Raw genomic sequence first — 56,139 nt, 5'->3', positions numbered from 1 at the left:
GTGTGCTTCACCCGCACGGCCTCAACGCCCAAGGGCGCATCGGTGCCGACCACTTCATCGAGTTCGTGGAACCACAGCGGCTCGATCTTGGGGTTCTTCATCAGTCGGTCGATCAGGATCTTCTCGGCGCGCAGCTCGTCGCGACGGTGGATCAGGGTGACCTTGGAGGCAAAATTGGTGAGGAACAGCGCTTCCTCGACGGCGGTGTTGCCGCCGCCGATCACCACGATCTCCTGACCGCGATAGAAAAACCCGTCGCAGGTAGCGCAGGCGGAAACGCCAAAGCCCTTGAACTTCTCTTCCGAGGGCAGGCCCAGCCATTTGGCGCGCGCACCGGTGGCGAGGATCACTGCATCCGCCGTATAAGTGGTGCCGCTGTCACCCTTGGCCACAAACGGGCGGCTGGACGTATCGAGTGAGGTGATCATGTCACCGATGATCTCGGTGCCCATGGCGCGGGCGTGAGATTCCATGTTGACCATGAGGTCAGGACCCTGGATCTCGGTGTGACCGGGCCAGTTCTCCACCTCTGTGGTGGTGGTCAGCTGGCCGCCCGGCTCGATGCCCTGCACAAGGATCGGTTCCAGCATCGCGCGGCTGGCATATACGGCGGCCGTGTAGCCTGCTGGGCCGGAGCCGATGATAAGAACCTTTGTGTGGCGCGTTTCGCTCATGGTTTTTCCCCAGATGATTTGTGCTTGCGGTCTTGCCGCCGTCGGAGACTGCATATAACTGCGACGCGCGCATGCTTAAAGACCTTCGTTCGTTCTTGCCACAGGTGCGAGCGCGCTGGGGTGTGAATGGACACGCCCAAGCAGAGCGAAGCGCGCTACAAGAATGTTGCCAGTTTGTGAAATAATGTTGCGTGACAGCCCGTCTCTGCTATAAGAAACGCAATTTTCAGGAGAAAGCCACCCAATGGTCACCACACGTCTGGACCCGATTGACCGGAAGATTCTGTCGGAGCTGCAGGCCGATGGCCGGATGACGAATGTCGAACTGGCCAAGCGCGTCGGGATTTCTGCGCCGCCCTGTTTGCGCCGCGTACGCGCGCTTGAAGAAGCGGGATTGATCCGCGGCTATCATGCAGAAGTGAATGACCGTGAACTGGGCTTTGAGGTGCAGGTCTTTGCGATGGTCGGGCTGGAAAGCCAGGCCGAAGCCGAACTGAGCGCGTTTGAGGAAAAATGCCGCAGCTGGCCCTTGGTGCGCGAGTGTCACATGCTGAATGGCGAGGTCGATTTCATCCTGAAATGCGTGGCACCAGACCTGTCGACGTTCCAGAGCTTTCTCACCAGCGATTTGCTGACCACGCCAAATGTGGCCAGTGTCAAAACATCGCTTGTCATCCGGGGCGCCAAGGATGAACCGGGTGTGCCGTTTGATGTGCTCGAAGAGCGCCTGTCGCGCGAAGCCTGAACAAGCCTCGCCGTAGCATTAGAACCCGTGATCAGGCCTGCGTTGTGCGGGCCCGATCAAAGGCAAGTGTACCGAAATCGGAGATCTTGTCCGCGTGCGGGAACATGTTCAAGAACAACGTCTTGATCGGATAACTCACCAGCTTTAGCGCATCTGGGCCGGGATGGTAGGTTTCAAACTCAAGCCCGCCAACCTTGATGACCGCATGTTGCGCAAGGCAGAGATGGTACATGTCCACCGGTGCGGGGGGCGTGGTCTCGACGATGTTCATGCCATCAATGAATTCCACCACTGGCGTCAGCAGGGGGCTATCGCCTTCGGCGTGCCGCAGGTGAATCGGCGTGCGCAAGAGCCGTGCCGAAGGGCCTGTCACCACACATGACATTGGTTTTTCCATGCCAAGACTGTCGGCCATGAAGCTGGTCAGCGAAAGCTGCGCCCCGGTGGCGGCCTTATGGCCGGGCACCATCGTGGTCATGCCCTTCCAGATCAATTGCTGGTAGCTGCCGTCCCGCGTCAGGACGCGGTCACCGGGATAAAGGTCCTCGATTGCGACCGGGCCAAAGTCAGTTTCAATCAGTGAACCGCGTGTGAAAGCTGTAAAGGCTTGCTCAAATAGGGGCAGGGCCGGAGCAATGTGCCGGGTCTCAGCCGGGTTGCCGTTTGGCAAAAGGCTTGCAACCTCATAGCGGCGTAGCTGTGGCTTGGATCCACCGGGCAACGCCTGAGCCTGCGGCATCAGTGGCTTGACTTTGGCTATGTTGGCGGCAGCGCGCTCTAATGACTGAGGTAAGGTCAAATTACCGGTCCTCTTTACTCGTGGCATGCGCTTCGGCCCCCACCGATGCACATACGCGTGACTTTATGCCCAATCTCGCGCCCTATCAGGATCTATTCCGATACGTGCAACCCGCAGAAAGTTGGACACGCGCATTTCAGATGCCTTAGCCAGAGGTTGGCTGGACTGGGTTATGAAACCTGCAGGGGGATCCCACAGGGATGCCGGATTCTCCGGCGGCCGCTCAAGAGACGGTCTGAGACCGATCAGGCGGATTTGGCGACAGAAACAGCCTTAATCGTTGCCTTCTGGCGCCGGGCAATCATGGCCTTGCGCGTTGCGCCGCGTGTCCATGGCATTTTCACATCCTGAGATTTGGAAGTCGAAACGATGGATTTCACGAAGCGTGATTGCGCGGGCATTCTTTGTCTCCTGTCCACCTGAGGCGGTGGTTGAATTCTTTCATGGAGACTGTTTTCGACGAACATTGAGGTCTGAATATGACCGATACATGGAAAGACGCGGAGCGGCCGGTATCAAAAGTATAGGAGCGGCAAGAGAATCTACGGGTTTGATTTTCATGCGTAAAAGGTGCTGGATGACGCTGGGGAAGGGGCGCTGGCGTGCAAACACACGTGGATTGTGGCGCAGTCAGGTGTGATTTGCCACAAATTGAATGGAATTTGCGCGCGTTTCAGACCTACAGGCGAATACAGGAAATCAACCGTCCGTAGTCTGCATCTTTTGCGTGCGTTGCGCGACGGTATGAATAAAAGCGCTCCGGGTCTGAATAGGTGCAGTGTCGCGTCCACTCACAGGCGTCGATCCCGGCACCGCGCAGCTTGGCGAGCCCAAGGCCCGGCAGGTCAAAGAGCATCCGATCACCCTCGCCTTGGGCAAAGAAGCGAGCGTTTGCCTGATCCTGCGCTAGGAAGTCCTCAAAAAACTCCGGTCCGACTTCATACGCACGCTGAGAAATGGTCGGCCCGATCACGGCGCGTATGCCGTCTCGTGTCGCGCCCAATGTGAGCATTGCGTCGACCGTGGCCTCCAGCACGCCATCGAGAGTGCCACGCCAGCCTGCATGCGCAGCGCCAATCACACCGGCTGAAGCGTCGGCAAAAAGCACAGGCTGACAGTCCGCCGTTAAGACAGAAAGCACCACATCCGGGTTTGTGGTCACCATTGCATCGACTTTGGGTTTTGGCGCGTCAGGATCTGTGGGCAGCGCGTCAATCACAGCCACATCCGCCGAATGGACCTGATGCATACCCAAGAGCGCCCCAGTTGGCGCCCCCATCGCATCCGCAACACGGGCCCGGTTTAGCATGACAGCCTCGCGCTGGTCAGATGACCCAACCCCGCAGTTGAGACCCTCAAACACCCCCGAAGACGCCCCCCCTTTACGGGTAAAAAAGCCGTGCGCAACGGGAGACAATAGAGCGGATTTGACGGATTCGAGTGTCATTTTTCCAGTCCTGCGGGGGGAGGGGATTGAGTGGGGTAGAGGCCGAGCACTTTGAACAGGTTTCCCATTTCCTCTGGGTGCGTCAACCGTCGATGTGCAGAAACAATCTGGTCGAGCGGCGCGCCTTCTAGCCCGCTCGCGAGCGCGCGCGCACGCTCGGTGATGCCGAGCCGCTCCAGAAACACCCCCTGTGGCGTCAGGCGTGTGTGGGCACATCCCGAGATCCGTGCGGCATTGCATATCGCTTCGAAATCTACATGTGCTGTCAGATCGGCCTGACCGGGGTTTTGCAGCGGATCGGTGGGCGCGTGGGCGCGCAATGCCTGTAACGTGTCACCAAGTGAGCGCCAGTCACCGTAATCGACCACTAAGGCTGCGCCACCATGGTCGGCTATACGCTGGGCGATAGCTTCGGTCACGACGGTGGCAATTTCGCAATGTTCAACCAGATCACCGTGTTTGGTGTCCTCGATCCGATGGGCAAGTGCAGGCTGCGGCGCGGCTGCTCCAAGCCCAAGGGCCAAGGCGCTGGCATCATCAGTCAGCCCCACCCGCCGTTCGCGCCATTGGGTCTCGTCGCGCTGAAACTGTCGGATTGGCAATGCGTCGAAAAACTCATTGGCCACTAGAAAAAGTGGCTGTTGTGGCAGATCCTCAACAGACGGCAGCCAGCGCGGCGCGTAAGGCGCAAGCGCGATCTCTTGGAGGTTGCGCAGGCGCGGAGAGGCCTCAATGAGCGTCAGATCCATCGCGTCGTGAAAACCCGGCACCGCGCGGGTTGCGCGCAGCATATCTGCCATCAGTGTTCCGCGACCGGGACCAAGCTCCGCCAGTGTAAACGGGGCGGGGCTGCCCTGATCAAGCCACGCCTGTACCAGCACGAGACCCAAGAGTTCGCCAAACATCTGACTGACTTCCGGCGCAGTGATGAAGTCACCTTCCGCACCGATTGCGGTGGCCGTCGTGTAATACCCGTGCTCGGGATGGAGCAGGCATTCAGACATATACTCAGCAACGCTCATCGGGCCGTCGAGATGAATGCGGCGGCGCAGTGTGTCCATGAGGCTCATGCGCGGGACTCTGTCGTGGCCGCGTGGCGTGCATGTAGGATGAACCAAAGACCCAGAGCAATCATCGGCACTGAGAGAGCCTGACCCTGAGTGAGCCCGTAGCCGCCGATCTGCCACGCCAGACCCAGAGGGTTACCGTCAGAGATGAACTGCGCGTCGGGTTGGCGAAGAAACTCAACAATGAATCGTGCGATACCATACCCTGCAAGGAAGGTGCCAAGAATGCGGCCCGGCGCATGAAAGGCGTTGCGGCGATAGACCATCCAAAGGATGAGTGCGCCGAGGATCAGCCCTTCCATCGCGGCTTCGTAGAGCTGGCTGGGGTGGCGTGCGCAGATTTCGCCCAAAGCCTGGCCGCAGTCCTGTGCAGCGCGCCCCGGGAAGGCCACACCCCACGGCAAATCAGTGGCGCGCCCCCAGAGTTCGGCATTGACGAAGTTTGCAAGCCGCCCAAGTAGCAAGCCCGGCGCAACAGTGTGGGCGACCAGATCGGCAATTTGCAGTTTGTCGATATTCTGCGCGCGGGCATAAAGCCATGTGGCCACCACAACACCCAGAAGACCGCCATGAAAGGCCATGCCCCCTTCCCAGATGCGCAGAATCTGTGCGGGATTTTCTAGATAGACAGAGGGTTGATAGAACAGGACATGCCCGAGGCGGCCACCAAGGATCACACCGAGGATGATCCACGTCACCAGATCCTCGACCTGACGGGGTGTCATCGGCGCCGTTTCATTGGGCCAAAGTGCAGGGCGTTTGACGGCGCGTGCAGCCAGATACCATGCGATCAGGATACCTGCGATGTAGGCCAGCGCATACCAGCGCAGCGCAAATTCCGTCCCGAATAGGGAGATGGAAAATATCTCCGGCGACAGGTTTGGGAATTGGATCATTTCTGCCAGCATGGGGTCCTCTGTGCCTCTTTGGGGCAAGTCCTGTCAACGGCTTGCCGTTTGCGCCTCAAGTGCCCATATAGGGGGTAAGCCTCACGTAGGTAAGACATGAACCGGGAGATGGCCATGCAGACCCGCAACAAGATTATGGATGATATTTCGCAATTGATGACCAACGCCATGGGCGTGGCGCAAGGCGCGAAGGATGAAGCCGAAACCGCGATGAAAAGCATGATTGATCGCTGGCTCGCGGATCGCGATTTTGTGACCCGTGAGGAGTTCGATGCGGTGCGTGCCATGGCACAAAAGGCCCGCGAAGAAAACGAGACGCTGAAGGCCCGTCTGGACGCGCTGGAAGCCAAGTCGAACTAAGGCTGGTTTCGCGCGCCGTTCAGGCACTGGCTGTGTCAGTGTTTTGAATGCGTGCGCTGCTTCATGGGAAAAGGGATGCGTTCACGCATCCCTTTTTCAGTTTGAGCCACTGTCGGAGACTGCGCACCGACAGTGGCGCTGACGCCCGAGGCCGTTGGACTGACCCAATAGTGAGCCGGGAGAGATCTCCTGCTCCTGTCGCAAGATTCGAATGGTTAACGGCGCGAAGGGTGAAATTTCGTGAGACCAGGCGATGGGTCTGGCCCGCCAGTTCCCATTCCGGGCCGCCAGTGTAAGCGGTTCGGGTAACGCTCTTATGTCAGCTTAACGCAACAACGATATTTTGCACGTTTTTTCCAGTCATCCACAACTTATTGCAGTTGTCCCCAAATAAAGGGTTGCCAGATGCGGACGGCAGGATCACCATATTTAGTAGGGAGCGGGGAAACTCTCCCCGTCCTTAGATCATACAGCTAGCATTAGGGGCACATCGGGGCTCCGTAAGCTAGAGACCAGAGAGGTGGCATCATGGCACTTTCCGAGCACGAGCTGCAGGACGACCTTCACCCCATCGATATCGTCGAGAACCTCGCCTCCCATCATGACTGGGATTTCGACCGGATCGCCGACGACCAGATCGCGATGGCGGTCGAAGGGCAGTGGCGCACTTACTCGTTGACCCTTGCGTGGTCTGATTACGACGAGACCCTGCGCTTGGTGTGTAGCTTTGAGATGGAGCCGCCAGAGGCGAAAGTGCCGCAGCTTTATGAGCTGATCAATCACATGAATGATCAGTGCTGGGCCGGGGCGTTCAGCTACTGGCCGGAACATAAGTTGATGCTATATCGCTATGGGCTGGTGCTTTCGGGCGGGCAGATGGCCACACCGGAACAGGTGGATGCCATTGTGCAGGCCGCAGTCAGCAATTGCGAGCGCTACTACCCTGCGATCCAATTGATGGTGTGGGGCGAGCGTCCCGCCAAAGAAGCGATGCAGGTCGCCATTGCAGAGGCCTACGGCCGGGCGTAAGTCTTACCCCCATCGACCGGTCGCTGACTGGCAGCAACCAATTGGACAGATGGGGGATATCATGGATATAGAACAGATCGCAGCACGAGGGCTGGTTCTTTTGGGCTGCGGTAAGATGGGGTCGGCCATGCTGAAGGGCTGGCTGGAACGAGGACTGCCACGCGAAGCGGTCTTTGTAATGGACCCCAATCCCTCCGAGTGGTTGAAAGGAACCGGTGTTCATATCAACGCCGAGGTGCCAGAGCAGCCTGCGATTGTGCTGGTTGCCGTGAAACCGCAGGTCATGGGGGCGGCGCTGCCGTCTGCGAAATCCTATGGTGGTGGCGGGACGCTGTTTATCTCTGTGGCGGCAGGCACGTCGATTGCAACCTTTGAAACGATGCTCGGGGAAGGGACGCCGATTGTCCGTGCCATGCCCAACACACCCGCGGCGGTCGGTCGCGGGATTACGGCTTTGATCGGCAACGCGTATGTGGATGAGATGAAGTTGGCTCAGGCCGAGGCTTTGCTGCAAGCTGTGGGGCAGACTGTGCGTCTTGAGCATGAGGGCCAAATGGATGCAGTGACCGGCGTCAGTGGCTCTGGGCCCGCCTACGTGTTTCATATGATCGAGACATTGGCAGAAGCAGGTGTGGCCCGGGGGCTCTCTGAGGAGCTTGCGATGCAATTGGCAAAAGCGACGGTTGCGGGCGCGGGTGCGCTTGCGGAGGCCGCAGATGAGGACCCAAGCCAGCTGCGGGTCAATGTGACCAGCCCGAATGGAACCACGCAGGCGGCGCTGGAGGTTTTGATGGATGAAAACACAGGCTTCCCGCCGCTGCTCAAGCGCGCGGTTGAGGCCGCCGCGAAGCGTTCGGAGGAATTGTCCCGTGGCTGAGATTTCTTTTGATGACTTTCTCAAGGTCGATGTGCGCGTGGGCACGGTGCTGCGGGCAGAACCCTATCCGGAGGCCCGTAGGCCTGCGATCAAGATGTGGATCGATTTTGGCGATGAGATTGGCGAGCGAAAATCCTCGGCACAAGTGACGGCGCATTACACGCCCGAGGCTTTGGTCGGCAAACAGGTGATGGCAGTGGTGAACTTCCCACCGCGCCAGATCGGAAAATTCATGTCTGAGGTTCTAGTGCTTGGCCTGCCGGATGAGAGTGGCGAAATCGTATTGATCGGCCCGGATGGTGATGTTCCGGTGGATGTGCCAACCGGTGGGCGGATGCACTGATGGGTGCCCATGCAAATGGACGTGTTCTGATCGCGCGGCCGATGACCTCAGCTGTTGAAGCGCGCGCGCGGTCAGAATTTGATGTGAAGTTCCGCCAGAGCACACAACCGATGAGCCGTGAAGAGATGATCGCGAGCCTTCGAGATTTCGACGTGGTGGTGCCGACATTAGGGGATGCCTTTAGCGCTGAGATATTTGCTGAGGTTCCAAAACCGCGTTGTCGGTTGCTGGCAAACTTCGGGGTTGGTTTTAATCACATCGACGCGGCTGCGGCGCGTGCGGCTGGGATCGAATTGAGCAACACGCCCGGTGCGGTTACGGATGCCACGGCGGATATTGCCCTGACGCTGATGTTGATGACCGCCCGCCGCGCTGCCGAGGGAGAGCGGTTGGTGCGGTCTGGCCAGTGGCAGGGCTGGCATCCGACGCAGATGTTGGGGCTGCATCTGTCCGGTAAACGGCTTGGGGTCGTTGGATTGGGACGGATAGGCGATGCGATCGCGCGCCGGGCACATTTTGGCTTTGGGATGGAGATTTCCTATCTGGCACGCAGCGATAAAACGACGGATTACCCGGCTGTTCGTGCGGAAAGCCTGATTGCCTTGGCGGCGTCAGTTGATATGTTGGTGGTGGCCGTTCCCGGTGGTGCAGGAACGCATCACTTGATCAACGCAGAGGTGCTGAGTGCGATGCGCTCTCATGCGCATTTGGTCAATATTGCCCGCGGGGAAGTGGTGGATGAAGCGGCACTGATTGCTGCGCTACAGACCGGTCAGATCGCTGGGGCGGGTCTTGATGTTTATGAGTTTGAGCCCCACGTGCCGCAAGCATTGCGGGCCTTGGAAAATGTTACCTTGCTGCCGCATCTGGGCACCGCGACAGAAGAGGTGCGCAGTGCCATGGGGCATATGGCGCTGGACAATGTCGCAGCCGTCCTGCGGGGAGAGACTGTTCCCAACCCGGTTTGAACCTATTGTCCTGACGCCTGTCACATGAGGGGCGCTGCCCCTCTGGGCCCTCTGGGGCCCATTCACCCCGGGATATTTTGGGTTAGAAGAATGGCCTAGCTGCCGTCTGATGACGCTGGGAGATCGCCCATTGCAGCGCGCCAGTGGCGGCGGCAGAGTGAGACGTAGGTTTCATTGCCGCCGATCTGAACCTGATCGCCTTCGGTCAACACATTGCCCTGATCGTCTTGGCGGACCACCATCGTGGCTTTCTTTCCGCAATGGCAAATGGTGCGGACTTCTCGCATTTCGTCCGCCAGCGCCAGCAGGGTGGCGGAACCGGGAAAGAGGTTGCCTTGAAAATCGACCCTGAGACCAAAAGCCAGCACTGGAACACGCAGATCATCTACCACACGGGCCAGTTGCCAGACCTGTTCGCGGGTCAGGAACTGGGCTTCATCGACAAAAACCGCAGCGACGGCTCCCTGTTGCAGGCGGTTCGCGATTTTCTCAAACAAGTTATCTTCTGCGGCGAAGATGTCTGCCTCGGCGCTGATGCCGATACGAGATGCTATCCGACCGGTGCCCGCGCGGTCATCGACGCGCGCGGTGAGCAGGTAGGTCTGCATCTTGTTTTCGCGATAGTTGTGAGACGCCTGCAGCAGAACCGTGGATTTGCCCGCATTCATCGTGGAGTAGTTAAAATAGAGCTTGGCCATGGGCAGGGTCTAACCGCATCGCAGGCTTTAGAAAAGATGAAAGCTCTGATGTGCTGGGCGGTTGATGGGCGAGGGGGCGTTGCCGCAACGTCATCGCGCCGGTTGTAGTGCTCGGTTCGGTCAAAAAACGCATTGGGGACCAGAGTGTGACCTTAATGTGGTCACGCAATTATCACATATTCGTGTGGTGTGACGCCCCCAAAGGATAGAGTGCAGCCCAGAACGCCAAGCGCTTAATACTGAACTGTTTTTTGTCCTTTGGGGGACATCAGATCGGGCAGACCAATTGCCTCTTTAAAAAGACCGATCACTCACTCACAGAGCCGGCCCTTTAGATCCAGCGTGACCGATACACACACTCACACCACTCTTGAAAATCAAGCCGTCACGCCGGGTCTGGCAAAGATATGGCAATTCGGGTAAGCAAACTTAATGGGAAATTAATCGCGAGGTTCCCCGATGCGTATGCGCGGGGACATCCACTTGGGTAAAAGAGCATTATGGCGGATATCGGGACGTATCTGAAGAAGCATACCGAAGCACTTGTGAAGGATGTGGGGATCGAGGCCGCCTGCCAGATCACCGGAAAATCAAAAGCCACATTAGGGCGCTATTATTCTGAGAATTCGGAGCATGCCGACAGGTTCATCCCGGTCGATGCAGTTGCAAAACTCGAAGGGGCTGCGTCATTTCCGCATGTCACTTCTGCGCTTGCGGATCTGAAAAACATCACGCTGTCATACGCGTCTGGTGAGAAGGGTGCCGTGTCACGCCCCGGCGGTGTAAACACAGATGTGATCGCATTGAGCAGACGTTTTGCGCAACTGATGAGCGAGTATCAAGATGCGATCGCGGATGGCATTATTACCGTGAACGAGGCCAAACGCCTGTTGAAGGAAACGGTTTTGTTGCAGCAGGTGCTTTTGGATATGAAGCTGCATCTGGAAGAAGAGAGTGGCTGAAAAGCCTGGTCTCATGCCTGTGGACCTCGATGATCTACCAGAAATCGTAGACGGCGCGTTGCATCCAATTGATGTAGATCTGTTGGCTGCACCTGACGACCCGCATCATCCGCCGCGCATTCTGCTGCTTTATGGTTCACTGCGTGAGGTTAGTTATTCGCGAAAGGCAGCTGAAGAGGCCGCGCGCGTGCTGCGGGCCTTAGGCTGTGAAACACGGGTTTTCGACCCTTCTGGTTTGCCGTTGGTTGATGACGAAGGCGCGGGAGACCACCCCAAGGTCCAAGAATTGCGCAGTCTTGCGCTGTGGTCCGAAGGGATGGTCTGGTCCAGTCCAGAGCGTCACGGCGCGATGACAGGGATCATGAAGCTGCAGATTGACTGGTTGCCTCTTGCCCCATTGGGCGGCATTCGACCAACGCAGGGCAAGACGCTTGCGGTGATGCAGGTTTGTGGCGGCTCGCAGAGTTTCAACGCGGTTAATCAGATGCGCATTCTGGGCCGCTGGATGCGCATGGTCACGATCCCCAACCAGTCGTCCATACCCAAGGCTTGGCTTGAGTTTGCTGAGGGGGATCGGCTGCCTGAGGGGGCCTATTACCGCCGGATCGTTGATGTGATGGAGGAGTTGGTGAAATTCACTTGGCTCACACGTGGACGCAGCGCTTATCTGACGGATCGCTATTCCGAGCGTGTGGAAACTGTTGAGGCCGTTCACGCACGTGTGTCGAAGACCAGCTGACGCGCATTAAGAGCCTGATGTGATAAAGCGGTGCGCGCCCTGACCGGGCGCGCGCTTTTTTTGTTGGGGAGTGGCGTCAGGATTTGCGGCGCAAAAGAACAGAACCGACAGAATACCCGGCACCGAAAGAGCAGATCAGGCCGGTCTCACCATCTGTCAGGTCGTCCGAATATTGCGAGAAGGCGATGATCGATCCAGCAGATGAGGTATTCGCATAGTCTTGCAGGATGTTGGGTTGCTCTTCTGGTTCAGGAGTGCGTCCCAATACCTTTTTGCCAATAAAATCATTCATCGTTTTATTGGCTTGGTGCAGCCAGAGGCGTTTGAGATCCGCGGCTTCCACACCTTCTGCCGCCATATGGTCGGCGATGTGCTGGCTGACCATGGGCAACACTTCCTTAAACACTTTGCGACCGTTTTGCATGAATTGCATATCACGACGGTCGGCCACCCCATCCGGGCGGGAGCGGCGCAAATAGCCGTTGTTGTTGCGGATGTTGTTGGAAAATTCGGTGGCGCAGCGCGTTGAGAGGATCTCGAAATGCGCGCCGGTGGCGTCTTGGCCCCGCTCAATCAGCGTCGCGGTGGCCACATCGCCAAAGATAAAGTGGCAATCTCGGTCGCGCCATTCCAGGTGCCCAGAGCAGATTTCGGGGTTCACGACCAATGCCGCGCGGATGGAGCCGGAGCGGATCATATCTGCGGCAGCCTGAATGCCAAAGGTTGCAGAGGAACAAGCGACATTCATATCAAACGCAAAGCCCTTGATACCCAACAGCTGTTGGATCTCGATGGCGACGGCGGGATAGGCGCGCTCCATATTGGAAGCTGCGCAAATCACCAGATCGATGTCTGCGGCAGTTTTTCCCGCCTGCGCCAGCGCTTTTTGGGCGGCATCAACGGCCATTTCCGCCATGATGCCAGGCTCGTCATCGCTGCGCTGTCGCAGCTGCGGGTGCATGATTTCAGGGTCAAGCACACCAGTTTTATCCATCACAAAGCGGTTCTCAATACCCGAGGCTTTGAGGATAAACTCCTCGGAGGAGTACTGGAGGGGCTCGCGCTCACCGGCGGCGATGGCCTCCGCATGCTCTGCGTTCTGCAGGTCCACATAGGCGTTGAAGGCCTTGACCAGTTCTGCGTTGGTGATGCGTTCGGATGGGGTGTAGACCCCTGTGCCGGTAATGGCAGCTGTGTACATTTTAACGTCCCAGGTCGCGGGCCCACTGTTCGGGCCTTGTCTCAAGGTGGCGCATATAGGGCCCGTTTCAACACTCAAGGTCAAGGGTAGCATCGTATTCTGACCTGCATGCCCTTGGGGCAGTTGGATGTGTTTTTAAGGAAAGTTCCGGGAAAAACCTGACATGTACCTTTAAATACTTCACGCGGTGAACTATTTGGCGTGCAGGAGTCGAGATATGACCACTGAACATTCAGATATTTGGGAACTTTACACGCCGGAAGTGCAGGCCATGATGGGGGTCTTTGCACTGCACTGGCAGTTGGAGCAACGTCTGAATGACGTCTGTCTTGAGGGGCAGCTGGGGCGTTCTGAGCACCAGTTGCTGCTGATCCTCGCGCGGCCTCGCCGCATGGGGGAACTGGCACGGCTGACGCGCAAGACGCCGTCTGCAATGACAGCAGCTGCGGCTGTGCTGGAGCAACTAGGTCTGATCCACCGGGTGAGGGACCCCGGTGATGGCAGAGCATGGTTGTTGGAACTGACGAATGAGGGGCGCAAGCGTCGAGAGCAATTGGTCGATGCGGCATCCGGGATATTTTACGAAACATCGGGCCTGACGCGGGATGAAGCGGAAATCCTCGCCCGGCTCGCACAAAAAATTCACAATAAGGCCGTTCAGTCGGGCGCTGTGGGACCCTGTGAAGGAGATCAGACATGACAATGTTATCAATCCGGGCTGTGATGCTTGGGGTGGTTCTTGCGGGGCCACTGGCAGCGCAGGCGCAGGATGAAACGCTAGCCAAGGAACTGCTCAAACCGGTCAAATTGATGACCGCCGATGGGGGATCAGCCCCGCTGGAGCGGCGGTTCTTTGGTCAGGTCGCAGCGAAAGAAACGGTCGATCTGGCCTTTCAGGTGGGCGGTCAGGTTCTGGAACTGCCGGTGACCGAAGGTGATGTCATCCCGGAAGGCGGATTGATTTCGCAACTTGATCTGGAGACGTTCAAACTGCAGCTTGAGCAGGCGGTTTTGAACAAGCAGCAGGCAGATCGGAACAAGGAGCGCAACGCGCGTCTTGCGGGTACGGTGAGCCAAGTGGCGATTGAAGACGCCGAAACTGCGGCTGGCCTTGCCGAAGTCGCGCTTCGCACCGCGCAAACCAATCTCGATCATGCCACGCTCTATGCGCCTTTTGATGCGCTTGTTGCACGGCGTGAGGTTGCGCAATTCTCGACCGTTTCTGCAGGCACCCCCATTGCGCGCCTTCATGACATGTCAGAGCTGCACGTGGAAATCGACGTTCCTGAACTTTTGTTCCAAAAGGCCAATGAGAGCGATGCCTTTGAAATCGTGGCGACCTTTCCCGGTAGCAAGAATGAGTATCCGCTTGAGATCCTCGAATATGTCGCAGAAGCCTCTGCGGTGGGGCAAACCTACCGGGTGACCCTTTCGATGGAGCCGCCAGAAGACCGCCATATTCTGCCGGGCGCCTCGACCACTGTGAGTGTGCGCGTCATGACAGGGCTGCACCGCATTGCATTGCCTGCGACGGCCATTGTGACAACACCAGAGGGTGTGACAGGGGTTATGATTTTCACCCCGACAGGTGCCGATGCGGGCGCGGTCACATGGACCGAGGTCGAAATCGAACCCAACCAGTTTGGCACCTTTGATGTGCTATCGGGTGTAAACGACGGTGACGAGGTGGTTCTGACCGGGGGCGCTGCGCTCAAGGATGGGCAAGCCGTACGTCGCTTTGTCGGCTTCAGCAATTGAGGCACTGAAACATGGACATTGCACGCGGATCTATTCAGCGGCCACTCTACACGTGGCTGATCATGCTCTTTGCCCTGTTCGGGGGCATTTGGGGCTTTCTCTCTCTGGGTCGACTGGAGGACCCGGCCTTTACCATCAAACAGGCGGTGATCCAGACCACCTATGCAGGCGCCAGCGCCGAACAAGTAGCGCTGGAAGTCTCTGAACCATTGGAATCCGCCATCCAAAAGATGGAGGAAGTGAAAGAAATCACATCGATGAACCGGCCGGGCGTGTCGATCATCGAAGTGGAAATGCAAGACACATATGACGGCTCTGAGCTGCCGCAAATCTGGACGAAACTGCGGGCCAAAGTACGTGATGCCGCGCGTGGGCTGCCGGACGGGGTCAGTGAACCGCTGGTCAACGACAGCTTTGGTGATGTGTTTGGGATTTTCTACGCTGTGACGGCGGAAGGCTTTTCCGACAAGGAGAAATACGAACTCTCCACCTATCTCCGTCGGGAACTTCTGACCGTCGACGGCGTAGCAGATGTCGACATCGCAGGATTGCGCAACGAGACGATCTATGTCGAGCCTGACATGCCGATTGCCACGAACCTCGGGGTGTCGGTGAACGCGATTGCCAATGCCATTGCGACATCAAACTCGGTCACGCCAGCAGGGGAGATCAAGGCCGGGTCGATGAACACGATCCTGCAGACGCCGGAGGGGTCAGATTCCGTCTCGGAGATTGCGGGCCTCACGGTGGGTGTCGGTGGTGAAACCATCAATATTATCGACATCGCCAACGTTTGGCGTGGGCGCGAGATTGATCCAAGCGAGCTGATCCGTTTCAACGGTGTCGAGGCGTTCACGCTTGGTGTGTCGGGCGTTGCCAATGAAAACATCGTTGATGTTGGTCACCGTGTGGACGCTAAGCTGGCCGAATTGGACAGCGATATTCCTTTTGGCGTCGAACTCCACCCGATTTATCAACAGCATATCGTGGTTGAAAAAGCCTCGAACGACTTCCTTGTGAACCTTGCCATGTCGGTCGCGATTGTCATCGTGGTGCTGGCGCTGTTCATGGGGTGGCGTGCGGCTGTTGTGGTTGGCTCAACGCTGCTTTTGACGGTGGTGGGGACGCTCTTTTTCATGGCGTTGTTCTCGATTGAGATGGAACGGATCTCGCTCGGTGCGCTGATCATCGCCATGGGGATGTTGGTGGACAATGCCATTGTGGTTGCCGAAGGCATGCAAATCTCCATGCAAAAAGGCAAATCCTCACGCGAGGCTGCCCATGAGGCTGCATCCAAAACGCAGATCCCGCTTCTGGGGGCGACGGTCATCGGCATCATGGCTTTTGCGGGTATCGGCCTTAGTCCGGATGCCACGGGTGAGTTCATGTTCTCCCTCTTTGCGGTGATTGGCATCTCATTGCTGTTGAGCTGGATCTTAGCGCTGACGGTGACTCCTCTGCTGGGGCACTACTTCTTCAAACGCGGCTCTGGCGACGATCAGGACAGCTACAGTGGCTTCCTGTTCCGCAGTTATGGGGCGCTGTTGCGCGGGGCACTGAAAGCGCGTTGGCTCGTGGTGGTTGGTCTGGTTGGCATCACCGTGATGTGTTTCATGGGCTTTGGTCTGATCAAGCAGCAGTTCTTCCCGAACTCCAACACGCCCTTGTTCTACGTGCATTACAAGCTCCCGCAGGGAACCGCGATCGAGACCACGTCAGCACATATGGCGGAGGTTGAGGACTGGCTTGCGGCGCGTGATGACGTGGTGTCCACAGCCACATTCGTGGGGCAGGGCGCGACACGTTTCCTGCTGACCTATGCCGGAGAAAAGGCGAACCCCAGTTACGGACATTTGATTATCCGTACCAAAAACCTAGAGCAGATCCCGCCGTTGCAGGCGGAACTTGAGGCTTGGGGTAAGGAGCATTTCCCGGAAGGGGAGTTCCGCACCGAACGGCTGGTCTTTGGTCCCGGTGGCGGCGCACCTGTTGAGGTGCGCTTCTCCGGGCCGGATCCGGCCGTGCTGCGCACACTCGCGGAAGAAGCAAAGACTGTGCTTGAAACCGAGAGCACACTCACGCGTGATATCCGTCATGACTGGCGCGAGCAGGAATTGGTGCTAAAGCCGATTTATGCAACGGACCGGGCACAAACGGCGGGGATCACCCGCGAGGCGATCGCCAACGCGCTGCAGTTTTCCACCAATGGGGTGACGACGGGTGTGTTCCGCGAACGCGAGCGGCTTATCCCGATCGTCATGCGCCAGCCGCCTGAGGACCCCTATAATGTCATGAATCAGGTGGTTTTCTCTGAAACGTCTGGCAGCTGGATCCCGCTTGAACAGATGATCGACGGGATCACTTATGAGGTGCAGAACACGCTCGTGCATCGCCGCGACCGGGTCTACACGATCACTGTTGGGGCAGATGTCCTGCCGGACGTGACAGCGGCCACAGCCTTCAATGAGGTGCAGGCTGCGATTGAGGCCATTGAGGTGCCGGTGGGCTACAAGATGGAATGGGGCGGGGAGCATGAAAACTCCTCCGAGGCCAATGAAAGCCTCGGCAAGCAACTGCCTTTGTCGCTGTTGATTATGGTGCTGATCTCGGTGCTGTTGTTCAACGCGATCCGTCAGCCGATCATCATCTGGCTGTTGGTCCCGATGAGCGTCAACGGTGTCGTTCTTGGCCTCTTGGGCACCGGGTTGCCCTTTACGTTCACGGCACTTCTGGGGCTTCTCAGCCTGTCGGGCATGCTGATCAAGAACGGTATTGTCCTGGTAGAGGAGATCGACATTGTTCGGCGCGAAGAGGGGCTGCCGCTGCGCGAGAGCATTGTGAAGGCCTCTGTGTCGCGTCTGCGTCCGGTGATGCTGGCGGCGATCACGACCATCCTTGGCATGGCACCTTTGATGAGTGATGCGTTCTTTGTGTCGATGGCTGTCACGATCATGGGCGGTTTGGCGTTTGCAACCGTCCTTACGCTGGTGGCCGCGCCTGTCTTCTATCTGATCTTTTTCAAAGGGGTGGAACGGCAGGAACAAAAAGCTGCTGCCGCAGCCTAAGACAATCGCCCTCATCTGTTTTGGGGGCGATGCGGCCGACATGCCCATTTCTCAGAGTGGCATGTCGTCAAAATAAGAAAAGCCCCGTGGACCTGACCCACGGGGCTTTTCCGTTATGGGGAGATCAAAGGTTGGCCATCTGTGAGGGGTGAGAGAGCAAATGATGACCGGAGGGAACATGATCTTCCGCTGCCCTTCTGGGCCGCTCTATGCAGGAATGAGTGTGCAGCCGCAGATGAGTCGTCGCAACGGGCGCGCCGTTAGATGCGCGCAAATATCAGATCCAATTGTCTGAAACTATTTGGGTTGGTCAGAGCGCTTTCCACCACATCATGCAGAGGATTGGAGGGTGGCGGTTGCAGCGCAGGCCCGAATGGGCCTGCGCTGCAACCGCCCGGATCGGATCGCCTATGGCGATCCGACCGCTCTTGGCCGATGGGCGGAGGTCAAAAAGAAACGCCCCCGAAAACCGAGGGCGTTTCTTTTTCGACAGAGTGCCAGTGGGCACGCATTCTGGTGTTTAGCCCTGAAGGCTTTTTACCTCGACCTCACCCTCAGCCTGCGCCTGAATGGCGCGTGCTGCAGCATGAGCGCCGGCTGCAGTTGTGAAGTAGGGGATCTTGTCATAGAGCGCCACTTCACGCATCGGTTTGGAGTCTTCGACGGCTTGCGTCCCTTCGGTCGTGTTCAGCACCAGCTGGATGCCACCGTCCTTGAGCATGTCCACCACATGCGGACGGCCCTCATAGACCTTGTTCACAATGGCGCATTCAACCCCATGACCGGCAAGCCAGCCTTGGGTGCCGCGGGTTGCGACCAGTTCAAACCCTTGACCAATCAGGATACGGGCGGTGTCGAGCATCACCTCGGTTTTATCCTGATCTTTGATCGAGATGAATGCGCGGCCCTTGCTGGGGAGGACCATGCCAGCGCCCATCTGAGCCTTGAGGAAGGCACGCGCAAAGCTGCGATCCCAGCCCATGACCTCGCCGGTGGAGCGCATCTCTGGACCCAGAATGGTGTCGACGCCGGGGAAGCGGGCGAAGGGCAGCACGGCCTCTTTGACGGAGAACCACGGCATATCCGGGTCTGCGAGCGTCATCGGATCGGCCATGGGGGTGTTCACATCATACCCTGCATCCGGCTCGTATGGGGCGCGTTGCGGGAAGTTTGAGAGCGGCTCTCCCGCCATCACGCGGGCCGCGATGGATGCAATCGCGCTGTCGGTGGCTTTGGCGACAAAAGGCACAGTCCGGGACGCACGCGGGTTCACCTCGATGAGGTAGATCTCATTGTCCTTGATTGCAAACTGCACGTTCATCAGGCCAACCACATTGAGCGCTTTGGCAAGCGCAAAGCTCTGCTCCTTGATGCGTTCAATCACGTCCTTATCAAGGGAATAGGGCGGCAGGGAGCAGGCGCTATCGCCGGAGTGAACGCCAGCCTCTTCGATGTGTTGCATAATGCCAGCGACATGCACATCGGTGCCATCACAGATCGCATCCACATCGAGTTCCACCGCACCAGACAGATAGCTGTCCAGCAGCACCGGGCTGTCGCCAGAGACCACCACGGCCTCTTTGATGTAGCGCTTCAACTGATCCATATCGCGCACGATTTCCATCGCGCGGCCACCCAGCACATAGGAGGGGCGAATCACCAGCGGGAAGCCGATTTCCTCAGCAATTTTCAGCGCTTGTTCATCGGTGGAGGCGATGCCGTTCTTGGGCTGTTTCAGGCCAAGTTCGTTGACCAGTGCCTGGAACCGCTCGCGGTCTTCGGCAAGGTCGATGGCGTCCGGTGTGGTGCCGAGGATCGGGATGCCTTCGGCCTCCAGCGCGTTGGCGAGTTTGAGCGGGGTCTGGCCGCCAAACTGGACGATGACGCCATGGAGCGTGCCGTTTTCCTGCTCGACCCGCAGGATCTCCATCACATGCTCCATCGTCAGGGGCTCAAAGTACAGGCGATCCGAGGTGTCATAGTCGGTCGAGACGGTCTCCGGGTTACAGTTGACCATGATGGTCTCATAGCCCGCATCCGTAAGCGCGAAACATGCATGACAGCAGCAATAATCAAATTCAATGCCCTGACCGATACGGTTCGGACCACCGCCAAGGATGACGACCTTTTTACGATCTGAGGGACGCGCCTCGCATTCCACCTCACCCATCATGGGGCTCTCATAGGTGGAGTACATATAGGGTGTTTGCGCCTCGAATTCGGCGGCGCAGGTGTCGATACGTTTGAACACCGCCTTGACGCCAAGGTTGTGACGGGCGCGGCGGACGTTGTCCTCGTCACGACCGGTGAGCGCGCCGAGGCGGGCGTCGGAGAAGCCGAGCATCTTGAGGGCGCGCAGCTTGTCTTCGCGCATCGGCAGGCCGTTTTTGCGAATTTCACGCTCGGCGTCGATAATCTCGCGGATGCGGGCGAGGAACCAAGGGTCAAATTTGGTGACACCCTGAATTTCGACATCCGACAGACCGTGACGCATGGCTTGCGCGATGGTGCGCAGCCGGTCCGGTGTCTGCTGGCTGATGGCCTTGATGACGGCTGCCTTGTCGTCGGCGCCAACGCTTTCCCAGAGACCGGCATGCACACCGGGAATATCGACTTCGTCAAAGCCGGTGAGGCCGGATTCCATCGAGGCGAGCGCTTTTTGCATCGATTCGTGGATGGTGCGGCCGATCGCCATTGCCTCGCCCACGGATTTCATCGCGGTGGTGAGGAAGGGTTCTGAGCCGGGGAATTTCTCAAAGGCGAATTTCGGGATTTTGGTGACGACATAGTCGATGGTCGGCTCAAAGGACGCAGGCGTCACCTTGGTGATGTCGTTGTCCAACTCGTCGAGCGTGTAGCCCACCGCGAGTTTCGCGGCGATTTTGGCAATTGGAAAGCCGGTTGCCTTGGAGGCGAGCGCCGAAGAACGGCTCACACGCGGGTTCATCTCGATCACGACCATGCGGCCATCATCGGGGTTCACGGCCCATTGCACGTTGGAACCACCAGTCTCGACGCCGATCTCGCGCAGAACCGCGATCGAGGCGGTGCGCATGATCTGGTATTCCTTGTCGGTCAGGGTCAGGGCGGGCGCAACGGTGATCGAGTCGCCAGTGTGCACGCCCATCGGGTCGACGTTCTCAATCGAGCAGACGATAATGGCGTTATCCGCTTTGTCACGGACCACTTCCATTTCGTACTCTTTCCAGCCCAAAAGGCTCTCATCGACGAGGATTTGGTTCACCGGCGAGGCATCCATGCCAGAGCGGCAGTAATGGATGTAGTCCTCGCGGTTGTAGGCCACGCCGCCGCCGGTGCCGCCGAGGGTGAAGGCCGGGCGAATGATCGCGGGCAGGCCGATGTCCTCGAGTGCCTCGAGCGCGATCTGCACACCGGCCTCAAGATCCGCACTGCCGTTGTCTTTTTTCGGAGCGGTGACGATGGTGGCCCGAGGGTTCTCAAGGCCGAGGCGGTCCATCGCTTCGCGGAAGAGCTTGCGGTCTTCGGCCATCTCGATGGCCTCGCGCTTGGCACCGATCATCTCGACGTTGTATTTTTCCAGCACACCCATTTCCTCAAGCGCGAGCGAGGTGTTGAGGCCGGTTTGCCCGCCCATGGTCGGCAAGAGCGCGTCGGGGCGTTCCTTCTCAATGATCTTGGCGACCACCTCAGGTGTGATCGGTTCGATATAGGTGGCATCCGCAAGGCCCGGGTCGGTCATGATCGTTGCCGGGTTGGAGTTCACGAGGATAACGCGGTAACCTTCTTCGCGTAGCGCCTTGCAGGCTTGTGCGCCGGAATAGTCGAATTCGCAGGCCTGGCCGATGACGATGGGCCCGGCGCCAATGATCATGATCGACTTGATATCGGTTCTCTTCGGCATGGCGGGCGTCCTTTTGACAGAAATTACGGCGTGGCAGTCTGAATCAGGCGCGGGCAGCGCCCAAATTGTCCTGCGTTATAGGCAGCGAGACGAAAGGTGCAAGGGGGATCGGCGTTGCGGTGCAAATTGCCGTTTTCGGGCCTTTCGTGTGGCGGCCAAACCGCTATATGCGGGGGGCAAGGGAGACATTGACTGCTCACGGAGACCCTGACGGTGCAAATCCGCTTTGACAATGGCCCATTTGGGGCTGCGGCGCAGTTCGAGGCACCGCTGGAGCTGATCCGCGCGGAGCGGCCCCATGAGGTGCGCCCAGCGCTGGCAGCGCTGGATCGCGCGCGAAGCGCGGGGCATTGGGTCGCGGGGTATGCATCATATGAACTGGGTTATGCGCTGGAGCCGCGACTGGAGCATAAGCTTCCCACGCACCGGCGTCTGCCGCTCTTGCAATTTGGGGTCTACCGCGCGCCGGTGCAGGCTGATGTTCCGCTTTGGGCTGGCGATGCTGGAGTTGGGGAAAGCACGGCGCGCTGGAGTGCGGCGCGCTATAGGCAGGCCTTTGATACCGTAAAAGCCTATATCGGCGCAGGCGATATTTATCAGGCCAATCTGACCTTTCCGATTGATGCGAAGGTTTGGGGCGGGGCGGAGGCGCTCTATGCTGCCCTCGCAGAGCGTCAACCGGTGGGATACGGGGCGCTCATCACGCAAGACGGTCTGCCAACGATCCTGTCGCGCAGCCCTGAGCTGTTTTTTCGTACATCCTCAGACGGCGTCATTGAAACGCGGCCCATGAAAGGCACGCAACCGCGCAGTCAGGACCCAGTGGAGGACGCCCGCCGCCGCGCGTTCCTTCAGGTGGATGAAAAAAACCGCGCTGAAAACCTGATGATTGTTGATCTGCTGCGCAACGACATCAGCCGGATCGCTGAAACCGGTTCAGTACATGTGCCTGAACTCTTTGCAGTAGAAAGCTACGCCACCGTGCATCAGATGGTCTCACTGGTGCGGGCACGGCTGAAGGCCGGGGCTGGTTTGGCTGATATATTCGCAGCGCTTTATCCCTGCGGTTCTATCACCGGAGCACCAAAAATCCGTGCGATGGAGGTGCTGCACGAGCTGGAGCCATGGGCGCGCGATATCTATTGTGGCTCCATCGGCTGGGCTGCGCCGGACGGGCGGTCGGAATTTAACGTGGCCATCCGCACCATCATGCTGGAGGGCGATGCGGCCACGTTCAACGTAGGCGGCGGGCTGGTGTGGGACAGCACTGCCAGCTCGGAATATGAGGAAGCATTGTGGAAAGCCCGTTACGCGCAAGTGACGACCCCGATTTCCGCCTGATCGAGACCTTTGCTTTTGTGCCAAAGCTGGGCGTGGCGCGGCTTGAATTGCATCTGGCGCGCATGGCGCGCAGTGCAGAGGTCTTTGGGATCGATTTCGACCTATCTCAGGCACGTGGTCGGGTGGCTGGCCTGTCCGGTGCTGTTCCACTGCGCTGTCGATTGACCCTTGCCCCGGACGGGCGGTTTGAGCTGATGACGACAGCGATGCCCGCGCCTGCCGATAGGTGGCGATTTGCAATAGCGGATACGTCGTTATGGTCCCGAGATCTGTTTCTGCGCCACAAGACAACACGGCGTGGGGTTTATGACCGTGCAAGGCACGCTTTGCCTGCAGGGATTGATGAGTTGGTGTTTTGCAACGAGCGCGGTGAAATCTGTGAAGGTACAATCACCAATGTTGTCGTGACACTTGAAAAAGGCCTGCGAGTGACGCCACCACTGTCTTCGGGGGGCTTGCCCGGAGTGTATCGCCAGGGCTTGATTGACGCGGGCCACGTGCAAGAAGCCGTCCTAACGGTTGCAGACCTGAGGGATGCGAAGGCAATCCATCTTGTTAACGCGCTGCGCGGCGAAATTCCCGCCGTTTTGATTGAGAAATAGAAGACGGTTCCCGCACCCTCGGCGTGCCCTGCCAAGCAGGACCCTTGCGGCCTTGGGCGCGCTGCCACCGCGGGTCCCCGAGGGGACCCGCGCCGGGTCCAACGGGAGCGGAGGCATTTTCTAATGCGCTCCGCGACGGGCGGGAGAGCCCCCGTGCTTGTTATGCGCTGGCATTCTACGGCGAATGGCCGCGAAAGCGCATCAAATCGCCCACGTTGCTTGACAACTGGGCGGGAACCTTGTGTACGGAAGGTAGAATTTTGCTTGGGCCCGGCACACGCACGCGTGCCCCCGCCGCAGACCGAAAGAGACCAGATCCATGCACGCATTTCGCAGCCATACCTGCGCCGAACTGAACAAATCTCACGTGGGCGAAACCGTTCGCCTCTCCGGCTGGGTCCACCGTGTCCGAGATCACGGCGGCCTGTTGTTCATCGACCTGCGCGACCACTATGGCGTCACGCAAGTCATGGCCGATCCCGACAGCCCCGTGTTTGCCGAGATCGAAAAGGTCCGCTCCGAATGGTGTATCCGCATCGACGGAGAGGTAAAGGCGCGTGACGAGAGCCTTGTGAATGCCAAGATCCCGACCGGTGAGATCGAAGTGTTCATTCGCGACATCGAAGTTCTGGGCAAATCCGAAGAGCTGCCGCTGATGGTCTTTGGCGAGCAGGAATACCCGGAAGAAACCCGCCTGCGCTACCGCTACCTCGACCTGCGCCGCGAGAAGATGCAGCGTAACATGGTGCTGCGCTCCAACATGATCCGTTCCATCCGCAACCGGATGTGGGATCAGGGATTCAACGAATACCAGACACCGATCATCACCGCATCGAGCCCTGAAGGCGCGCGCGACTTCCTCGTGCCGTCGCGTCTGCACCCGGGCAAGTTCTACGCGCTGCCGCAGGCACCGCAGCAGTTCAAGCAGTTGATGATGGTCTCGGGCTTTGACAAGTATTTCCAGATCGCGCCCTGTTTCCGCGACGAGGACCCGCGTGCCGACCGTTCGCCCACCGATTTTTACCAGCTCGACATGGAAATGTCCTTTGTCACCCAGCAGGATGTGTTCGACACCATCGCGCCGGTGATCGCAGGCGTGTTTGAGGAGTTCGGTCAGGGCCGCAAGGTGGACGCAGCCAACGAGTGGCCGCAGATCTCCTACAAAGACGCGGCCCTGTGGTATGGTTCGGACAAGCCGGACCTGCGCAACCCGATCAAGATGCAGGTGGTCTCTGAGCATTTCGCAGGCTCAGGTTTTGCGATCTTCGCCAAACTGCTGGAGCAGGAAGGCACCGAAATCCGAGCCATCCCCGCGCCCACCGGCGGCAGCCGCAAATTCTGTGACCGCATGAATGCCTTCGCGCAGAAAGAGGGTCTGCCGGGCATGGGCTATATCTTCTGGCGCGAGAAGGACGGTGAAATGGAAGCGGCCGGTCCGCTTGCGAAAAACATCGGCCCTGAGCGCACTGAGGCGATCCGCCAGCAGCTTGGTCTTGGCGTGGGGGATGCGGCCTTCTTCCTCGGTGGTAAGCCGAAGACGTTTGAGGCGGTCGCTGGACGGGCGCGCAACGTGATTGGTGAAGAGCTGAACCTCACTGACAAGGACCGCTTTGCCTTTGCCTGGATCGTGGATTTCCCGATTTATGAAAAGGACGAAGAGACCGGCAAGATCGACTTTGAGCACAACCCCTTCTCCATGCCGCAGGGCGGGATGGATGCGCTCAATGGTGATCCGCTGGACGTGCGTGGCAACCAGTACGATCTGGCGTGTAACGGCTATGAGCTGGTTTCTGGTGCGATCCGGAACCACAAGCCGGAGATCATGTTCAAAGCATTTGAGATTGCAGGCTACGGCAAGGAAGAGGTCGAAAAGCGCTTTGGCGGTATGGTCAACGCGTTTCAGTACGGCGCCCCGCCGCATGGAGGCTGTGCAGCCGGTATCGACCGGATGGTGATGCTCTTGGCGGATGAGGCCAACATCCGCGAGGTCATCATGTTCCCGATGAACCAACGCGCCGAAGATCTGATGATGGCCGCCCCATCCGAGCCCATGTCAGAGCAGCTGATGGAATTGGGCCTGCGCGTGATCCCGCAGGACGACTGATGCTGAGGCGTCGACAGTTTATAATGGGGGCGGCCAGTTTGGCGGCCCCTTTTCTTTGGCCAGTGCGCGTTTCCGCAGATGCCGGGGCTGCGTCTTTCAACACAGGCGGCATTACTTGGCACAGCTATGCTGAGGGGCTGGAGCGGGCGCAGGTCGAAGGCAAGCCGATTTATATGCTGGTGCACGCAACTTGGTGCCCGACATGTCGCGCATTTCGTTCCGTTTTCTTTGAGCGCCGCGTAGAGGTGCTCTCTCAAAAACTCATATTCGTGTTGGTTGACCGCGATCAGGAATCGGAAATCAGTCAAGCCTACGCACCGGATGGTGACTATGTTCCGCGTTCAATGATCCTCTCGCCCGAGGGCGTATTGCAGGGGGCGCTCACTTCCGGACGCAGTGACTACCGCTATTTTTTGCCAGTAGAAAACCCGGGCCCGCTGATTGGTCTGTTGCAGCGAGCACTGGAGATCCGGATCTAACGAAGCCCGAACCGACGACGGGAGGAGCGGGGCTTTCTCGCATCCAGTCGGCTCGGGATCAGGCGGGACTGAAGCCCGAGTACGATGATCAGGGTCAGTGATGCGATCAGCAACGATTGTAGCATGTTAGATCGCGATCTTGCGATGTAGCCGCTCTTGCACGAGGTCGGCAATCATTGCGGTTTCAACTGCCAGCGGTCCGCCGGATTTCCGGGTTTCCGCCAGACAGGTTGCAGCAGTTGCCAATGGCGTATCTCCGACGCTGCGAGCGACACCACCAAGAAATTGCGCCAGATAGTCCAGCGTGCGTTCGTCCTTGGCCTCGTCCAGAACCTCTGCGGCATGCGCCATATCATCACGAAACGCGAGCATGTCAGGCTCCACCGCCTCATCGGTGACCGGGCGCGGCCCAATCGGCTGGCGCTCGGGAGGCATATTGCTGAGGATCGCATTCTGAAATGCCGCGAGAGACAGGATCGGTTTGGGTAAAAATCCATCGGCTCCTGCCTGCATCGTGGCACTCTCGGCATTCTCATCGCCAGAGGTGCCAAGGATGACCGCAACGCGCGGCGAGGCTGTCGAGAGCGCTTCGATCAATTCAGCGCCCGAGCCATCAGGGAGGCCGAGGTCAATAATGACGACAGACGGGCGATAGACTTGCAGGTGTTTTCGCGCTGACTTCAGGCTATCGGCCCGACGGATGCGCGCGCCACTGCGCAAACACAGCAAACGCATTGCCTCACAAGCATAGCGGCTGTCTTCTACCACTAGGATCGTCAAACCCAGAAGCGGGCGGCGTCCACTCCCGAGGCGGGCTGCGGAAGCAAAAAGATCCGAATCGTCCATGTCCTGACCTCACTGATTACATGCCCTCAACGCTATGGATTCTGGGCTAACAAGTTCTTAATAGGCGGCGACGTGACGTCTGGACGCGGTCAGTTTCAACCGGGGCGTGTGCGTGCGGGCTTGCAAGAAACATGCGGTTTTGATCTTTACGCAGATATATCGTTTCAAAACCAAGGATGCCTGCCATGATCGGACGTTTAAACCATGTCGCCATCGCTGTACCGGATCTGGAGGCTGCTATGGCTCAGTATCGAGATGCGCTCGGCGCAAATGTCGGTGCCCCCCAAGATGAACCGGACCATGGTGTGACGGTGGTGTTCATCGAGTTGCCCAACACCAAGATAGAACTGCTCTATCCACTGGGGGAGGGGTCTCCGATCCAAGGGTTCCTTGACAAAAATCCAGCTGGCGGGATTCACCACATTTGCTACGAGGTCGAAGACATCCTTGCGGCGCGCGACCACCTGAAAGCACAAGGAGCCCGCGTTCTGGGCACGGGAGAGCCGAAAATCGGTGCCCATGGTAAGCCGGTTCTTTTCCTGCATCCCAAAGATTTCAACGGCTGCCTGGTGGAACTCGAACAGGTTTGACGCTAGATGCACCGCAGAGCGCGCGATCACGCCCCTCTGCATGCCTCAGCCTTTTGAAAGGAACGTCTCATGGGTATCACGTCCGGCATCGTGCTTTATGCGGTCATCTGGTTCATGACCTTTTTGGTGGTCATCCCGATCCGGCTGCAGACGCAGGGGGATGCGGGAGAGATCGTGCCGGGCACTCATGCCGGGGCACCTGAGCGCCACTATCTGAAGCAGAAGGCATGGATCACCACCGGTGCAGCTGCCGTGATCTGGGCGGTCATTGCCGGGGTCATTTTGACAGGGGCGGTCAGTGTCAGCGACTTTGACTGGTTTGGTCGGTTGCCGCAGCGTCCCTGAGCAATCAAGGCTGGAATGCCCCGAAGTCTCTGAACTGCGTTCCGACCTTCTGTTCTGATGTGTTTGCCCTGCGCTGAGTGCTGACTCGCGCGGGGTTATTCATTCCAAAGCATACGCAGCGTATCATGCCCGGCCTCATCAGGTTGACTTTGGCCACGGTGGGATAGCGCGGTTTCAATCGTCATCAGCAACCATTGCAACCGTGCGGAATTTGAGAAGCGGCGATGCCACACCAGATCGTATTGGTTTGGCGGCAGCTCAACAGGAAAGGGGGAAGAGGCCAGAATGCCTTCGGTATTGCGGGCGGCGCGCGCGGGCAGGCTGGCCAGCATATCGGTTCCCTGCAGCAGCCGGATCAGCATCCAGAGGTTCGGAACCCCCAAGATAATCCGGCGATGTATGGCCAGCGCTTCTAGTTCGGTCTGCAACACGCTCTTACGGCCCTGTCCAAACGCCACGGTCGCATGCGAGGCAGAACAGTAATCGGCAATGCTCTCAACGGGGCCGCGTACTTTGGGATCATAGAACACCCGCATAGTATCTTGTGACAGAGCCATGTGACACAGGGTGTTGGAGTACGACCGCGGCCGCAATGTCAAAACGACATCCACCTGCCTTGTTTCCAAGAGGGGTTCGATTTAGGTCTGCTTGCCGAGGTCTCGGAATATGAGATGTTTTTGCGGAAGGCTTGCCCTGAGCGCCGTGTAAATGGTCTGTAGTTCGCCGTCCAAAACGCTAGAACTGAGCGCGATGATGAATGGATCAGGATCGGTGATCGGATCATAGATCCCCTGATCCGCAAGCCCTTCCATTTCGATCAGGATGCGGCGGACTTTGGGCGCGAGGGCATCCGCGCGCGCACTTGGAACGATGCCACGTCCTGATTGCACAAAGAGTGCATCCCCCAGCAGTCCACGTAGTTTCTCAATGTTGTGGCTAATGGTTGATTGACTGCTGTTCAGCACATCAGCGGCGCGGCTGACGGATTTCTCATCATAAACCGTCAGGAAAACGCGCAACACCCTCCCACTGATTTGAGAGATGTCAATTCTATGCATGTTGCCACCAGCATTTAGGACTTGATAACAAAGGTTAATCCGGGCACTTATTACTACTAAAAGATTAACAATAGCAGGCATCGGGTGGAAGAAAATAATGCATGCTTGGGCAGGCGATCCGAGTGAGATCGGGTCCTTAGGGACAAAGAATGAGCAGGAAAACGAGCGGGCAGCGCTGACAGCTCTCATCAACTATGTCGTTGAAACGACATGTAATTCTCAGGAATCTCCTAGTCGAGATAGCGCTGATGATCTGCGCCGCAGCTTGAGTGAAGTGGTGTTGACAGCATAGCGTAGGATCGCTGCGAATGCACCCTGTTTTCCCAACTGCGAAAGTCTGACCGATGCGGCAGACTGTTAATTGGCGCATCCTCGAATTGGGTGATTTCTTCAAAAAAATGGAAACCGCTGCTTGCGTGAAACAAGAAAGTGGAAAACTGTTGCAAAAAAGCCGGACTGCCAATCAGCCCGGCTTTGTCAATTTTAATGATAAATTATTGATGTGATATCAGATCATATTGCCCGGCAAACGTGTGTTGCCGAAGGCGGATCAGATCTGCTCGACCTTGACCGAGGGAAGGGGCAGAAACGCCAGATGTCCCTTGATTTCTGAAGCCGTCGCCAGGGGCGCCTCATAGCTCCAGACAGCATCTTCATCGGTCGAGGATTTATTGACGATGGAGTAATACGTGGCATCCCCCTTATGGGGGCAGTGGCTGGTTTTCTCCGATTTGTCGAGGAACGCCATGGCGACGTCTTCGCGGGGGAAATAAATGACCGCAGGCAAGTCGCCTTCGATCAGTTCCAGTGCATTCTCGGTTTCGCCCAATATGGCGCCACCTGAACGGACGACCCACCGGCCTGTCGCTTTTTGGATCGTGATCTTGGTCATCGGGTTCCCCCTCCTTCTAGCTTTGGTAAGGCTTCTGCCCGGTCAATGTAACAGTCGAGTATCAGAGCGGCGCACAGGCCGCGTCCAACCACTTAGCCGCAGCTGCGCTGACGCGCGGTGCGATCATGCGGTTTATCTCTGCGTGATAGCTGTTGAGCCAGTCGCGCTCGCCCGGGGACAGCATCTCGGGCACCACCAAACGGCGGTCGATGGGCGCAAACGTCAGCGTGCGCCACGCGAGCATCTTGCGGTCTGCGTCGGCGCTGTCAAGGGCCGGAGCCTCCTCAACGACCACCAGATTCTCAATTCGGATGCCAAAGGCCCCCTCACGGTAATACCCCGGCTCGTTGGAGAGGATCATGCCGGGTTCAAGCGGCACAGTATTCAAACGCGAAAGCCCCTGCGGGCCTTCGTGGACGCTTAAAAACGCACCGACCCCGTGACCTAGACCGTGGTTGAAGTCCTGACCTGCCATCCACAAGGGCAAGCGGCCAATCGCTTCAAGCTCACGTCCAGAACGCCCCTCGGGCCAACGCAGTCTGGAGACAGCAATCATGCCCTGCAGCACGCGGGTGAAAGCCTGCGATTCCTCATGCCCCGGCGTGCCGATTGCAATGGTGCGGGTGATGTCGGTGGTTCCGTCCAGATACTGACCACCACTGTCGAGCACGAGTAAATGGCCATCTTCTAGGGTGGCATTGGTTTCCTCTGTCACGCGGTAATGCATGATGGCCCCATTGGGACCGGTGCCGGAAATGGTTTCAAAGCTGATATCACGCAATGCAGGATCAGCAGAGCGGAATCCCTCGAGCGTTTTCACAACATCGATCTCGGTGAGCGTTCCGGGGGCTTGGGCGTCAAGCCATGCAAGGGTTTCGACCACCGCTGCGCCATCGCGCACATGCGCCGCGGCACTGCCTTTGATCTCGGCGGTGTTCTTACGTGCTTTGGGCAGGGCGCAGGGATCACCGACTGGGGCGATCTTGTCGCCCAAGACGTTGGCGACAGCTTGTGGCAGGCTGCGCTCATCCACTGCCACTTGACCATCGAGGGTTTGGACAGCGTCGAGGAAATGTTCAGGTGCATGGCATGTCACATGCGCGCCGAGATCTAGCCCAGCCAGCTTCTGTGTCGCCATGAACAGATCCACACGCGCATCGTCATACAAAATGGCAAACCCATGGGCGACGGGATTGCGCGGAATGTCCGATCCGCGAATATTCAACAGCCACATAATACTGTCAGGCAAGGTGATGACAGCCGCAGATTGCCCACCCTTGCGCAGCCCATCGGCAAGACGCTGGGCTTTCGATTGCGCGCTTTCTCCGGCGTATTCTTCCGGGTGTGCGATGGCGGGCTGCATGGGGGGCGCGGGCTGATCAGACCAAATCCGATCTACCAGATTGTCGCTTTCGATGAGAGAAACCTGCGAAGACTTCAGCCGCGCATTCAATTCGCGAATTTCACGCATTGAGTGGAGCCACGGATCATAGGCGATGGTTCCGCCCTGAGGCAGCTGTTCCACCAGCCAATCACCAAGTGTCACATCGGGCCAAGGTACGGGCGTATACACGTCTGCCACCTGACTTTTGACCTGCGTGCGATAACGCCCATCAATAAAGACGCCAGCGACGCTGTGTAACGCAGCGCAGAACCCCGCCGACCCGGTAAATCCTGTGAGCCAAGAGAGCCGCTCATCATGCGGTGCCACGTATTCTCCCTGATGCGCGTCGGCGCGGGGGATCAGAAATCCGTCCAGTCCTTCGTTCTCAAGCTGGGAGCGCAATGCGGCGAGACGATCCAGGCCCTGTTCCGGGCGTGCTGTAACATCGAAGGTCTGAAACATCTCTCTCTCCTGAATGTGGCGGCAATATCCGGCATGCACCCAGCGTGTGGCAATCGGACAAATTGAAGCTGAGTTACGGTGCGGTGCGACCGGGAGTTGTTTTGTTACAGATCACAGACCTGCAAACAAGCCCGGCTGCGGAAAGATCTCAAACGCAAGAGGGAAAAGCTCCCGCCCAATACCACTGCCCCATGCAGGGCAGTGGCATTCGTTGGGCCAAGCGCCGCGCCTTCCCTTTGGAAAGGCGCGGCGCGGTCGCGTCAAGAACAGCTCTATTGGAACAAAAGGGTGGTAGCGGAGTGCGGCGCGCCGTCAGGCGCGCGGCCGGGCCCAACGCTTCTGGCGGCATCTTTGATGCAGTCATAAGGGGCGGGAGCCTTCCGCTGCCCGCCGCAGGCGAAAGTCATTAGCTCGCCCGACGCATCCCCATGACACGGGCACGGGCACGCGGGTCGCTGTCAAAGAGCGCGGCGAGCTGCTCGGTCATTGCGCCCGCCAATTGCTCCACATCGGTAATGGTCACTGCGCGGTCGTAATAGCGGGTCACATCATGGCCGATGCCGATCGCCAGCAGTTCGACCTGCTTTTTCTTTTCCACCATCGCAATCACATCACGCAGGTGTTTTTCGAGATAGTTCGCAGGGTTCACCGACAGCGTCGAGTCATCCACCGGGGCACCGTCAGAGATTACCATCAGGATCTTGCGTGCCTCTGGTCGTCCGACCATGCGACGGTGTGCCCATTCCAGCGCTTCGCCGTCGATGTTTTCCTTCAAAAGCCCCTCTTTCATCATCAGGCCTAGGTTTGGTCGCACCCGGCGCCAAGGCGCATCGGCGCTCTTGTAGATAATGTGACGCAGATCGTTCAGGCGACCGGGCAGCTGTGGGCGTCCATCATTGAGCCAAGCCTCACGCGACAGCCCGCCTTTCCACGCGCGGGTGGTGAAACCGAGGATCTCCACCTTGACGTTGCAGCGTTCTAGCGTGCGGGCCAGAACATCTGCACAGATGGCAGCGATGGAGATCGGGCGACCGCGCATCGAGCCGGAGTTATCCAAGAGCAGCGTCACCACGGTATCGCGGAATTCGGTATCTTTCTCGACCTTAAAGGACAGAGGTGTTGTGGGGTTGGCCACGACCCGTGCCAGTCGGCCCGCATCCAGCACACCTTCTTCTTTGTCGAATTCCCAAGAACGGTTCTGTTGTGCCTGCAGACGGCGCTGCAGCTTGTTGGCGAGGCGCGACACCGCACCTTTCAGGGGCTCCAACTGCTGATCAAGATAGGCGCGCAAGCGCTCCAGTTCCTGCGTTTCGGCCAGATCTTCGGCCGCGATCTCCTCGTCATGAGTATCGAGAAAGACGCGGTAATCGGGGTCCGCATCTGATACCGGTTGTGGTGCTGGCGGCTCGAGTGGTGCCTCACCATCCGGCATCTCGGTTTCATCCGTGACTTCTTCCTCGGCCATATCGTCGGCAGAAACCTGCGCCTGACTTTCGTCCTGCTGTTGTTCCTGCGCCTGCTCGGGAGAGGCGTCGGCCTCTTCTTCGTCACTGTCGTCCTGACCTGAACTGTCGGGCTGTTCCTCTTCCTCAGCCGTTTCCTCGGAGTCGTCGTTCATTTCGTCATCGAGGTCATCCGGATCGTCGCCGAGTTGGTCGCCATAACCAAGATCGGAAATCACCCGACGGGCGAATTTCGCGAATGCTGCCTGATCGGAGATGGTCTCGTCTAGGTTCTCCAGCGTCTCACCGGCTTGCGCCTCGATAAACCCGCGCCATAGCTCCATTACATTGGCTGCGGCTTCGGGCAGGGGGCGTCCGGTGGCAAGATGGCGGATCAGGTAGCCGGCAGAGACCGCCAAGGGGGCCTCGGATGCGGACGTTACCTGATCGTAGCCACGCCGCAGCGCTTCGTTCTGGATTTTGACGTCGATATTGGAGGCTGTGCCGGGCATGTCGCGCGCGCCCATTGCCTCGCACCGCGCACTTTCCATCGCGTCGTAAAGCTCGCGCGCCATATCGCCTGATGGCGCATAGCGGCTGGCGACGCCTTCGTCATGGTACTTGCGACGCAGGGCGAGTGCGTCGGCAGTGCCGCGGGCCAGCAGCACCTCTTCGCGGGTCATCCGGCGCGAGACCTGCGGCAGGCGCATGGTGTCGCCGCTCATGCCCGAGGGGTCGACCGAGTAGTTCACCGTCAGTTCGGTATCATCGGCCATAACCTTGGTGGCCTCGGCCAATGCCTTCTTGAACGGATCTGCCGGGTTGTCTGAGGGTTTGCTCATCTCGTCATTGCCACTTCGTCTAGGCTCAGGCGTCCGGATGCAAGGTCGGCCAGAACCGACACATGCACGTCCAGCGCATCAATTACTCTATACCCCGGATCCTGACCGTCAAAGGCTAGGTTCAGATCTGTACCGGCAAGCACTATCGCGTCGGCCCCAAAATCGCGCACCATACGTTTGCCCGCGTCCAGCAATTCTGCTTGCTGGCCAGGCGCACAGATGCCCGCCACTGCGATGTCCTGATAGGTCTGGCCGAGGGTGTCGATCTCACCATCCAGTGCCACGGCGCGGGTCAATTCCAACTGACCATAGAGCCGAGTCCGCATCACAACGCGCGTTCCAAGAAGACCTACGGTTCCCAACCCTTCGGCGGCAAAATAGGCATCCAGCGGCGCAACGCCGGAAACAACCGGCAGACTGGACAGCGCATTCAATTCTTCGACACAGTAATGCGCACCCAGAGAAGTCAGCGCCACGCAATCGCAGCCTGCGCCCTTGAGTTGGTCGATCTGGCGCGCGAAAATTTCCGCCTGTGGTTGCCGGTCATCAGCGAGGTTGTTCTGGATCAGGGTCTGAATGTCACCGTGACTGATGGTGAGATCGAGCGTCGCCCCGCGTTCCGCCACAGCAGCTGTAAGCCGCTGATAGTAAACGATGGTCGCGGCGACGCCGATCCCTCCGATCAATCCGATGTGCATGTCTGCTCCTGTGTGGGTCAGCCGAGGCTTACGTTTGCAGCACTCTCCGGCAGTTCCTCATCAAAGCAGCGCTGGTAGAACTCTGCCACCGTCTGGCGCTCCAGCTCGTCGCATTTGTTGAGGAAAGACAGGCGGAAAGCATAGCCGATGTCGCGGAAGATCTCGGCGTTTTGGGCCCAGTTGATTACGGTCCGCGGGCTCATCACGGTCGACAGGTCGCCGTTCATAAATGCGGTGCGGGTCAGATCCGCGACGGTCACCATCTGGGCAATCTGCTTGCGGCCTTTCTCGGTGTTGTAATGCGGGGCCTTGGACAGCACGATGGCGGTTTCCGCATCGTGACGCAGGTAGTTCAGCGTCGCCACCAGCGACCAGCGGTCCATCTGGGCCTGGTTGATCTGCTGGGTGCCGTGATAGAGGCCAGTGGTGTCGCCGAGACCCACGGTATTGGCGGTTGCGAACAGGCGGAAGAACGGGTTCGGGGTGATGATCTCGTTCTGGTCCAAGAGCGTCAGCTTACCGTCATGTTCCAGCACACGTTGGATCACGAACATCACGTCGGCGCGGCCCGCGTCATATTCGTCGAACACGATCGCAACCGGATTGCGCAGCGCCCAGGGCAGGATGCCTTCGTGGAACTCGGTGACCTGCTTGCCATCACGCAGCTTGATCGCGTCTTTACCGATCAGATCGATCCGGGAGATGTGGCTGTCGAGGTTTACCCGCACCGAAGGCCAGTTCAGGCGCGCGGCGACCTGTTCGATGTGGGTGGACTTCCCTGTGCCGTGGTAGCCTTGGATCATGACCCGACGGTTGTGGCTGAAACCTGCAAGGATCGCCATCGTGGTGTCAGGGTCGAACTTATAGGTGGGGTCCAACGCGGGAACGCGGTCGGTGCCTTCAGCAAAGCCCTTCACCGTCATGTCGGTGTCGATGCCAAAGACCTCACGAACCGAAATCGTCTCAGTCGGTTTTGCGTTCATATCCAGCAGGCCGTCGGTCATAGGTGTCAGTCCTTGTCTTGTCAGTCTCGGGCGCGGGCAATTGGCGTCTGTCAGGTGGCCCGTCGGTCAATCTTGGGATGCGTTATCACGTAATCGCAGGATTGGTGCCTGAAGATGCCGATGAGGGCAAGGGAAACCGTTGTGTTGATACGCCGAAGGTGTCTTGCGCCTCCGATAGCGGCAAAAAATGCCGACATAATGCTCGCCTTGACGGACGGCCAAACGTCAGACGACTCCCGTGGAAGGGAGCCGTCCTGAATAGAGATAGAGAGCAGCGCTTGGCGAGGGTCAAAGTGCGGCGCGCAGACGCTCCAAGCTGCGCTCGTCAACAAAACGCGGGGTAGTGCGCATGTAGTCGGCGAAGGCCTGACCGTAGCCCTTGAGGAGCCAGCGCTCCTCGTTCAATACGAACAGGAAATAGAGCGCGAAAAGGACGAGGGCGAGGGCGACGGTGATCCACGACCCGGTTGTGATACCAAGGCCAACCGTGGCCAGTACGGATGTCACATACTGCGGGTTGCGGGAATATTCATACATCCCGCCAGTGACGAGCCCGCTGCTGTCGCAATAGGTGTTGTCGATCCCGAGGAAGCGGTAGCCCCAGAGCGTAATACCAAAGGCCATCACCATGAGAGGCACGCCCACAAGGTAGCGTGCCCAATGCCCCCAGCCGTTCACGCCAATTTCGGCAAGAGCAAAGACCACGGTGGCCCCGCAGAAAACCCGAAACAGGCCAAAGGCCAGATGGTGCCGCCAGCCCTCGGCCGCAGGCCACAGGCCAAGGTCGGGACGTTTCAGGCTTAGTCCCAGATGCGCGGCCAATGAGACCGCGGAGAGAATGGCCACCAGCAATGCGATGTCATGAAAAGTTAGGAGAGGGTCGTACATGGCGTCTTCGGATCCTTTGTGCGGAGGTCGTGGACTTTGTGACTGACGATCCGGGCGATACCTCGGATGACGCATCGCCTAACAACTCAATGTAACAAAAAATCGCGCTCTCTGACGTCTTGAGGGGTTCACTCCCTTTCGTGCTTGCGGGATGACACAACGAAAAACCGCCCAAACCATGACGGGTCGGGCGGTTTATTCAATGCAGTCTATGCGGTGTGCGCTACGCAGTTACTTGAAACTGCGGCTGTCCTTGACCTGATCCCAGGCCCACATGACTTCTTGCAGCTGCTCTTCCTGGCTGCGGTCGCCGCCGTTCATATCCGGGTGCAGGACCTTGATGAGCTTTTTGTAAGCCTTGCGAATTTCGGCCTTGGTCCAGTCATCCTTGGCTTCAAGGATTTCAATGGCGCGGCGTTCGGTCGGCGGCAGACGTCGTCCTGCAGACTGACCGTTTTTACCGGGATTGCGGGTGGCGTTGTTGCCGAGAACTTGATGTGGGTCTTCGATACCCAGACGCGCCCAAGCACGCGCTTCGGGATCGCCAAGCGGCTTGGTTGTGCGCTCCCAGACCTTGTCTTTAGAGGCCTGCGCATTCATCTCGGCCTCGGTGGTGCCTTCAAAGAAGTTCCATTTCTGATTGTACTCACGCACATGTTGCTGACAAAACCAGTAGAAGTCGTCGAGCACATCGGGGGCCTTGGGGGCGCGGAACTTTCCGGGTTCTTCGCAACCGGGGTGATCGCAGACCCGCACGGAGGTTTCCGAGGCGCCGGACATGCTCCGCCGCCCGCGTGGGTTCTTCTTTTTCGCGGAGCGAATGGACATATCGAAGCCAAAGGGATCGGATTTGGTCATGCGGGAGCACCTTCTAGACGCATCTGTTCGACTCGGAGGCAGCAGTTTAGTCTAACGGTCGAGAGATAAAAGGGGGGCGGGCACAGTTTTATGAACAACAGGCGGAGTAACGCTACAATGAGCGTAAGAAACGAGATCGAAACAACCCTGAAAGAAGCCTTTGCGCCCAGCCGCTTAGAGGTCGTGGACGACAGCAATAGTCACATCGGTCATGCGGGGCATGACGGAAAGGGCGAAAGCCATTTTAACGTGTTGATCCGCTCAGAGGCCTTTCAGGGGATGAACCGGGTGGCCCAGCACCGCGCCGTGCATAAAGCTCTTGGCGATATTGTGCCGCGCATTCATGCGCTGGCCTTGGATATCGGCAGCTAAGACTTTGTGTCCGGCCACCAACAAAGTGGCCGGGTCACCAAACCGCTTGGGTCAGTCCTGCGGTTTGCCGCGGCTGGCGCGCGCTTTGAGCGCTGCGGTTAGGCCAGATACCGGGCTCAACTCTTCTACACCATCATCGGCAACCATGCGGCGAGCGCCGGGTCCGGGAACCGGGATGGCTTCTGGTGGCGCTTCGGGGTCACCTGCGATGGCTGTAAGTGGGGCGGGTTCGGACGCATGCTGGGCCTCGGGCGCGGCGACGCGCGGGGTTTCGGCAATCAGTTCTGCTTCTGGTTCCGAAGTTGCCGCTGCAGCCGCGGCTTCGGGCGCAGCGCATGTGGCAAGCACAGGTTCAGCCGCGGTCTCGGATGTTGGGACCATGTGGCCACCGCCGTTCAACGCCCGCCGAAAGACCAGCAAATTACGCCATGTGGTTTTGGTGCCGGTCAGACCTGAGCGTTCTTCGCTGGGTAGCATTTCGGCACGCTGAAACTCCCAGCCTTGCGCGGCCATCTCATTCAACACCCCTTCGATCCCATTGGCAAAACGGGCCTCGGGGGTTTTCACGCCGCGTGCCTTTTTGCCCCGATTGGGGGCGGGGACGACCTTATACTCGTAGTTCTGCATCGATTGTTCCTGTGCGGCCCACGCCTGCAGCCTAGCAGCTTTGCGGGGCAGAGAGAAAGAAGATCAAAAGCGTTTGTTACTTTGGCACAACAGCGGCGCGCGCTGCCAGCTTCAGGCACATCTGCGTTGCCAGCGACATATCCTGAACCGAGATCCACTCCAAGGGGCCATGGATACATTGCATCCCCGTAAAGATGTTCGGCGTTGGTGTGCCGAATTCCGTAAGCCGAGAGCCATCGGTACCACCACGGATCGGAACGGAGACCGGCTCCAGTCCAACATCGCGGCAGGCTGCATGCGCAAGCTCAACCGGCGTCATGTCATTTTCCAGCCAGTAGCGCATATTGCGATATTGCGGTGTGATCTCGCAGGTGATTTCAGCGCGCGGTTCAGTCGCGGCAACCGCATCACACACGCTGCGCAACAAGGCGCCTTTGGCCTCAAGGTCGGCCATCTCAAAATCGCGCAGAATGAAGCGCAATTCCATCTCGGATGAGCCACCGAACATATCCGTGGCGTGGATGAAACCTTCGCGCGCGTCGGTGGTTTCCGGTGTCATCGTGGCCTGAGGCAGAGTCTGGATGATCTTTGACGCAAGGTGGATTGCATTGACCATCTTTTCCTTGGCAAGGCCTGGGTGGATGGAAACGCCGGTGATTTTTACCACCGCTCGGTCCGCGGAAAAGCTTTCGTATTCCACTTCACCCACTTCGCCGCCATCGAGTGTATAGGCGAAATCCGCGCCCAGATCTTTCTGGAGCTGCGGTTGCACACCACGCCCGATTTCCTCGTCCGGGGTGAAGGCAATGCGGATCGGCGGGCGGGCGGCATCAGCGTTTTGTAGCAGATGCTCTGCCATGGTCATGATGATCGCAACACCGGCCTTATCATCCGCGCCCAGCAGCGTGGTGCCCGAGGCCGTGATTAAATCATGGCCGATCTTCTCTGCCAGATAGGGATGCTCGGTCGGAGAGAGCACCAACTCTGGATCGTCGGGAAAGGTAATATCACCTCCGTTGTACCCCTTGATCACACGCGGTTTCACGCCGGTTGCATTGAACTGCGGAGCGGTGTCCACATGTGCAAGGAACCCCACCGTGGGCGCATTGGTGTTGCCGGGGATGGTGGCCAGCACGACGCCGTAGTCGGTCAATTCAACGTCCTGCGCGCCGATCGTGGTCAATTCATCGCGCAGCAGGTTCAGCATATTGAACTGGATCTCGGTGCTCGGCGCTGTTGGCGAGTTCTCATCGCTTTGGCTGTCTATTGCAGCATAGCGCACAAGGCGCGCCTGAAGGGCATCGTCAAAGGTGTCGGTCATGCAAAATCTCCTGCTGTTGTGTGCAAGATTGTGACGGGACGCGGGCAGGTCAAGGTGACGTTTGCCCTGTGCTGCACCATGCCTGTTTTCTCGCGCATCAAGCCAAGGCGTTTTAGCGCAATGCGCCCCAAAGATCGTATTCCCCGGCTTCATCCACCTCGACCGTCACGAGATCACCGACGCTCAGCCCCTCCGTCCCTTCATCAATGAAGAGATTGCCATCAATTTCCGGCGCATCAGCTTTGGTGCGGCAAGTGGCAATGCCATCCTCGTCGATCTCATCCACGATCACTTGCAAGGTCTGGCCGACTTTGGCGGCAAGCTTTGCCTCGGAGATCGCCTGCGCCTTTGCCATGAAGCGCTCCCAGCGGTCTTGTTTGACCTCATCTGCGACATGATCGGGCAGATCATTGGAGCGCGCGCCATCGACGTTTTCATATTTAAAACAGCCGACGCGATCCAGTTGCGCCTCATCCATCCAGTCAAGAAGGTGCTGGAACTCGGCTTCTGTTTCGCCGGGGTAGCCGACGATAAAGGTCGAGCGCAGGGTCATGTCGGGGCAGATGTCACGCCATGCGCGGATCTCATCCAGTGTTTTTGCCGCTGCCGCCGGGCGGGCCATGCGGCGCAGCACATCCGGGTGTGCGTGCTGAAACGGGATGTCCAGATAGGGCAGCACCGCATTGTTCGGGTCGGCCATCAGCGGGATCAATTCGCGCACATGCGGGTAGGGGTAGACATAATGTAGCCGTATCCACAGCTCGTCTGCAGGGGCAAGTTCGCCCAAGGCACGGCTGAGATCGGTGATATGGCTGCGGATCTCGCCATCTTTCCACGGGTTCACGTCATATTTACGATCAAGCCCATAGGCAGAAGTATCCTGAGAAATCACCAGCAGTTCCCGAACGCCCGCACCGACGAGCTTTTCCGCCTCACGCAGCACCGCATGACCGGGACGTGACGCCAGCTTTCCGCGCATATCGGGGATGATGCAGAACTTGCACTTGTGATTGCAGCCCTCGGAAATCTTCAGATAGCTAAAGTGCCGCGGGGTGAGGCTGACACCGGTCGCGGGCAGCAGATCTACAAATGGATCGGGGCTGGGGGGCACCGCCTGATGCACGGCATCCAGCACCTGCTCATATTGATGTGGACCAGTCACGGCAAGAATACGTGGGTGATGCTCGCGGATATAATCCGGCTCCGCGCCGAGGCACCCGGTTACGATCACCTTACCGTTTTCCTTTAACGCCTCGCCAATGGCCTCAAGGCTTTCAGCCTTGGCGCTATCCAGAAACCCGCAGGTGTTCACAATCACCGCATCGGCACCGGCATAGTCGGCCGAGATTCCGTAGCCTTCGGCGCGCAACCGCGTTAGGATGCGTTCGCTGTCCACCAGAGCTTTGGGGCAGCCCAAAGATACCATGCCAAGGGTCGGCCGGTCAGGTCGGGGGGCAGCGCCAAAGGTTGGTTTCGGCGCGAGGTCGGGGCGGAGATCTGGCGGATTGCTGGTCATTGGCGTCCTATAAACCGGAGTGCGGCGCTTGGGAATGGAGGATTTGAAACGCGGAGCAACTGGTCTGCGCGGGGTCTGCGGTGAAGTCTGACGGGGTGCTTAGATCACGGCTAATTTGCTTGCGTTGACGCAGGATTTTCGCGGAAGTGCGGATTGATCCCTCGCGCAAGGCCTGTAATCTGCGCCAAAGCCCTGACTTTGCGGGCAAACACCATACGCATCCCCAGAAAGGGCCACGAGCTATGCGCCTGATCCTCCGTATTCTTTCCGCCATTGTGATCACCGTTGCCGTAGGGATTGCCATTTTAACCTTCCTGCCGGGGCAAAAAATCGCCGAGCTTGCAGCCCAGCAGATCGAAAAACAGACCGGGCGGCAGGTGGTCTTTGGCGGGGATGTGCGATTCTCGTTTTGGCCTACGCTGGGTATTCAGGCCGATAACGTCGCGTTTGCAAATGCGGATTGGGCCGGGCCTGAGCCGCTTTTGACTGCTGGACGCCTGACGATCGGGGTGGATGCCGCAGATTTGATCCGTGGCGACATTCGAATCACAGAACTCACCGCCATTATCCCGCACCTGAACCTTGAGACGCGCGAAGATGGCATTGGGAATTGGGTGTTCGAAGGAGGGGGTTCTGATGCACCGGCGGATGGTGCAGCGTCTGAGACAGGTGGCGATGAGGCGTCTTTTGCGATTGAGGCGGTGACGCTGAACGGGGCGTCGTTGCGCTATGCCCCCTTTGGGCAGGACGTCATTGAGATGAACCAAGTGGATCTGAGCCTGAAATGGCCTGATCCGAATGGCACCGCAAATGTAGATCTGACCCTGCGCCCGGCTGGTAAACCGGTTCGGCTGCAAGGCGAAGTAGGCCGTTTCAAGAGCTTCCTGCTTGGAGAGGTGACCTCTATCGGGATGAGCCTCACCGCAGAGGCCAGCAAGGCGCGTTTTGACGGGCTTGCCGATTTGACCGGTGCATTTGATGGCCGCATCACGGGCGCAAGCGAAGACACCCGTGCACTGATGGCGGCGCTGGGAATGGAACCTGTCGAGATCCCGCGGGGGCTGGGACGCAAGGTGCTCTTTGCTGCGGATACGACCTACACGCCCGATGGCCGCATCTCATTGCGGGACATAAGTCTGTCCTTGGATGAGAATGCGCTGCGAGGTGGTGCGGATCTGAACCTCGGGGCCTCGCCGATGCAGGTTACGGCCGCGCTGAAAGGGGAGGTATTGGACTTCAGCGCGCTTGATGCCCCCGGTACGACTACGGGCGGGGCAGGCGGAGGGTCGGAGGCGTCTTCTCAGGGGTGGTCTACAGATCCAATCGATGCCTCTATGCTTGGCCTTGTGGATGGGCAAATCTCGCTGGATGTCCAAGGGCTAAAGACCTCTTCTGTGACGCTTGGCCCCAGCCGATTGACGCTGAAAATTGAGCGCGCGCGGGCGGTTTTGTCGTTCCTGCCAGTGCAGGCATTTGGAGGCTCGCTGCAAGGTGATCTGATTGCCAACAATCGAAACGGTCTCTCGGTAGCTGGTAAATTGCAGTTCGCCAATATCGAGATGCGCGAGGCGCTGGGGCAACTCGCAGGATACGATAAGCTCAACGGTGAAGCATTGGGCACGCTGGAGTTTCTGGGTGTCGGGAATTCCATGGACCAGATCATGCGGTCACTGGACGGCAAAGGGAATGTCGAGCTTGGCAAAGGGTTCTTTACTGGCTTTGACTTGCAGGCAATCATGGACCCGAACGGCGGCAACGGCGGCACCACGATTTTTGAGGGGCTGAGCGCGAGTTTTGCGATGGCAGATGGCACGTTACGCAACGATGACCTGCGTGCCGCGCTCAAGGTTTTGAGTGCCGAAGGCGAGGGGCGTGTCGGATTGGGCGCGCAGGATCTGGATTATACCTTTACGCCAACTGCATTTGCGAGCGAGACCTCATCTGGCGTATCGGTTCCGGTGCGCATTCGTGGCTCTTGGTTTGATCCTGAAATTAAACCGGACCTGAGCAAACTGGTTCAACCCAAGTTGGATGAGGCTGAGGAGAAGGCCAAGCAAGCGGTGCGTGACAAGCTCAGCGAGGAATTGGGTGTTCCGGTGGAAACCAAGGAAGACGTCAATGATGCGTTGAAACGCCGGGTCGAGGAAGAGGCGCGCAAGCAGTTGTTGAAGTTTCTCGGGGGCAATTAAGCCTGACGCAGGGATCAGTGAGGGCGGTCTGGCGTCTGAGGCTGGACCGGGGATCTGCCCCGGACCCCGAGATATTTTTGAAAAGATGAAAGCCCCTACGAATGTAAAAAACCGCGCCCCCAAGCAGGATGGCGCGGTTTTTCAGTCTAATAGGTTGGGATCAGATTGTTTGGTCGTACTCACCAACGCCGGGTTCCGTTCGGATCACCGTATCGATATCTGCAAAGATCGCGCGCATTTCATCTTCGCTCTCGGAGCTTTCACAGACCACCACCAGATTGGGGGTATTGGATGAGGCACGCACGAGCCCCCAAGACCCGTTGTCGAGGATCACCCGGGCACCGTTGACGGTCACGACGTCCTTGATCGCGCGGCCCGCGAGGCTCTCGCCAGCCTCGTGTTTTGCGACGAGTTTTTCGACCAAACGGGCGAGGATGTCGTATTTCTCGATATCTGCCGCATAAGGCGACATGGTCGGGGTGGCCCATGTACGGGGCAGGGCCTTGCGCAGGTCGGACATTTTCATATCCGGGTTACGGTCCAGCATTTTGCAGACCTCCACGGCCACGCGCATGCCGCAGTCGTAACCGCGCCCGACGGGTTCAGCGAGGAAATAGTGGCCGGATTTTTCAAAGCCTGCGAGGGCGCCGATCTCTTTGACGCGCCGCTTCATGTGGCTGTGGCCCGTTTTCCAATAATCGGCCTTAACGCCGTTTTTCTGGAGTTCCGGATCGGAGGCAAAGAGGCCCGTGGATTTCACATCTGCAACAAAAGTGGAATTTGGATAGAGCTTTGACAGATCCCGCGCCATGATGACGCCGACCTTGTCAGCAAAGATCTCTTCACCCTCGTCATCGACCACACCGCAGCGGTCCCCGTCGCCGTCAAACCCAAGCGCCAGATCGGCCCCCGAGGCCTTTACGCTGTCGGACATGTCATGCAGCATTTCAAGAGCTTCGGGGTTGGGATTGTAGTGCGGGAACGTGTAGTCCAGCGCGTTGTGACTGGGGACAACTTCGACCCCGATGCGTTCGAAAATCTCTGGTGCGAAGGCGGAAGCGGTACCGTTTCCGGTGGCGCAGACGACCTTCAGTGGGCGGGACATTTTGAAATCCCCCACGAGATCGTCGATATAGGCCTCTTTCACTCCCTCAACAAACTCATAAGATCCGCCATCGCGGCGCTCACCTTCGCCATTGAGGACGATGTCACGCAGTTCCCCCATCTCATCCGGTCCATGCGTGAGGGGGCGGTCAAAGCCCATCTTCACGCCGGTCCAGCCATTTGGGTTATGAGATGCTGTGACCATGGCGACGGCAGGCACATCCAGGTGAAACTGTGCAAAATAGGCCATGGGCGACAGCGCGGGGCCGATGTCTTTTACCTTGATGCCCGCTTGCATCAGGCCAAGGATCAGCGCATTTTTGATCGCCAAAGAATAGTCTCGGTAGTCATTGCCAACGGCAATCACCGGTTCGATCCCGCGACGGATCATTTGCGTACCCAGCCCAAGCCCCAGAGCAGTCATCCCCGGTAGATTGATTTCTTCGGGATATTTCCAGCGCGCATCATATTCACGAAACCCCGTGGGTTTGATCATGGCGTCGCGCAGGAAACTCCAGCTGTTGGGGGTGACCTCTGGCAGCGGTTTGGGCATGGGAAATACTCGTCCTTTGGAAATCAAATACGGATCGGGTTGGCTTTGGCAAGTTTGTCAAAGCCCATCAATGTATCAATCAATTGCGGCATGTCTTTCAGGTAAATCATATTTGGCCCGTCGGAGGGCGCATTGTCCGGATCTTCATGCGTTTCGATGAAAACGGCAGCAATGCCCAAAGAAACAGCAGCGCGCGCCATCACCGGAGCAAATTCGCGCTGGCCACCGGTGGATCCACCTTGACCGCCCGGCTGCTGCACCGAGTGGGTGGCATCCATGACCACCGGATAGCCGGTTTGCGCCATACGGGGCAGACCGCGCATATCCGCGACCAAAGCATTGTAACCAAAGGAGGTTCCGCGCTCTGTCAGCAGGATTTTATCGTTGCCGGTGCTTTCGACTTTGGACACAACATTGTCCATGTCCCATGGTGCTAGAAACTGGCCCTTTTTGATATTCACTGCTTTGCCGGTGTTTCCGGCGGCCAGCAGCATGTCGGTTTGGCGGCAAAGAAAGGCTGGGATCTGCAAGATATCAACCACGTCACCGGCGACGATGCACTGAGCCTCAGTGTGAACATCGGTCAGAACCGGCACGCCAAAGGTATCACGCACACCTGCGAGAACATCGAGCCCCTTGTCGATGCCAAGCCCGCGTTTGCCAGAGAGCGAGGTGCGGTTGGCTTTATCGTAGGAGGCCTTAAAGACGAACTGCGCCCCCACAGCATCGCAAGCTTCCTTGAGCTTACCGGCAATCATCTGCGCGTGATCGGCGCTTTCCAGTTGGCAGGGGCCGGCAATGACGGTCAGCGGACAGTCATTGCCAATGGTGAGACCATTGATGTCAATTTTTTTCATGAGCTTACGAAGAGACCTGTTCCCGAAGAATGGATGCCGTGAGGGCACACATCAGGTAGATACCGGAAAAGATCAGGAAAGCCAAAATCGTATTTTCGAACTTGCGCGGGGATGACGGTGTGTCGGCGGGAACTGGCTCGACCGCGGTGGTGAGGTAGCGTACCTGCCGGTTGGCCTCCATCCGGGTCTGTTCGACCTGCTGCAGGGCGGATTGCAACATCATGTCCCGTGTCGCAAGGTCAGCCTGCGCCATCTGGATTTTCACACTCAGCGAGGCCAGCGAGTTTTCGCCCTGCGATGCGTCAGTCATACGTTTGTTGAGCGTGTCGATCAGAGCTTCAAGCCGTTTGATGTCGGCTGCGGTACCTTCAACCTTAGCAGCGTTGGGGCGCAGGTTGTCCTCAAGCGCGGCGAGTTCCAGACGTTTTTGCTGCAACTGCAACTCGAAGGTATTGATCTGCGAGCGCAATGACGCGATCACCCCTTCAGGGTCGAGAACAGAACCTTGTTGTTGCAGGCGCACCAGTTCAGCCTGAGCATCGCGACGCTGTTGTTCTGCCAACTCCAGCGCATCTTCCGCGTCACCCACTTGGTCGGCCCGTTTTTGTTCCGACAGATGGTTCACGTTTTCCTGCGCATAGGAAATAAGGCGGCGCGAAAATTCGGCGGCGACCTCAGGTTCTGCGGCGGATACCTCCATCCGCACAACGCCCTCGGTCGGATCGTAGCCAATTTTCACGTTGCGTTTGTAGATCTTATACGCGTCGTCATTGGTGGCATCCGGTGTAAGCCGCTGGATGGGGTCAATCCAATCCTGAGAGAAATGCGTGCGAAAGCCTGCCTCTTCATCGAGGCGGCGCATTGCAACTTTGGATTGGAGATACGCCTGAACAGCGATCGAGTCCTGACTGGTCGCGAATTGGGTGCCGCTCAGCAAGCCGCCAAACCCGGAGGCCCCGGCGCTGTCAGCCTTGAGCACCAAAAATTCCGAGTGCGACGCATACATAGGGGTCGCGACGTTATAGTAGTAAAAGCCCGCGAGAAAAGTCGGAAGAAGCACGAAGGCCCCGAGCCGTGCGCCCAACAGTGCCATTTTGCGCCGGCGGCGCCGGGCAATGTCGCGCTGTATCGAGCGGATTTCACGGTTACGCCGTTCGGCCGGGCTAAGCTGTCCGGGCGCGGCAACGCTGGTTTTTCCCTTGTCTACGGTTTGGGGCAGCGTCTGTGGGTTGGGTGCGTTTGCTGCTGGTTGGGTCGCCGGTACGTTGTTTTTTTGTCCCTGAGGGACGACAAGCTCCAGCATATTGGCGCGCTTAAACGGATCGATCCCGCGTTGACGCAACAGGCGAACGGCGTCGTAATCGGATGTTGCGGGCAGGTCATGCTTTTGTGCAACCCGACGGGCCAAGCGCAGTTGGCGACCTGTAAGCCCCTCGCGCTTGATTTCTTCGATATCCGTTGCGCCTGCTTCCTCGTTGGCGGAGGAAACTTGCCCCTCGCGGACCGTTGCGCCCTCAGTGTTGGAGGGACGCTCTTGTGCGGCCGCTCCGGCAGGCTGCGAGCCCTTGACGCCCCCCTGAGAGGATGGCGTGCCACCAGTCACGGCCCCATCAGAACCTTGTGGCTGTGGGGGGGAAACCGGACGTGCGGTCGCTGCTTCGGTCTCGCTGGCCTGTTCCGCCTCAGACGTGGTGCGGCGGATGCGAAATTTTTTAGCCTTGGGTTTCGTAGTCATAGAGCTGTTTCGCTTCTTCCAAGGTTTCAAACATATGGAGCTGCCCATTCATCAAAACAGCGGCGCTGTTGGCGAATTTCTCCAGTGTGCGGGGCTGGTGAGAGACGATGACGATTGTTGTGGTCTCAAGTCGCTCTTGCAAAATGGTACCGGCCTTGCGGTTGAACTCCACATCTGTGGAGCTGGGCATACCTTCGTCGATCAAATAGATATCGAAATCCAGCGCTAGCATCAGCGCAAAGGAAAACCGGGATTTCATCCCTGCGGAATAGGTTCCAAGCGGTTGATCAAAATACTCATTCAACCCGCAGAGCCAACGGCAGTAGCTTTCGACATAGTCCGGGTCCAAACCATAAAGGCGCGCAATATAGCGGCTGTTTTCCATGGCGGAGAGGCGGTTCACGACGCCGCCCATAAAGCCGAGTGGGAAGGAAATTTTGCAGCCGCGATTGATCTCGCCTTCATCGGGCTTTTCAAGGCCTGCCATCATGTTGATCAGCGTTGTCTTGCCGGTTCCATTGGGTGCCAGAATGCCAAGCGAGGTCCCGAGCTCCACCTGAAAGGAGACCTTGTCCAGGATGATCTTGCGCTGAGTCCCGGTCCAATAGGATTTGCTGACGTTCACGAATTCCAACATGATCTGCTCAGTATATAGCCTCTTTACCTCGGATGTGGGCAGAACTGGTCACCATAAGGTGATTGGCCCTGCACCGCTGTGTTGTCTTTTTGCCTTCGAACATCGAAGGAGGGTGCCGAATGCAGATAACCGGCGGTTTTTCCATCTTCGATGGGACTGCGAATGCCTGTAAAGCCAGCCCTAGCACAAGTTAGTTAACGGACTACGCGCTGATTTAGGCGCAAATATGTCGAATTTGAGCAATGCGGTGCTGCTGATTTGGTAGTGTTGTGGCAGATCAACAGCGGCCCGGTATTCGAGAACACAAAGACGGGCTGCACAACGCAGGTGGATCGAGCCAGATGAACAGCGCACATCTCAAACACCAGATTGCGGCATGTACACTCTGCGCAACGCGATTTGCCGCGACGAAGACAGCCCATCAGCCGCGTCCGGTGGTGTGGTTTCAGCCGGGTGCCCGGATTCTCATCGCAGGGCAAGCGCCGGGGTTGCGGGTTCATGAAAGCGGCAAGCCCTTTACCGACCCATCGGGGGATCGGCTTCGCGATTGGCTTGGGTTGAATGAGGAAGAATTCTATGACCAATCCCGTGTGGCGATCGTGCCAATGGCGTTTTGCTTTCCGGGATATGATGCAAAGAATGCGGATCTACCGCCGCCACCGATCTGCGGTGAAACATGGCATGACCGAGTGATGGAAACCCTGTGCCGCGTGAGGTTGCGCATTATCGTCGGCGGGCATGCGCACCGCTACCACCTCAAGACCCGCAAGGGCGTGACAGAAGTGGTTCAGGATTGGCGCAGTTTGCCGGATGGTGTCTTTGCCTTGCCTCATCCCTCGTGGCGCAATACGGCTTGGCTGAAACGAAACCCTTGGTTTGAGGCGGAGCTGCTCCCGGTTCTGCGCGCTCGGGTGAAGGAGCTGATGCATTATGACTGAAACAACCGCGCTTGATCAGGCCCATGCGGCAATGGAAGCCGCACCAGAAGATGATGCGGCACGTTTGCGGTTCTTTGAGCGGCTGGCCGACAGTGAGCTGTTTATCCTGTTGGACAAAGAACCCGAAGGCGACCGGATCAGCCCCGAGATCTTTGATACTGGCGAGGGGCGTTTTGTTCTGGTGTTTGATCGTGAGGAACGGCTGGCGCAGTTTGCCAACCGGATTGTGCCCTATGCGGCATTGTCGGGGCGGGTGATCGCCTCGATGCTCGCAGGGCAGGGGATAGGATTGGGGGTCAATCTTGAGGTTGCGCCGTCTTCAATTCTCATTCCAGAGGCGGCGATGGGGTGGCTTGCGGAAACCCTGTCCCATGCACCGGGCGAAGTGGAGGCTGCCATTTCAGAGGTGCGCCCACCGCGAGGGTTGCCGGAGGTGCTCTTGACCGCCTTGGACGCAAAACTTGCAACCGCTGCTGGTTTGGCGCGCATGGCGTATCTGGCGGCTGTGACCTATGAGAGTGGCGGCAGTGGGCATCTGCTGGCGTTTGTTGGCGCGCAAGAGGGGGCAGAGCCGGCATTGGCCAAAGCGGCAGGCGAAGCGCTGACGTTCTCTGGAATTGAAGCGGGCGCTTTGGATGTGGGCTTTTTTTCCGCGAGTGACGAGATGTCGGCGCGGTTGGCGCGTGTCGGTCTGCGCTTTGACTTGCCGGAAGTTGAGGCCGCACGGTCTTATCAGCCGCAGATACCGGGGTCTGATCCAGAGAAGCCACCGCGCCTGAAATAATCGCAAAATAGCGCTTTGAAACGGGGACACTCCCGCCCGTCGCTGGATCATTCAAATGATCCGCTCCCGTTGGGCGGGGCGCCGGGCCGTTCGGCCCGGCGCAGCCTCAAACCCCTTATGGGGCTTGAGGCACAGCCCTGACAGGGGGAGTCGCCATAGGCCCCCGCAGGGGCGGGCGTTTACTCAGCCGCTTCCAGTTTATCCTGCGTCTTGGTCTCAAAATCCTCGGCAGAGTGGCGTTCGCGCAGCTGGGAGGACAGCTCTCCAAAGGCGCGATTCACCATGCGGCCACGCTGGACTGCGGGGCGGGCATCGATGGCCTTGGCCCATCGCATCACATGCTCATAGCTCTCCGCGTCAAGGAACTCTGCCGCATCATAAAGACGGCCGAGCACCAGCTGGCCATACCATGGCCAGATCGCCATATCGGCAATCGAGTACTCTTCGCCCGCGATATAGGTCTTGGTCGCCAGTTCCCGGTTCAAGACGTCCAACTGGCGCTTGGCTTCCATAGTGAAACGGTTGATGGGGTATTCAAACTTTTCTGGGGCATAGGCGTAGAAATGGCCAAACCCGCCGCCCAAATACGGCGCGGAGCCCATTTGCCAGAACAACCAGTTCAGGACTTCGGTACGTGCACTACCGTCTTTGGGAAGGAAATGACCAAACTTCTCGGCCAGATGCATCAGGATCGAGGCGCTCTCGAACACTCGTACAGGCTCACCGCCGGAACGGTCATGCAGTGCCGGGATCTTGGAGTTCGGGTTGATCTCCACAAAGCCGGAGCCGAATTGGTCCCCGTCGCCAATCTTGATCAGCCACGCGTCATACTCCGCTTCCTTGATGCCAGCGGCCAGAAGCTCCTCCAGCATCACTGTGACCTTTACGCCATTGGGCGTTGCCAGAGAATAAAGTTGAAAAGGGTGTTCGCCCACCGGCAGCTCTTTGTCATGCGTGGCACCGGCGATGGGGCGGTTGATGGAGGCGAACTGGCCACCGCTTTCTTGCTCCCAGGTCCAGACCTTCGGAGGGGTATAGGTCGAATCGCTCATGCAGGGCCTCTTTCTTCTCGTGTCAGACGTTGGTGATCGGGCCGCCCGTTGGGCAGGGCTTCACCTCAAATGGGGACGATAGTGAAAATTCCAACGACTGGAAGGTCTGGCAGGGGTTAAAATTTGCACACTGGTTTGTGCGCCGCCGATCAATGCGCAGAGATCGGCGGCAAAGGGGCCCCTGTATCGGCCTCAGCGGTTTCTATTCTCGCGCATCAGGGTATGTATGGGGCAAGCGCTTCACGCTGACTTTTACACAGGCAGGACATTTTATGGCTAACAGCGAAAAACCACCTCTACTGGCGGTCCTGATCGATGCGGACAATATCTCTGCCAAACATGCCGAGGTCATGTTCGAAGAGATTGCGTCCCTGGGCGAGGCCAGCATCCGGCGCATCTATGGGGATTTTTCGGGTGGTGGCCCGCAAGGGTGGAGCAAAGACAAACTCGCAGCCTATGCCATTGTTCCGCATCAGCAATTTGCCAATACCACCGGGAAGAACGCCAGCGACATCGCGCTGGTGATTGATGCGATGGATATCCTGCACTCGGGCCGCTTTGACGGGTTTGTTCTGATCTCGTCGGATAGCGATTTTACGCGATTGGCGAGCCGTATTCGCGAACAGGGGCTGGATGTGTACGGCATGGGCATGCGCAAAACGCCGGCTGCATTTGTGCGGGCCTGTAAGCGGTTCATCTATGTGGAAAACCTCCTCAATGAGGTGCCAAAACCGCAAAAGCCAAAACCGAAACCCGCAAATCACTCCACTGGGGAAGCGCCCGAACATCCTATCATGGCGCAGGATGATCAAGCTCCGGCAGAGTTGGAAGATCCACAAAAACTGGTGTTGCGCGCAATGGATGCGATCAGTCAGGAGGACGAATGGTTCTCACTCGGGCAGATTGGCCAATACATCACAGCCGCGAGCCCCGATTTCGACACCCGCAGTTATGGCAAGCGCAAACTCTCAGACCTGATCGCAACGATGAAAATCCTTGAAACCCGGAGGGGCGAGGGCAATCAAATCCTTGTACGCAGGCTCGATTGATGGACGCGCCCACACCCCTAGCTGTGACATGGCAAAAGGCCGAGGGGGCAGTGATCTGTGCCGCTGGCCTGTGGCTATATGCCGGGGCGGAAACGATGCTGCCGATTTGGGCCGCGATTTTGTTGTTTTTCACCCCGGACCTCAGCTTTCTCGCCTATCTGTTCGGGCGGCGTGTTGGGGCCGTTTGTTACAACATGGTTCATCTATACGCCGCCGGAATTGTTACATTAGCGCTGGGTCACCTGTGGCAAGCCCCATTGATGTGGGAGCTTGGCGCGCTCTGGTTGGCGCATTGCGGTTTGGATCGGATGCTCGGCTATGGGTTAAAATCACCGCAAGGCTTTGATTTTACACATCTTGGCCGGATCGGGCGCGCGCGTCATGAGAAGACTCAGCCTGACGGTTGAAAGCGATCACAGTTATCTCACGCGGTCTCGTCTCTTAACACAGGCGCGTGAGAGGTGCTTCGCCTGAGGCCATTCTCGCGTATCTTCGCTGCAGACACTGCGGCTGGCGCAGGTCAACCGACATATGTCGCGCCGCCCGGCGCGAGAAGAGGAATTCGCGATGAAACGTTTTGCTTTGGCTGCGGTGGCAGCCCTGTCTCTTGGTCTGCCTGCTTTTGCGGGTGAGCAGTTTGTCGATGACACCGGTTTTGCTGTTTCCGGCTATGATGTTGTCGCTTACCGTAGTCTTGCGCAGGCTCCGGTCGGGCAAGCGCAGCCCGCCGCAGTGCCCGGCAAGGCTGACATCACGGCGGAATACAACGGCGCGACATTCGCTTTCGCCACCGAGGCAAACCGCGACACTTTCCTTGAAAACCCGGCCTATTTTGCTCCGGCTTATGACGGTCACTGCGCCTATGGTGTATCCAAAGGGGGCAAGGTGCCGGGCAATCCCAATCTGTGGCGGATCGTGGACGATAAACTCTACCTGAATATCACCAAAAATGTGGTGGGTTTCTGGGAAGAAGACATCCCCGGCAACATCACCCTCGCCGAAGGGAATTGGCCGGATATCGACCCAAATCCGGCGTCGACAAATCCGATCCCGAATTTTTCATCCAGCGCTCCTGCACAGGACTGAACGCCTCGGCTTAGATCCTGCAAAAGCCCCGCACCTGTTGCGGGGCTTTTTTGTTGCGGCGTCTGTGTGCAGAAATTGGGCTTTACAGAATGGGGAAACTGTAGCTGGCTGAGTGCAGATCAGAGTTAAGAGGTTTTGAGAATATGGAATTTCATGTCTGGCTCGCGTTTGCCTCCGCCTCCATTGCGTTGCTGCTTATCCCCGGACCCACGGTTCTCTTGGTGTTGAGCTATGCGATCAGCCAAGGGAAACGTGTGGCGGTTGCGACGGCTGCCGGTGTCGCGCTGGGCGATCTGGTGGCAATGTCGGCCTCTCTTGCGGGGCTTGGGGCCTTGGTGCTGGCTTCGGCAGAGTTGTTTTTGCTACTGAAGTGGGTGGGCGCGGCGTATCTGATCTATTTGGGGATCAAACTCTATCGCAGCGCCGCGACAGCCTCGCTCGATCCGGTGGAGGACGTGGCAGATGCAGCGGCGGGGCGTGTCTTTGCACATGCAGCGGCGGTGACAGCACTGAACCCTAAATCCATCGTGTTTTTCATCGCCTTCGTGCCGCAGTTCATCAATCCGCAGGCAACATTGCTGCCGCAATTTGGCATTCTGATTGCAACCTTCGTGGGCTTTGCCGCCCTGAACGCACTGGCCTATGCGTTGCTTGGCGACAAACTGCGCCAGCGCATCCGTCACCCTGCGGTGATGCCCATGCTCACCCGTCTGGGCGGCGGCGCATTGGTGGCAATGGGGGTGGCCACCGCTGCCATTCGTCGCAGCGCTTAGGATCAGATCAAGGGCGCGGCGGCGGGCCTACCACCTGCTGCCAGCGCCCCGGCGACATGCCCACCGCAGCGGTAAATTGACGGGTCATATGCGGCTGGTCGCTAAAGCCCGCATATACTGCAGCCTCTGCAAGTGACATGCCCTCAGAGATGGCTTTTCGCGCGCGATCCACGCGGCGCAGCGTTAAGTAACGGTAAGGGCTGGTGCCAAGTGCGGCGCGAAATTGCCGGGACAAGCTGTAGCGATTGAGTTGAGTGACATTTTCCAACTCTTCTGAACGCACCACCTGATCCGCGTTGGTGTGCAAATAAGCGCGCGCCCGCTCAATGGCACGATGATCGATGCGTGTGGGGCGCAGACGGCCAGCGCTATGGTCTTTGGACAGCAAACCCTGAGCCAGCAAAGTAACCACCTGATCCAATTGCAGCGGCTCTAGCGGGCGCTGCATATCTGCGCAGGCGATGTGGAGTGCCTGCAACAACGCGCCATCGGTGAAAACCGGGTCGCGCGCAAAGGGCAGGGCGCGCGCTTCGCCTCCCAGCGCCTCTCGAATGCGGGCGGGTGCGATATAGAGCATCCGGTAGGAAAATCCGGCCTCATGCCCAGCTTCGCCGTCATGCAGCTCATCGGGGTGGATCACGATTACATTCCCGGCAAGACTGTCTGCGCGTGTCCCTCGATAGCGAAAGCTCTGCACGCCGTTGAGCGTATAGCCGATTGCATAGGTATCGTGGCGGTGCGGGGCGTAGGCATGGCCGTCAAAATGCGCCTCGATCCGCTCCAGACCTTGCGTGTTGGGCGCAACTCGCAGCCAGTCACCAGCGCTGGGCAATGCGCAGGATCGTTCAAGACCGCGCGGCGTCGCTCTGACAATCTGTTGCTCTGATGGCGTGTCGGTCATGGGCGGATCCTTGGACGGCACAGAAGATTTGCGGCTGGCGCGTTGCGAACCCGCCACCGTGCAACAAGGAGTATCCCTTTGCCGCCGAACAAACTCAATATTCTCGAACAGGTAGATGCGCAGATCACGCAGGTCTTTGATCCGCATATCGTGGCAGATGTAAACGATGCGCAGGTTAAGGTCGCAAAATTCGGTCCCCAGTTCGATTGGCACAGTCACCCATCGGAGGACGAGGCGTTTTTTGTGTTGCGTGGTCGTATCGCGATAGATTTTCGCGATGGTACTGCCGAACTGGGGCAGGGAGAGTTCCTGTGTGTGCCGAGGGGAATGGAGCATCGCCCGCGCGCCCTCACGCCCGAGCCAGTGGTCATCATGGTGGAACCGGCAGGCACGCTCAACACCGGAGACGCCGACAGCGCCCTGACGGTTGCTAACCCGAAATATCTGCAGGCTGAGGGTTGAGTGATGCAATTTGATACCAAGATCGCCATTGTGCTGAACGTAGATCTTGCCACATGGCAGAAACTCAATGTTACAGCGTTTTTGATGTCAGGTATCGTGGGCGCTTCGCCAGAGCTGATTGGCGAGCGCTACCGCGATGGGGACGGCAATACCTACAACGCATTGGCGATCCAGCCGGTGATCGTGCTTGCAAGTGACGTCGCAGGTCTTCGCAAGATTTATGAACGGGCCATGACGCGGGGCGCCGGGATGTCGATCTACACAGAGGAGATGTTCACCACTGGGCACGACGCCGCCAACCGCGCTGTGGTCGCAGAGTTTGGGGCCGCAGACTTAAACCTCGTGGGGCTGGCGCTTCGAGAAGAGAAGAAAGTGGTCGATAAAATTACCAAAGGGGCGAAGATGCACCCTTAGGATGGGGTTTGGGTTCCAACACGCAAAGAAAAACCCCGGTACCCAATTTGGATGCCGGGGTTTGCGGTAGCATTGATCGCGTCAGGCTTAGCGTTTGCGGTCGCGGCGCGAGCTCATTGGCTGGAAAGCAACACCGACATGCGCTTCGCAATAGGGTTTACCCTGCTGCACCGGAAGGCCGCAGAACCAGAAATCTTCGGTCGCGGGATCGCCAACGGGCCATTTGCAGGTCCGTTCGGTCAGTTCCATCAAGGAGAGCTTCTTGGCTTTCTTCTCGATCTCGTTGACCTTTGCCAGTGCCTCCGCCGGAATCTCATTGGCAGACGGCTGCGGCGGCAGGGGTTGGCCTGCCGGAATGATCTGCTTGCGCGCAGGTGTCGAGGGCTTTGGCTCCGCTGCGGGGGCTTCGGC

At 58.3% G+C, this 56,139-nt stretch carries 57 protein-coding genes (2 of these 57 cut by a window edge); 28 read left to right on the top strand and 29 right to left on the bottom strand.

The window, feature by feature from the left end:
- Positions 1–674 carry the 5' portion of a thioredoxin-disulfide reductase gene (gene trxB, locus QNI81_RS09885; RefSeq protein ID WP_283966389.1) on the bottom strand. 268 nt of this gene lie to the left of the window's left edge, so 674 of the gene's 942 nt are visible here — the first part of the coding sequence; it begins with the start codon at positions 672–674; the stop codon falls past the left edge of the window.
- Between the two features lie 244 nt (positions 675–918).
- Here trxB and QNI81_RS09880 point away from each other — a divergent pair, with 244 nt between their 5' ends.
- Positions 919–1,419, top strand: coding sequence for an Lrp/AsnC family transcriptional regulator (locus QNI81_RS09880; protein WP_005616514.1), 501 nt, complete (start codon positions 919–921; stop codon positions 1,417–1,419).
- A gap of 31 nt (positions 1,420–1,450) precedes the next feature.
- Here the strand turns inward: QNI81_RS09880 and QNI81_RS09875 are convergent, their stop codons facing one another.
- From QNI81_RS09875 to lgt, 5 genes are all read right to left on the bottom strand, one after another.
- Positions 1,451–2,218 (bottom strand): Hint domain-containing protein, encoded by a 768-nt coding sequence (locus QNI81_RS09875; protein ID WP_283966388.1) that lies wholly within the window; start codon positions 2,216–2,218, stop codon positions 1,451–1,453.
- Positions 2,219–2,463: 245 nt separating this feature from the next.
- Positions 2,464–2,619 carry a hypothetical protein gene (locus QNI81_RS09870; protein ID WP_165610548.1) on the bottom strand — a complete coding sequence of 52 codons (156 nt, stop codon included), beginning with the start codon at positions 2,617–2,619 and terminating at the stop codon, positions 2,464–2,466.
- 278 nt (positions 2,620–2,897) lie between these two features.
- Positions 2,898–3,665 (bottom strand): peptidoglycan editing factor PgeF, encoded by a 768-nt coding sequence (gene pgeF, locus QNI81_RS09865; RefSeq protein WP_009179208.1) that lies wholly within the window; start codon positions 3,663–3,665, stop codon positions 2,898–2,900.
- Positions 3,662–4,735 (bottom strand): class I SAM-dependent methyltransferase, encoded by a 1,074-nt coding sequence (locus QNI81_RS09860; RefSeq protein ID WP_283966387.1) that lies wholly within the window; start codon positions 4,733–4,735, stop codon positions 3,662–3,664. Before QNI81_RS09860 ends, pgeF begins: the two co-directional genes overlap by 4 nt.
- Positions 4,732–5,640 carry a prolipoprotein diacylglyceryl transferase gene (lgt, locus tag QNI81_RS09855; RefSeq protein ID WP_283966386.1) on the bottom strand — a complete coding sequence of 303 codons (909 nt, stop codon included), beginning with the start codon at positions 5,638–5,640 and terminating at the stop codon, positions 4,732–4,734. Before lgt ends, QNI81_RS09860 begins: the two co-directional genes overlap by 4 nt.
- A gap of 114 nt (positions 5,641–5,754) precedes the next feature.
- Between lgt and QNI81_RS09850 the strand changes: the two genes are divergently transcribed.
- From QNI81_RS09850 to QNI81_RS09830, 5 genes are all read left to right on the top strand, one after another.
- The gene (locus tag QNI81_RS09850; RefSeq protein WP_005616501.1) at positions 5,755–6,000 is read left to right on the top strand and encodes an accessory factor UbiK family protein; all 246 of its coding nucleotides are present in this window, start codon (positions 5,755–5,757) and stop codon (positions 5,998–6,000) included.
- 528 nt (positions 6,001–6,528) lie between these two features.
- Positions 6,529–7,029: a type III secretion system chaperone family protein gene (locus tag QNI81_RS09845; protein ID WP_005616499.1), complete on the top strand. Its 501-nt coding sequence runs from the start codon at positions 6,529–6,531 to the stop codon at positions 7,027–7,029.
- Between the two features lie 61 nt (positions 7,030–7,090).
- A complete protein-coding gene (gene proC, locus QNI81_RS09840; RefSeq protein ID WP_283966385.1) occupies positions 7,091–7,906 on the top strand; it encodes a pyrroline-5-carboxylate reductase in 816 nt (271 codons plus the stop codon).
- Positions 7,899–8,249: a tRNA-binding protein gene (locus QNI81_RS09835; RefSeq protein ID WP_009179036.1), complete on the top strand. Its 351-nt coding sequence runs from the start codon at positions 7,899–7,901 to the stop codon at positions 8,247–8,249. The genes proC and QNI81_RS09835 overlap by 8 nt, the downstream gene beginning before the upstream one ends.
- Positions 8,249–9,217, top strand: coding sequence for a 2-hydroxyacid dehydrogenase (locus QNI81_RS09830; protein WP_283966384.1), 969 nt, complete (start codon positions 8,249–8,251; stop codon positions 9,215–9,217). The genes QNI81_RS09835 and QNI81_RS09830 overlap by 1 nt, the downstream gene beginning before the upstream one ends.
- Before the next feature lie 95 nt (positions 9,218–9,312).
- On the opposite strand, the gene QNI81_RS09825 is transcribed toward QNI81_RS09830, so the two are convergent.
- Entirely contained in the window at positions 9,313–9,915 is a 603-nt protein-coding gene (locus QNI81_RS09825) for a thymidine kinase (RefSeq protein ID WP_283966383.1), read from the bottom strand.
- Positions 9,916–10,415: 500 nt separating this feature from the next.
- Between QNI81_RS09825 and QNI81_RS09820 the strand changes: the two genes are divergently transcribed.
- The gene (locus QNI81_RS09820) at positions 10,416–10,877 is read left to right on the top strand and encodes a hypothetical protein (RefSeq protein ID WP_005616493.1); all 462 of its coding nucleotides are present in this window, start codon (positions 10,416–10,418) and stop codon (positions 10,875–10,877) included.
- Positions 10,878–10,890: 13 nt separating this feature from the next.
- Complete coding sequence (gene arsH / locus QNI81_RS09815) at positions 10,891–11,616, top strand: arsenical resistance protein ArsH (RefSeq protein ID WP_283966382.1); 726 nt, start codon at positions 10,891–10,893, stop codon at positions 11,614–11,616.
- Between the two features lie 76 nt (positions 11,617–11,692).
- On the opposite strand, the gene QNI81_RS09810 is transcribed toward arsH, so the two are convergent.
- The gene (locus tag QNI81_RS09810) at positions 11,693–12,817 is read right to left on the bottom strand and encodes a beta-ketoacyl-ACP synthase III (RefSeq protein WP_283966381.1); all 1,125 of its coding nucleotides are present in this window, start codon (positions 12,815–12,817) and stop codon (positions 11,693–11,695) included.
- A 217-nt stretch (positions 12,818–13,034) separates the two neighbouring features.
- Between QNI81_RS09810 and QNI81_RS09805 the strand changes: the two genes are divergently transcribed.
- Genes QNI81_RS09805 through QNI81_RS09795 form a run of 3 tightly spaced genes read left to right on the top strand, consistent with a single transcriptional unit; the run spans position 13,035 to position 17,640 of the window.
- Positions 13,035–13,517: a MarR family winged helix-turn-helix transcriptional regulator gene (locus tag QNI81_RS09805; RefSeq protein WP_005616486.1), complete on the top strand. Its 483-nt coding sequence runs from the start codon at positions 13,035–13,037 to the stop codon at positions 13,515–13,517.
- Complete coding sequence (locus QNI81_RS09800; protein ID WP_065320805.1) at positions 13,514–14,575, top strand: efflux RND transporter periplasmic adaptor subunit; 1,062 nt, start codon at positions 13,514–13,516, stop codon at positions 14,573–14,575. The genes QNI81_RS09805 and QNI81_RS09800 overlap by 4 nt, the downstream gene beginning before the upstream one ends.
- An 11-nt stretch (positions 14,576–14,586) precedes the next feature.
- On the top strand, positions 14,587–17,640 hold the full coding sequence (locus QNI81_RS09795; protein ID WP_283966380.1) for an efflux RND transporter permease subunit: 3,054 nt from the start codon (positions 14,587–14,589) through the stop codon (positions 17,638–17,640).
- A 520-nt stretch (positions 17,641–18,160) separates the two neighbouring features.
- Here QNI81_RS09795 and carB read toward each other — a convergent pair.
- Positions 18,161–21,523, bottom strand: coding sequence for a carbamoyl-phosphate synthase large subunit (carB, locus tag QNI81_RS09790; RefSeq protein ID WP_009178732.1), 3,363 nt, complete (start codon positions 21,521–21,523; stop codon positions 18,161–18,163).
- Between the two features lie 213 nt (positions 21,524–21,736).
- Here carB and QNI81_RS09785 point away from each other — a divergent pair, with 213 nt between their 5' ends.
- The 4 genes from QNI81_RS09785 to QNI81_RS09770 all read left to right on the top strand — a co-directional run bounded on the left by QNI81_RS09785 (position 21,737) and on the right by QNI81_RS09770 (position 26,049).
- Positions 21,737–22,864, top strand: coding sequence for an aminodeoxychorismate synthase component I (locus tag QNI81_RS09785; RefSeq protein WP_283966379.1), 1,128 nt, complete (start codon positions 21,737–21,739; stop codon positions 22,862–22,864).
- Positions 22,819–23,466, top strand: coding sequence for an aminotransferase class IV family protein (locus QNI81_RS09780; RefSeq protein WP_283966378.1), 648 nt, complete (start codon positions 22,819–22,821; stop codon positions 23,464–23,466). The genes QNI81_RS09785 and QNI81_RS09780 overlap by 46 nt, the downstream gene beginning before the upstream one ends.
- Positions 23,467–23,785: 319 nt before the next feature.
- Positions 23,786–25,570, top strand: coding sequence for an aspartate--tRNA ligase (gene aspS / locus QNI81_RS09775; protein WP_065320800.1), 1,785 nt, complete (start codon positions 23,786–23,788; stop codon positions 25,568–25,570).
- Positions 25,571–25,608: 38 nt separating this feature from the next.
- Positions 25,609–26,049, top strand: coding sequence for a thioredoxin family protein (locus QNI81_RS09770; RefSeq protein WP_283966377.1), 441 nt, complete (start codon positions 25,609–25,611; stop codon positions 26,047–26,049).
- Positions 26,050–26,175: 126 nt separating this feature from the next.
- Here QNI81_RS09770 and QNI81_RS09765 read toward each other — a convergent pair whose 3' ends face one another.
- Positions 26,176–26,895 (bottom strand): response regulator, encoded by a 720-nt coding sequence (locus QNI81_RS09765; RefSeq protein WP_283966376.1) that lies wholly within the window; start codon positions 26,893–26,895, stop codon positions 26,176–26,178.
- A gap of 185 nt (positions 26,896–27,080) precedes the next feature.
- Here QNI81_RS09765 and mce point away from each other — a divergent pair, with 185 nt between their 5' ends.
- Together mce and QNI81_RS09755 are read left to right on the top strand one after the other, a co-directional pair.
- A complete protein-coding gene (gene mce, locus QNI81_RS09760; RefSeq protein WP_009179081.1) occupies positions 27,081–27,485 on the top strand; it encodes a methylmalonyl-CoA epimerase in 405 nt (134 codons plus the stop codon).
- Positions 27,486–27,554: 69 nt separating this feature from the next.
- The gene (locus QNI81_RS09755) at positions 27,555–27,830 is read left to right on the top strand and encodes a DUF1467 family protein (protein ID WP_005632406.1); all 276 of its coding nucleotides are present in this window, start codon (positions 27,555–27,557) and stop codon (positions 27,828–27,830) included.
- A gap of 95 nt (positions 27,831–27,925) precedes the next feature.
- Here the strand turns inward: QNI81_RS09755 and QNI81_RS09750 are convergent, their stop codons facing one another.
- Positions 27,926–28,441, bottom strand: coding sequence for a LysR substrate-binding domain-containing protein (locus tag QNI81_RS09750; protein ID WP_283966375.1), 516 nt, complete (start codon positions 28,439–28,441; stop codon positions 27,926–27,928).
- Positions 28,442–28,468: 27 nt separating this feature from the next.
- Entirely contained in the window at positions 28,469–29,077 is a 609-nt protein-coding gene (locus tag QNI81_RS09745; RefSeq protein ID WP_283966374.1) for a LysR family transcriptional regulator, read from the bottom strand.
- Positions 29,078–29,232: 155 nt separating this feature from the next.
- On the opposite strand from QNI81_RS09745, the gene QNI81_RS09740 reads away from it, so the two are divergent.
- Entirely contained in the window at positions 29,233–29,394 is a 162-nt protein-coding gene (locus QNI81_RS09740) for a hypothetical protein (RefSeq protein WP_157859743.1), read from the top strand.
- A gap of 44 nt (positions 29,395–29,438) precedes the next feature.
- Here the strand turns inward: QNI81_RS09740 and QNI81_RS09735 are convergent, their stop codons facing one another.
- The 7 genes from QNI81_RS09735 to QNI81_RS09705 form a co-directional block, all read right to left on the bottom strand.
- Positions 29,439–29,780 (bottom strand): DUF427 domain-containing protein, encoded by a 342-nt coding sequence (locus QNI81_RS09735; protein ID WP_005632411.1) that lies wholly within the window; start codon positions 29,778–29,780, stop codon positions 29,439–29,441.
- Positions 29,781–29,841: 61 nt separating this feature from the next.
- Entirely contained in the window at positions 29,842–31,626 is a 1,785-nt protein-coding gene (locus QNI81_RS09730; RefSeq protein ID WP_283966373.1) for an aminopeptidase P family protein, read from the bottom strand.
- 406 nt (positions 31,627–32,032) lie between these two features.
- Positions 32,033–33,910, bottom strand: a complete 1,878-nt coding sequence (gene cobT / locus QNI81_RS09725; protein ID WP_283966372.1) for a cobaltochelatase subunit CobT — start codon at positions 33,908–33,910, stop codon at positions 32,033–32,035.
- Positions 33,907–34,608, bottom strand: coding sequence for an aspartate/glutamate racemase family protein (locus QNI81_RS09720; RefSeq protein ID WP_283966371.1), 702 nt, complete (start codon positions 34,606–34,608; stop codon positions 33,907–33,909). The genes cobT and QNI81_RS09720 overlap by 4 nt, the downstream gene beginning before the upstream one ends.
- Positions 34,609–34,625: 17 nt before the next feature.
- Positions 34,626–35,612: a cobaltochelatase subunit CobS gene (gene cobS / locus QNI81_RS09715; RefSeq protein WP_005614510.1), complete on the bottom strand. Its 987-nt coding sequence runs from the start codon at positions 35,610–35,612 to the stop codon at positions 34,626–34,628.
- Positions 35,613–35,900: 288 nt separating this feature from the next.
- The gene (locus tag QNI81_RS09710) at positions 35,901–36,500 is read right to left on the bottom strand and encodes a methyltransferase family protein (RefSeq protein WP_283966370.1); all 600 of its coding nucleotides are present in this window, start codon (positions 36,498–36,500) and stop codon (positions 35,901–35,903) included.
- Between the two features lie 231 nt (positions 36,501–36,731).
- Positions 36,732–37,358, bottom strand: a complete 627-nt coding sequence (locus QNI81_RS09705; protein WP_283966369.1) for a DnaJ domain-containing protein — start codon at positions 37,356–37,358, stop codon at positions 36,732–36,734.
- Positions 37,359–37,475: 117 nt separating this feature from the next.
- On the opposite strand from QNI81_RS09705, the gene QNI81_RS09700 reads away from it, so the two are divergent.
- Positions 37,476–37,730 carry a BolA family protein gene (locus tag QNI81_RS09700; protein WP_126137402.1) on the top strand — a complete coding sequence of 85 codons (255 nt, stop codon included), beginning with the start codon at positions 37,476–37,478 and terminating at the stop codon, positions 37,728–37,730.
- Positions 37,731–37,781: 51 nt separating this feature from the next.
- Here QNI81_RS09700 and QNI81_RS09695 read toward each other — a convergent pair whose 3' ends face one another.
- The 3 genes from QNI81_RS09695 to rimO all read right to left on the bottom strand — a co-directional run bounded on the left by QNI81_RS09695 (position 37,782) and on the right by rimO (position 41,194).
- Entirely contained in the window at positions 37,782–38,357 is a 576-nt protein-coding gene (locus tag QNI81_RS09695) for a DUF4177 domain-containing protein (RefSeq protein ID WP_283966368.1), read from the bottom strand.
- A 76-nt stretch (positions 38,358–38,433) separates the two neighbouring features.
- Positions 38,434–39,678 carry a peptidase T gene (gene pepT / locus QNI81_RS09690; protein ID WP_283966367.1) on the bottom strand — a complete coding sequence of 415 codons (1,245 nt, stop codon included), beginning with the start codon at positions 39,676–39,678 and terminating at the stop codon, positions 38,434–38,436.
- 112 nt (positions 39,679–39,790) lie between these two features.
- Complete coding sequence (gene rimO, locus QNI81_RS09685) at positions 39,791–41,194, bottom strand: 30S ribosomal protein S12 methylthiotransferase RimO (protein ID WP_283966366.1); 1,404 nt, start codon at positions 41,192–41,194, stop codon at positions 39,791–39,793.
- Between the two features lie 242 nt (positions 41,195–41,436).
- Between rimO and QNI81_RS09680 the strand changes: the two genes are divergently transcribed.
- The gene (locus QNI81_RS09680; RefSeq protein ID WP_283966365.1) at positions 41,437–43,383 is read left to right on the top strand and encodes an AsmA family protein; all 1,947 of its coding nucleotides are present in this window, start codon (positions 41,437–41,439) and stop codon (positions 43,381–43,383) included.
- A 160-nt stretch (positions 43,384–43,543) separates the two neighbouring features.
- Here QNI81_RS09680 and QNI81_RS09675 read toward each other — a convergent pair whose 3' ends face one another.
- Genes QNI81_RS09675 through QNI81_RS09660 form a run of 4 tightly spaced genes read right to left on the bottom strand, consistent with a single transcriptional unit; the run spans position 43,544 to position 48,269 of the window.
- Entirely contained in the window at positions 43,544–45,040 is a 1,497-nt protein-coding gene (locus QNI81_RS09675) for a phosphomannomutase/phosphoglucomutase (protein WP_283966364.1), read from the bottom strand.
- A 23-nt stretch (positions 45,041–45,063) separates the two neighbouring features.
- On the bottom strand, positions 45,064–45,897 hold the full coding sequence (kdsA, locus tag QNI81_RS09670; protein ID WP_009179345.1) for a 3-deoxy-8-phosphooctulonate synthase: 834 nt from the start codon (positions 45,895–45,897) through the stop codon (positions 45,064–45,066).
- Positions 45,898–45,901: 4 nt separating this feature from the next.
- Entirely contained in the window at positions 45,902–47,632 is a 1,731-nt protein-coding gene (locus tag QNI81_RS09665; RefSeq protein WP_283966363.1) for a KpsE/RkpR family capsule polysaccharide export protein, read from the bottom strand.
- Complete coding sequence (locus QNI81_RS09660; protein WP_005614477.1) at positions 47,610–48,269, bottom strand: ABC transporter ATP-binding protein; 660 nt, start codon at positions 48,267–48,269, stop codon at positions 47,610–47,612. The genes QNI81_RS09665 and QNI81_RS09660 overlap by 23 nt, the downstream gene beginning before the upstream one ends.
- Before the next feature lie 341 nt (positions 48,270–48,610).
- On the opposite strand from QNI81_RS09660, the gene QNI81_RS09655 reads away from it, so the two are divergent.
- Positions 48,611–49,207, top strand: a complete 597-nt coding sequence (locus tag QNI81_RS09655) for a uracil-DNA glycosylase family protein (RefSeq protein WP_283966362.1) — start codon at positions 48,611–48,613, stop codon at positions 49,205–49,207.
- The gene (locus QNI81_RS09650) at positions 49,200–49,991 is read left to right on the top strand and encodes an SseB family protein (RefSeq protein ID WP_283966361.1); all 792 of its coding nucleotides are present in this window, start codon (positions 49,200–49,202) and stop codon (positions 49,989–49,991) included. Before QNI81_RS09655 ends, QNI81_RS09650 begins: the two co-directional genes overlap by 8 nt.
- 179 nt (positions 49,992–50,170) lie before the next feature.
- On the opposite strand, the gene yghU is transcribed toward QNI81_RS09650, so the two are convergent.
- Complete coding sequence (gene yghU / locus QNI81_RS09645) at positions 50,171–51,043, bottom strand: glutathione-dependent disulfide-bond oxidoreductase (protein WP_005614472.1); 873 nt, start codon at positions 51,041–51,043, stop codon at positions 50,171–50,173.
- Positions 51,044–51,315: 272 nt separating this feature from the next.
- On the opposite strand from yghU, the gene QNI81_RS09640 reads away from it, so the two are divergent.
- From QNI81_RS09640 to QNI81_RS09625, 4 genes are all read left to right on the top strand, one after another.
- Positions 51,316–52,092, top strand: coding sequence for an NYN domain-containing protein (locus QNI81_RS09640; RefSeq protein WP_283966360.1), 777 nt, complete (start codon positions 51,316–51,318; stop codon positions 52,090–52,092).
- Complete coding sequence (locus tag QNI81_RS09635) at positions 52,092–52,499, top strand: DUF4260 domain-containing protein (RefSeq protein WP_283966359.1); 408 nt, start codon at positions 52,092–52,094, stop codon at positions 52,497–52,499. Before QNI81_RS09640 ends, QNI81_RS09635 begins: the two co-directional genes overlap by 1 nt.
- 160 nt (positions 52,500–52,659) lie before the next feature.
- On the top strand, positions 52,660–53,178 hold the full coding sequence (locus tag QNI81_RS09630) for a YHS domain-containing (seleno)protein (protein ID WP_005614465.1): 519 nt from the start codon (positions 52,660–52,662) through the stop codon (positions 53,176–53,178).
- 143 nt (positions 53,179–53,321) lie between these two features.
- Positions 53,322–53,951, top strand: coding sequence for a LysE family translocator (locus QNI81_RS09625; RefSeq protein WP_005614464.1), 630 nt, complete (start codon positions 53,322–53,324; stop codon positions 53,949–53,951).
- A 7-nt stretch (positions 53,952–53,958) separates the two neighbouring features.
- Here QNI81_RS09625 and QNI81_RS09620 read toward each other — a convergent pair whose 3' ends face one another.
- The gene (locus QNI81_RS09620; RefSeq protein ID WP_283966358.1) at positions 53,959–54,852 is read right to left on the bottom strand and encodes an AraC family transcriptional regulator; all 894 of its coding nucleotides are present in this window, start codon (positions 54,850–54,852) and stop codon (positions 53,959–53,961) included.
- Between the two features lie 78 nt (positions 54,853–54,930).
- Here QNI81_RS09620 and QNI81_RS09615 point away from each other — a divergent pair, with 78 nt between their 5' ends.
- Together QNI81_RS09615 and QNI81_RS09610 are read left to right on the top strand one after the other, a co-directional pair.
- A complete protein-coding gene (locus tag QNI81_RS09615; protein ID WP_283966357.1) occupies positions 54,931–55,314 on the top strand; it encodes a cupin domain-containing protein in 384 nt (127 codons plus the stop codon).
- A gap of 3 nt (positions 55,315–55,317) precedes the next feature.
- On the top strand, positions 55,318–55,728 hold the full coding sequence (locus QNI81_RS09610; protein WP_283966356.1) for a DUF2000 family protein: 411 nt from the start codon (positions 55,318–55,320) through the stop codon (positions 55,726–55,728).
- Positions 55,729–55,815: 87 nt separating this feature from the next.
- On the opposite strand, the gene QNI81_RS09605 is transcribed toward QNI81_RS09610, so the two are convergent.
- Positions 55,816–56,139, bottom strand: the 3' portion of a protein-coding gene (locus QNI81_RS09605) for a GcrA family cell cycle regulator (protein ID WP_283966355.1). It continues 267 nt past the right edge of the window; only the last 324 of its 591 coding nucleotides appear in the window; its start codon lies off the right edge, out of view; it ends in the stop codon at positions 55,816–55,818.

Source organism: Tritonibacter sp. AK171 (assembly GCF_030127025.1).
In the GTDB taxonomy this organism is placed as follows: Bacteria; Pseudomonadota; Alphaproteobacteria; order Rhodobacterales; family Rhodobacteraceae; genus Epibacterium; species Epibacterium mobile.
The sequence above is the reverse complement of the archived record's forward strand: the minus strand, read 5'-3'. Positions and strand labels throughout refer to the sequence as shown.

Coding starts and splice junctions, on each gene's coding strand:
- QNI81_RS09880 (WP_005616514.1), top strand. CDS start 919: ATGGTCACCACACGTCTGGACCCGATTGACCGGAAGATTCTGTCGGAG.
- QNI81_RS09870 (WP_165610548.1), bottom strand. CDS start 2,619: ATGCCCGCGCAATCACGCTTCGTGAAATCCATCGTTTCGACTTCCAAA.
- pgeF (WP_009179208.1), bottom strand. CDS start 3,665: ATGACACTCGAATCCGTCAAATCCGCTCTATTGTCTCCCGTTGCGCAC.
- QNI81_RS09860 (WP_283966387.1), bottom strand. CDS start 4,735: ATGAGCCTCATGGACACACTGCGCCGCCGCATTCATCTCGACGGCCCG.
- lgt (WP_283966386.1), bottom strand. CDS start 5,640: ATGCTGGCAGAAATGATCCAATTCCCAAACCTGTCGCCGGAGATATTT.
- QNI81_RS09850 (WP_005616501.1), top strand. CDS start 5,755: ATGCAGACCCGCAACAAGATTATGGATGATATTTCGCAATTGATGACC.
- QNI81_RS09845 (WP_005616499.1), top strand. CDS start 6,529: ATGGCACTTTCCGAGCACGAGCTGCAGGACGACCTTCACCCCATCGAT.
- proC (WP_283966385.1), top strand. CDS start 7,091: ATGGATATAGAACAGATCGCAGCACGAGGGCTGGTTCTTTTGGGCTGC.
- QNI81_RS09830 (WP_283966384.1), top strand. CDS start 8,249: ATGGGTGCCCATGCAAATGGACGTGTTCTGATCGCGCGGCCGATGACC.
- QNI81_RS09825 (WP_283966383.1), bottom strand. CDS start 9,915: ATGGCCAAGCTCTATTTTAACTACTCCACGATGAATGCGGGCAAATCC.
- QNI81_RS09820 (WP_005616493.1), top strand. CDS start 10,416: ATGGCGGATATCGGGACGTATCTGAAGAAGCATACCGAAGCACTTGTG.
- arsH (WP_283966382.1), top strand. CDS start 10,891: ATGCCTGTGGACCTCGATGATCTACCAGAAATCGTAGACGGCGCGTTG.
- QNI81_RS09810 (WP_283966381.1), bottom strand. CDS start 12,817: ATGTACACAGCTGCCATTACCGGCACAGGGGTCTACACCCCATCCGAA.
- QNI81_RS09805 (WP_005616486.1), top strand. CDS start 13,035: ATGACCACTGAACATTCAGATATTTGGGAACTTTACACGCCGGAAGTG.
- QNI81_RS09800 (WP_065320805.1), top strand. CDS start 13,514: ATGACAATGTTATCAATCCGGGCTGTGATGCTTGGGGTGGTTCTTGCG.
- QNI81_RS09795 (WP_283966380.1), top strand. CDS start 14,587: ATGGACATTGCACGCGGATCTATTCAGCGGCCACTCTACACGTGGCTG.
- carB (WP_009178732.1), bottom strand. CDS start 21,523: ATGCCGAAGAGAACCGATATCAAGTCGATCATGATCATTGGCGCCGGG.
- aspS (WP_065320800.1), top strand. CDS start 23,786: ATGCACGCATTTCGCAGCCATACCTGCGCCGAACTGAACAAATCTCAC.
- QNI81_RS09765 (WP_283966376.1), bottom strand. CDS start 26,895: ATGGACGATTCGGATCTTTTTGCTTCCGCAGCCCGCCTCGGGAGTGGA.
- mce (WP_009179081.1), top strand. CDS start 27,081: ATGATCGGACGTTTAAACCATGTCGCCATCGCTGTACCGGATCTGGAG.
- QNI81_RS09755 (WP_005632406.1), top strand. CDS start 27,555: ATGGGTATCACGTCCGGCATCGTGCTTTATGCGGTCATCTGGTTCATG.
- QNI81_RS09745 (WP_283966374.1), bottom strand. CDS start 29,077: ATGAGAGCTGTCAGCGCTGCCCGCTCGTTTTCCTGCTCATTCTTTGTC.
- QNI81_RS09740 (WP_157859743.1), top strand. CDS start 29,233: ATGCGGCAGACTGTTAATTGGCGCATCCTCGAATTGGGTGATTTCTTC.
- QNI81_RS09735 (WP_005632411.1), bottom strand. CDS start 29,780: ATGACCAAGATCACGATCCAAAAAGCGACAGGCCGGTGGGTCGTCCGT.
- QNI81_RS09730 (WP_283966373.1), bottom strand. CDS start 31,626: ATGTTTCAGACCTTCGATGTTACAGCACGCCCGGAACAGGGCCTGGAT.
- cobT (WP_283966372.1), bottom strand. CDS start 33,910: ATGAGCAAACCCTCAGACAACCCGGCAGATCCGTTCAAGAAGGCATTG.
- QNI81_RS09720 (WP_283966371.1), bottom strand. CDS start 34,608: ATGCACATCGGATTGATCGGAGGGATCGGCGTCGCCGCGACCATCGTT.
- cobS (WP_005614510.1), bottom strand. CDS start 35,612: ATGACCGACGGCCTGCTGGATATGAACGCAAAACCGACTGAGACGATT.
- QNI81_RS09710 (WP_283966370.1), bottom strand. CDS start 36,500: ATGTACGACCCTCTCCTAACTTTTCATGACATCGCATTGCTGGTGGCC.
- QNI81_RS09705 (WP_283966369.1), bottom strand. CDS start 37,358: ATGACCAAATCCGATCCCTTTGGCTTCGATATGTCCATTCGCTCCGCG.
- QNI81_RS09700 (WP_126137402.1), top strand. CDS start 37,476: ATGAGCGTAAGAAACGAGATCGAAACAACCCTGAAAGAAGCCTTTGCG.
- QNI81_RS09695 (WP_283966368.1), bottom strand. CDS start 38,357: ATGCAGAACTACGAGTATAAGGTCGTCCCCGCCCCCAATCGGGGCAAA.
- pepT (WP_283966367.1), bottom strand. CDS start 39,678: ATGACCGACACCTTTGACGATGCCCTTCAGGCGCGCCTTGTGCGCTAT.
- rimO (WP_283966366.1), bottom strand. CDS start 41,194: ATGACCAGCAATCCGCCAGATCTCCGCCCCGACCTCGCGCCGAAACCA.
- QNI81_RS09680 (WP_283966365.1), top strand. CDS start 41,437: ATGCGCCTGATCCTCCGTATTCTTTCCGCCATTGTGATCACCGTTGCC.
- QNI81_RS09675 (WP_283966364.1), bottom strand. CDS start 45,040: ATGCCCAAACCGCTGCCAGAGGTCACCCCCAACAGCTGGAGTTTCCTG.
- kdsA (WP_009179345.1), bottom strand. CDS start 45,897: ATGAAAAAAATTGACATCAATGGTCTCACCATTGGCAATGACTGTCCG.
- QNI81_RS09665 (WP_283966363.1), bottom strand. CDS start 47,632: ATGACTACGAAACCCAAGGCTAAAAAATTTCGCATCCGCCGCACCACG.
- QNI81_RS09660 (WP_005614477.1), bottom strand. CDS start 48,269: ATGTTGGAATTCGTGAACGTCAGCAAATCCTATTGGACCGGGACTCAG.
- QNI81_RS09655 (WP_283966362.1), top strand. CDS start 48,611: ATGAACAGCGCACATCTCAAACACCAGATTGCGGCATGTACACTCTGC.
- QNI81_RS09650 (WP_283966361.1), top strand. CDS start 49,200: ATGACTGAAACAACCGCGCTTGATCAGGCCCATGCGGCAATGGAAGCC.
- yghU (WP_005614472.1), bottom strand. CDS start 51,043: ATGAGCGATTCGACCTATACCCCTCCGAAGGTCTGGACCTGGGAGCAA.
- QNI81_RS09640 (WP_283966360.1), top strand. CDS start 51,316: ATGGCTAACAGCGAAAAACCACCTCTACTGGCGGTCCTGATCGATGCG.
- QNI81_RS09635 (WP_283966359.1), top strand. CDS start 52,092: ATGGACGCGCCCACACCCCTAGCTGTGACATGGCAAAAGGCCGAGGGG.
- QNI81_RS09630 (WP_005614465.1), top strand. CDS start 52,660: ATGAAACGTTTTGCTTTGGCTGCGGTGGCAGCCCTGTCTCTTGGTCTG.
- QNI81_RS09625 (WP_005614464.1), top strand. CDS start 53,322: ATGGAATTTCATGTCTGGCTCGCGTTTGCCTCCGCCTCCATTGCGTTG.
- QNI81_RS09620 (WP_283966358.1), bottom strand. CDS start 54,852: ATGACCGACACGCCATCAGAGCAACAGATTGTCAGAGCGACGCCGCGC.
- QNI81_RS09610 (WP_283966356.1), top strand. CDS start 55,318: ATGCAATTTGATACCAAGATCGCCATTGTGCTGAACGTAGATCTTGCC.